This is a genomic window from Pseudomonas sp. MAG002Y (genome assembly GCF_019400845.1).
GTDB classification, from domain to species: Bacteria; Pseudomonadota; Gammaproteobacteria; order Pseudomonadales; family Pseudomonadaceae; genus Chryseomonas; species Chryseomonas luteola.
In genome coordinates, this window is record NZ_WOEJ01000006.1 from 1 (window position 1) to 56,788 (window position 56,788).

The 56,788-nt window shown below is 54.4% G+C and carries 54 protein-coding genes and 1 pseudogene (1 of these 55 cut by a window edge); 11 read left to right on the forward strand and 44 right to left on the reverse strand.

The genetic code is table 11. The annotated features are described in order from the left end of the window. Positions 1 to 96: 96 nt before the first annotated feature. The 11 genes and pseudogenes from GM154_RS09985 to GM154_RS10035 all read right to left on the reverse strand — a co-directional run bounded on the left by GM154_RS09985 (position 97) and on the right by GM154_RS10035 (position 11,670). A complete protein-coding gene (locus GM154_RS09985) occupies positions 97 to 354 on the reverse strand; it encodes an RHS domain-containing protein (protein ID WP_219652126.1) in 258 nt (85 codons plus the stop codon). Between the two features lie 275 nt (positions 355 to 629). Further along, positions 630 to 1,235, reverse strand: coding sequence for a hypothetical protein (locus GM154_RS09990; RefSeq protein ID WP_219652127.1), 606 nt, complete (start codon positions 1,233 to 1,235; stop codon positions 630 to 632). Further along, positions 1,232 to 1,471: an AHH domain-containing protein gene (locus GM154_RS25940; protein ID WP_219652128.1), complete on the reverse strand. Its 240-nt coding sequence runs from the start codon at positions 1,469 to 1,471 to the stop codon at positions 1,232 to 1,234. The genes GM154_RS09990 and GM154_RS25940 overlap by 4 nt, the downstream gene beginning before the upstream one ends. Beyond that, entirely contained in the window at positions 1,459 to 2,094 is a 636-nt protein-coding gene (locus GM154_RS25845; protein WP_374940314.1) for an RHS repeat domain-containing protein, read from the reverse strand. The genes GM154_RS25940 and GM154_RS25845 overlap by 13 nt, the downstream gene beginning before the upstream one ends. Before the next feature lie 281 nt (positions 2,095 to 2,375). After that, on the reverse strand, positions 2,376 to 2,789 hold the full coding sequence (locus GM154_RS10005) for an NTF2 fold immunity protein (protein ID WP_219652129.1): 414 nt from the start codon (positions 2,787 to 2,789) through the stop codon (positions 2,376 to 2,378). A gap of 222 nt (positions 2,790 to 3,011) precedes the next feature. Beyond that, positions 3,012 to 3,410, reverse strand: coding sequence for an immunity 22 family protein (locus tag GM154_RS10010; RefSeq protein ID WP_219652130.1), 399 nt, complete (start codon positions 3,408 to 3,410; stop codon positions 3,012 to 3,014). Between the two features lie 394 nt (positions 3,411 to 3,804). Continuing rightward, positions 3,805 to 4,125, reverse strand: a pseudogene (locus GM154_RS25945) (RHS repeat-associated core domain-containing protein); the annotation flags it as partial. Between the two features lie 324 nt (positions 4,126 to 4,449). Then, positions 4,450 to 5,013: a hypothetical protein gene (locus tag GM154_RS10020; RefSeq protein ID WP_122043814.1), complete on the reverse strand. Its 564-nt coding sequence runs from the start codon at positions 5,011 to 5,013 to the stop codon at positions 4,450 to 4,452. Next, positions 5,013 to 9,200 carry an RHS repeat-associated core domain-containing protein gene (locus GM154_RS10025; RefSeq protein WP_219652132.1) on the reverse strand — a complete coding sequence of 1,396 codons (4,188 nt, stop codon included), beginning with the start codon at positions 9,198 to 9,200 and terminating at the stop codon, positions 5,013 to 5,015. Before GM154_RS10025 ends, GM154_RS10020 begins: the two co-directional genes overlap by 1 nt. Before the next feature lie 62 nt (positions 9,201 to 9,262). Next, positions 9,263 to 9,703: a DcrB-related protein gene (locus GM154_RS10030; protein ID WP_219652133.1), complete on the reverse strand. Its 441-nt coding sequence runs from the start codon at positions 9,701 to 9,703 to the stop codon at positions 9,263 to 9,265. Positions 9,704 to 9,723: 20 nt separating this feature from the next. Then, a complete protein-coding gene (locus GM154_RS10035) occupies positions 9,724 to 11,670 on the reverse strand; it encodes a type VI secretion system tip protein VgrG (RefSeq protein WP_219652134.1) in 1,947 nt (648 codons plus the stop codon). A gap of 398 nt (positions 11,671 to 12,068) precedes the next feature. Between GM154_RS10035 and GM154_RS10040 the strand changes: the two genes are divergently transcribed. Then, positions 12,069 to 13,157, forward strand: a complete 1,089-nt coding sequence (locus tag GM154_RS10040; protein ID WP_219652135.1) for an NAD(P)-dependent alcohol dehydrogenase — start codon at positions 12,069 to 12,071, stop codon at positions 13,155 to 13,157. A 107-nt stretch (positions 13,158 to 13,264) separates the two neighbouring features. On the opposite strand, the gene mapR is transcribed toward GM154_RS10040, so the two are convergent. Next, positions 13,265 to 14,674 carry a GntR family transcriptional regulator MpaR gene (gene mapR, locus GM154_RS10045; protein WP_219652136.1) on the reverse strand — a complete coding sequence of 470 codons (1,410 nt, stop codon included), beginning with the start codon at positions 14,672 to 14,674 and terminating at the stop codon, positions 13,265 to 13,267. 121 nt (positions 14,675 to 14,795) lie between these two features. Beyond that, positions 14,796 to 14,918: a hypothetical protein gene (locus GM154_RS25615; protein WP_010799001.1), complete on the reverse strand. Its 123-nt coding sequence runs from the start codon at positions 14,916 to 14,918 to the stop codon at positions 14,796 to 14,798. Between the two features lie 756 nt (positions 14,919 to 15,674). Here GM154_RS25615 and GM154_RS10050 point away from each other — a divergent pair. The 3 genes from GM154_RS10050 (at position 15,675) to GM154_RS10060 (ending at position 20,259) form a co-directional block, all read left to right on the forward strand. After that, entirely contained in the window at positions 15,675 to 17,975 is a 2,301-nt protein-coding gene (locus tag GM154_RS10050; protein WP_258019796.1) for a glycoside hydrolase family 5 protein, read from the forward strand. 270 nt (positions 17,976 to 18,245) lie between these two features. Then, complete coding sequence (locus GM154_RS10055) at positions 18,246 to 19,103, forward strand: RNA ligase family protein (RefSeq protein WP_219652137.1); 858 nt, start codon at positions 18,246 to 18,248, stop codon at positions 19,101 to 19,103. Positions 19,104 to 19,119: 16 nt separating this feature from the next. Next, a complete protein-coding gene (locus tag GM154_RS10060; RefSeq protein WP_219652138.1) occupies positions 19,120 to 20,259 on the forward strand; it encodes an AAA family ATPase in 1,140 nt (379 codons plus the stop codon). A 3-nt stretch (positions 20,260 to 20,262) separates the two neighbouring features. Here GM154_RS10060 and GM154_RS10065 read toward each other — a convergent pair whose 3' ends face one another. Both GM154_RS10065 and GM154_RS10070 read right to left on the reverse strand, forming a co-directional pair. After that, positions 20,263 to 21,048: a hypothetical protein gene (locus tag GM154_RS10065; RefSeq protein ID WP_219652139.1), complete on the reverse strand. Its 786-nt coding sequence runs from the start codon at positions 21,046 to 21,048 to the stop codon at positions 20,263 to 20,265. Between the two features lie 527 nt (positions 21,049 to 21,575). Continuing rightward, on the reverse strand, positions 21,576 to 22,349 hold the full coding sequence (locus tag GM154_RS10070) for a LuxR C-terminal-related transcriptional regulator (RefSeq protein ID WP_219652140.1): 774 nt from the start codon (positions 22,347 to 22,349) through the stop codon (positions 21,576 to 21,578). A gap of 107 nt (positions 22,350 to 22,456) precedes the next feature. Here GM154_RS10070 and GM154_RS10075 point away from each other — a divergent pair, with 107 nt between their 5' ends. Next, positions 22,457 to 23,269, forward strand: coding sequence for a carbon-nitrogen hydrolase family protein (locus GM154_RS10075; RefSeq protein ID WP_219652141.1), 813 nt, complete (start codon positions 22,457 to 22,459; stop codon positions 23,267 to 23,269). A gap of 103 nt (positions 23,270 to 23,372) precedes the next feature. After that, on the forward strand, positions 23,373 to 24,695 hold the full coding sequence (locus GM154_RS10080; protein ID WP_219652142.1) for an APC family permease: 1,323 nt from the start codon (positions 23,373 to 23,375) through the stop codon (positions 24,693 to 24,695). 90 nt (positions 24,696 to 24,785) lie between these two features. On the opposite strand, the gene GM154_RS10085 is transcribed toward GM154_RS10080, so the two are convergent. From GM154_RS10085 to GM154_RS10115, 7 genes are all read right to left on the reverse strand, one after another. Further along, positions 24,786 to 25,205: an SRPBCC family protein gene (locus tag GM154_RS10085; protein WP_219652143.1), complete on the reverse strand. Its 420-nt coding sequence runs from the start codon at positions 25,203 to 25,205 to the stop codon at positions 24,786 to 24,788. A gap of 103 nt (positions 25,206 to 25,308) precedes the next feature. Then, a complete protein-coding gene (gene dkgB / locus GM154_RS10090; protein ID WP_219652144.1) occupies positions 25,309 to 26,112 on the reverse strand; it encodes a 2,5-didehydrogluconate reductase DkgB in 804 nt (267 codons plus the stop codon). Between the two features lie 210 nt (positions 26,113 to 26,322). Next, a complete protein-coding gene (locus tag GM154_RS10095; protein ID WP_219652145.1) occupies positions 26,323 to 27,735 on the reverse strand; it encodes an aromatic acid/H+ symport family MFS transporter in 1,413 nt (470 codons plus the stop codon). Positions 27,736 to 28,106: 371 nt separating this feature from the next. Then, on the reverse strand, positions 28,107 to 28,379 hold the full coding sequence (locus tag GM154_RS10100; RefSeq protein WP_010799012.1) for a DUF2790 domain-containing protein: 273 nt from the start codon (positions 28,377 to 28,379) through the stop codon (positions 28,107 to 28,109). Between the two features lie 262 nt (positions 28,380 to 28,641). Continuing rightward, positions 28,642 to 29,442: a sulfite exporter TauE/SafE family protein gene (locus tag GM154_RS10105; protein WP_219652146.1), complete on the reverse strand. Its 801-nt coding sequence runs from the start codon at positions 29,440 to 29,442 to the stop codon at positions 28,642 to 28,644. A 13-nt stretch (positions 29,443 to 29,455) separates the two neighbouring features. Beyond that, entirely contained in the window at positions 29,456 to 31,021 is a 1,566-nt protein-coding gene (locus GM154_RS10110; protein WP_219652147.1) for a bifunctional protein tyrosine phosphatase family protein/NAD(P)/FAD-dependent oxidoreductase, read from the reverse strand. A gap of 78 nt (positions 31,022 to 31,099) precedes the next feature. Next, complete coding sequence (locus tag GM154_RS10115; protein ID WP_010799015.1) at positions 31,100 to 31,435, reverse strand: helix-turn-helix transcriptional regulator; 336 nt, start codon at positions 31,433 to 31,435, stop codon at positions 31,100 to 31,102. A 96-nt stretch (positions 31,436 to 31,531) separates the two neighbouring features. Between GM154_RS10115 and GM154_RS10120 the strand changes: the two genes are divergently transcribed. Continuing rightward, positions 31,532 to 32,395 carry an MBL fold metallo-hydrolase gene (locus tag GM154_RS10120; RefSeq protein ID WP_219652148.1) on the forward strand — a complete coding sequence of 288 codons (864 nt, stop codon included), beginning with the start codon at positions 31,532 to 31,534 and terminating at the stop codon, positions 32,393 to 32,395. 8 nt (positions 32,396 to 32,403) lie between these two features. Here the strand turns inward: GM154_RS10120 and GM154_RS10125 are convergent, their stop codons facing one another. Both GM154_RS10125 and GM154_RS10130 read right to left on the reverse strand, forming a co-directional pair. Further along, complete coding sequence (locus GM154_RS10125) at positions 32,404 to 32,712, reverse strand: hypothetical protein (RefSeq protein WP_010799017.1); 309 nt, start codon at positions 32,710 to 32,712, stop codon at positions 32,404 to 32,406. A gap of 142 nt (positions 32,713 to 32,854) precedes the next feature. Beyond that, the gene (locus GM154_RS10130) at positions 32,855 to 33,172 is read right to left on the reverse strand and encodes a hypothetical protein (RefSeq protein WP_219652149.1); all 318 of its coding nucleotides are present in this window, start codon (positions 33,170 to 33,172) and stop codon (positions 32,855 to 32,857) included. Between the two features lie 366 nt (positions 33,173 to 33,538). Between GM154_RS10130 and feaR the strand changes: the two genes are divergently transcribed. Then, positions 33,539 to 34,480 (forward strand): transcriptional regulator FeaR, encoded by a 942-nt coding sequence (feaR, locus tag GM154_RS10135; protein WP_019366232.1) that lies wholly within the window; start codon positions 33,539 to 33,541, stop codon positions 34,478 to 34,480. A 26-nt stretch (positions 34,481 to 34,506) separates the two neighbouring features. On the opposite strand, the gene GM154_RS10140 is transcribed toward feaR, so the two are convergent. Continuing rightward, positions 34,507 to 36,009: an aldehyde dehydrogenase family protein gene (locus tag GM154_RS10140; protein WP_258019797.1), complete on the reverse strand. Its 1,503-nt coding sequence runs from the start codon at positions 36,007 to 36,009 to the stop codon at positions 34,507 to 34,509. Positions 36,010 to 36,366: 357 nt separating this feature from the next. On the opposite strand from GM154_RS10140, the gene hpaR reads away from it, so the two are divergent. After that, complete coding sequence (gene hpaR / locus GM154_RS10145; RefSeq protein ID WP_219652150.1) at positions 36,367 to 36,843, forward strand: homoprotocatechuate degradation operon regulator HpaR; 477 nt, start codon at positions 36,367 to 36,369, stop codon at positions 36,841 to 36,843. Between the two features lie 63 nt (positions 36,844 to 36,906). Here the strand turns inward: hpaR and hpaI are convergent, their stop codons facing one another. From hpaI to GM154_RS10185, 8 genes are all read right to left on the reverse strand, one after another. Continuing rightward, positions 36,907 to 37,710, reverse strand: a complete 804-nt coding sequence (hpaI, locus tag GM154_RS10150; protein ID WP_122043780.1) for a 4-hydroxy-2-oxoheptanedioate aldolase — start codon at positions 37,708 to 37,710, stop codon at positions 36,907 to 36,909. Between the two features lie 63 nt (positions 37,711 to 37,773). Next, entirely contained in the window at positions 37,774 to 38,577 is an 804-nt protein-coding gene (hpaH, locus tag GM154_RS10155; RefSeq protein ID WP_219652151.1) for a 2-oxo-hept-4-ene-1,7-dioate hydratase, read from the reverse strand. Between the two features lie 2 nt (positions 38,578 to 38,579). After that, positions 38,580 to 39,887 (reverse strand): MFS transporter, encoded by a 1,308-nt coding sequence (locus GM154_RS10160; RefSeq protein ID WP_219652152.1) that lies wholly within the window; start codon positions 39,885 to 39,887, stop codon positions 38,580 to 38,582. A 47-nt stretch (positions 39,888 to 39,934) separates the two neighbouring features. Further along, on the reverse strand, positions 39,935 to 40,327 hold the full coding sequence (locus tag GM154_RS10165) for a 5-carboxymethyl-2-hydroxymuconate Delta-isomerase (protein ID WP_219652153.1): 393 nt from the start codon (positions 40,325 to 40,327) through the stop codon (positions 39,935 to 39,937). Positions 40,328 to 40,394: 67 nt separating this feature from the next. Continuing rightward, positions 40,395 to 41,252, reverse strand: a complete 858-nt coding sequence (gene hpaD / locus GM154_RS10170; protein ID WP_219652154.1) for a 3,4-dihydroxyphenylacetate 2,3-dioxygenase — start codon at positions 41,250 to 41,252, stop codon at positions 40,395 to 40,397. 133 nt (positions 41,253 to 41,385) lie between these two features. After that, the gene (gene hpaE / locus GM154_RS10175) at positions 41,386 to 42,846 is read right to left on the reverse strand and encodes a 5-carboxymethyl-2-hydroxymuconate semialdehyde dehydrogenase (protein WP_074826051.1); all 1,461 of its coding nucleotides are present in this window, start codon (positions 42,844 to 42,846) and stop codon (positions 41,386 to 41,388) included. 1 nt (position 42,847) lies between these two features. After that, the gene (locus GM154_RS10180) at positions 42,848 to 43,621 is read right to left on the reverse strand and encodes a fumarylacetoacetate hydrolase family protein (RefSeq protein ID WP_010799028.1); all 774 of its coding nucleotides are present in this window, start codon (positions 43,619 to 43,621) and stop codon (positions 42,848 to 42,850) included. A gap of 10 nt (positions 43,622 to 43,631) precedes the next feature. Next, positions 43,632 to 44,288, reverse strand: a complete 657-nt coding sequence (locus GM154_RS10185) for a fumarylacetoacetate hydrolase family protein (RefSeq protein WP_219652155.1) — start codon at positions 44,286 to 44,288, stop codon at positions 43,632 to 43,634. A gap of 151 nt (positions 44,289 to 44,439) precedes the next feature. Between GM154_RS10185 and hpaA the strand changes: the two genes are divergently transcribed. Further along, a complete protein-coding gene (gene hpaA / locus GM154_RS10190) occupies positions 44,440 to 45,372 on the forward strand; it encodes a 4-hydroxyphenylacetate catabolism regulatory protein HpaA (protein WP_074826045.1) in 933 nt (310 codons plus the stop codon). A 47-nt stretch (positions 45,373 to 45,419) separates the two neighbouring features. Here hpaA and hpaC read toward each other — a convergent pair whose 3' ends face one another. Together hpaC and hpaB are read right to left on the reverse strand one after the other, a co-directional pair. After that, positions 45,420 to 45,932: a 4-hydroxyphenylacetate 3-monooxygenase, reductase component gene (hpaC, locus tag GM154_RS10195; RefSeq protein ID WP_074826042.1), complete on the reverse strand. Its 513-nt coding sequence runs from the start codon at positions 45,930 to 45,932 to the stop codon at positions 45,420 to 45,422. 54 nt (positions 45,933 to 45,986) lie between these two features. Continuing rightward, the gene (hpaB, locus tag GM154_RS10200; protein WP_010799032.1) at positions 45,987 to 47,549 is read right to left on the reverse strand and encodes a 4-hydroxyphenylacetate 3-monooxygenase, oxygenase component; all 1,563 of its coding nucleotides are present in this window, start codon (positions 47,547 to 47,549) and stop codon (positions 45,987 to 45,989) included. 176 nt (positions 47,550 to 47,725) lie between these two features. Between hpaB and GM154_RS10205 the strand changes: the two genes are divergently transcribed. After that, on the forward strand, positions 47,726 to 48,409 hold the full coding sequence (locus GM154_RS10205; RefSeq protein ID WP_074826039.1) for an SDR family oxidoreductase: 684 nt from the start codon (positions 47,726 to 47,728) through the stop codon (positions 48,407 to 48,409). 61 nt (positions 48,410 to 48,470) lie between these two features. Here GM154_RS10205 and GM154_RS10210 read toward each other — a convergent pair whose 3' ends face one another. The 9 genes from GM154_RS10210 to GM154_RS10250 form a co-directional block, all read right to left on the reverse strand. Then, complete coding sequence (locus tag GM154_RS10210; protein ID WP_219652156.1) at positions 48,471 to 49,913, reverse strand: amidase; 1,443 nt, start codon at positions 49,911 to 49,913, stop codon at positions 48,471 to 48,473. 24 nt (positions 49,914 to 49,937) lie between these two features. Continuing rightward, positions 49,938 to 51,158 (reverse strand): MFS transporter, encoded by a 1,221-nt coding sequence (locus GM154_RS10215; RefSeq protein WP_219652157.1) that lies wholly within the window; start codon positions 51,156 to 51,158, stop codon positions 49,938 to 49,940. Between the two features lie 9 nt (positions 51,159 to 51,167). Then, entirely contained in the window at positions 51,168 to 52,097 is a 930-nt protein-coding gene (locus GM154_RS10220; RefSeq protein ID WP_074826032.1) for a transporter, read from the reverse strand. A 53-nt stretch (positions 52,098 to 52,150) separates the two neighbouring features. Further along, the gene (locus GM154_RS10225; protein ID WP_074826029.1) at positions 52,151 to 53,155 is read right to left on the reverse strand and encodes a helix-turn-helix domain-containing protein; all 1,005 of its coding nucleotides are present in this window, start codon (positions 53,153 to 53,155) and stop codon (positions 52,151 to 52,153) included. Between the two features lie 112 nt (positions 53,156 to 53,267). After that, complete coding sequence (locus GM154_RS10230; RefSeq protein ID WP_219652158.1) at positions 53,268 to 54,068, reverse strand: SDR family oxidoreductase; 801 nt, start codon at positions 54,066 to 54,068, stop codon at positions 53,268 to 53,270. Between the two features lie 87 nt (positions 54,069 to 54,155). Continuing rightward, entirely contained in the window at positions 54,156 to 54,941 is a 786-nt protein-coding gene (locus tag GM154_RS10235) for an SDR family NAD(P)-dependent oxidoreductase (RefSeq protein ID WP_019366252.1), read from the reverse strand. Continuing rightward, on the reverse strand, positions 54,934 to 55,773 hold the full coding sequence (locus tag GM154_RS10240) for a MoaF C-terminal domain-containing protein (RefSeq protein WP_219652159.1): 840 nt from the start codon (positions 55,771 to 55,773) through the stop codon (positions 54,934 to 54,936). The genes GM154_RS10235 and GM154_RS10240 overlap by 8 nt, the downstream gene beginning before the upstream one ends. 91 nt (positions 55,774 to 55,864) lie before the next feature. Beyond that, on the reverse strand, positions 55,865 to 56,530 hold the full coding sequence (locus GM154_RS10245) for a LuxR C-terminal-related transcriptional regulator (protein WP_083397910.1): 666 nt from the start codon (positions 56,528 to 56,530) through the stop codon (positions 55,865 to 55,867). Positions 56,531 to 56,555: 25 nt separating this feature from the next. Continuing rightward, positions 56,556 to 56,788: the 3' portion of a cupin domain-containing protein gene (locus GM154_RS10250; RefSeq protein ID WP_074826021.1), read on the reverse strand. Its footprint extends 133 nt past the window's final position; only the last 233 of its 366 coding nucleotides appear in the window; the start codon falls outside the window, past its right edge; it ends in the stop codon at positions 56,556 to 56,558.

Here is a 56,788-nt window from a genome sequence, read left to right on the forward strand (position 1 = left end):
AATCTCTTTGCGATGTCTCATGCCTCTATCGTGGACATAGCCAAACTTAGATTCAAGGGGGTTTTGTTAGCGGCTCTTAGTATCGTAGTGCTGCCCCTAGAAGCGCAGGTCCTGCTCAATTTCTCTGGTGCGAGCGTTTCTAGCGTACCAGGTCTTGTAGTAGGGATAACATACCATACGACCGGTATCGTCCGTGACCTCAAGCGGTGTACCGATCTGGTCGGTATGAAAGTAGTAACGCTTGGGCTTAGCATCTGCCTGGTTTGGCTCTGTATCTACACGAGCGAGCGGGGCGTAGCTGCCTTGTTCGTAGATATACAGGCTGTGCAGATCCGCTTTTTGCTCCTGCAGCATGCGCAGGCCTTGCCAGAGGAAGTGGGTCGTTTCGGTTTTGTCCTCTGTTAGGACATGCTTGGCGACACGGCGGCCCAGGCAGTCATATTCCTAGCTGGCTTGGGTTTACTACCGTTTATTATAAATTTTATCTTTAACCCAAATCGTGTCATACACTAAGGAAAAGGTGTGTTTCGAATTTATGTGAAAATATACAACTGCCATGAGTATCTTGCATGTATTATTTATTTTAACTCTCTCTCACGCTGTGTTATTGGTTTAATTAATATGTAAATTTAGCTGGCTTTAAATGTATATATTTTTTCGCCATTAAACACATGATACAGGTTTTCTATGCCGCCTTTTGAGTTGTAAGTAATCTTTTTTCTTGCATATGGTTTTAAATGATTTGTTCCGCAGACAAGTGCCTCAGAGATTATATCTTCGGGATAAATATATTTCTCGAACGTATATTCTCCGTCTTCATTTAATTCTATAGATGATGTATATTTTCCGTTTTTTTTATTTACTTTGAAAATACGGATGGGTTCCTCCATATCGTCATACTGGATAGTAATAATTGAGTCTCCCTTTTGATAGGATATGTACTCGGAAACTATACGGCCATGTCCGTCGAAGTCAAAGATATTAGAAGGGAATCCCCCTTTCGTAATTCTTGCCGCGTAGACGTTTTTTAGAGTTTTTGGTTTTCTTTTTAATATAGAAGTAGTTTTGATTCCCCTAGACTCATTAAAAAATGGTATTGGGAAAAATGGCAAAGATTTAGACCAAATCAGATCATCTTGCTCAGGATCAAATATAGTGGGTCTAATCTCAGTGGAAGCTAAGATTTCTTTGATTTCTAAAAGAGCGTCAGCCACTTCTGTTTCATTAATAATCATTTGTTAAATACCATTCCGTTGTTAAGGCTTGACTTTATTTCCGAAAGTTCGGTAAGAAAAGACTTTTTATCAGCTGTATTGATAAGTTTATCGTAGACATATTGTTTATAAATGTTGCTATGAACCCCTTCGCCTTTGTGGGCAGTAGTTGTAGTTCCAGGTACTCGTGCTTTGCTAGTGTTTGGCAGCCAAATACCGTTCTTTCTATAATTGATATCGATGCCTAAGTCTTCCATTTTTTGCGCAAGGCAACCATTCGCCAATCTCTTGAATTAGACATAATTATGTGATGAGCATCATACTGCCCACCGCCGATGGGCTTAGGTCCTAGGTTTGAAGCTAATTTACGAGCATCACTGGAACAAGTGAGTCCTGTAGGATCAATCCAAACGGCCGGATTGTCACCATAATTATAGAGGTTAATTCCGCCAAGCAACCCTATGGGATCTTGCGCTGTAAAGCGGCCTACGGCCGGATCGTAATAACGAAACGTGTTGTAGTGCAGGCCCGTTTCGGCGTCGTAGTACTGTCCCTGAAAGCGCAGGTTTTGCTCGATTTCCCTCGGGACCAGGGCTTCCAGCGCGCCCCATGTTTTGTAATAAGCGCGCCATACCATGCGGCCGGTATCGTCCGTGACCTCAAGCGGGGTACCGATCTGGTCGGTGTGGAAATAGTAGCGCTTGGGCTTTTGATCAGGCTGGCTCGGATCAGTATCTAACCGGGCGAGCGGGGCGTAGCTGCCTTGCTCGTAGATATACAGGCTGTGCAGATCCGCCTTTTGCTCCTGCAGCATGCGCAGGCCTTGCCAGAGGAAGCGGGTCGTTTCGGTTTTGCCCTCTGTTAAGATATGTAGTGCCAATGCAACGGCCTAGGCAGCCGAATTCATAATTGGCTTGGCTCAAAAAATCATGGTGCATCAAAGGCACACCTTTCTTGACGAAATTGTCCGATAGCAGAAAAAATCATCAACATCAGCCCTACCATTCAGCGAGGAGAAAGCATCGTATGATTGCGGTGAATTATCATCCGCTGCCGCTTACGATAGCGCTTTAGTTAGTCTAGTAGCCCAAATGAAATCAAGTCAGACGGCTCTGCATTCAGGCCTGTCTACTCTGGCATAGTAATATTATCTTTTTAAAATTAAATAGATGCCGGATACCATTTGTCATTTTCATCCAGAAGCTGGCGCTTACTTATTTTCCATGTGTTTTCCACTTTTTTTAGCGTTATTTTAAATTCATTTTTAAATCCTACGGATTGCTGGTGTAAATATGTTATTTGTTTTGGCGTGCTTTCAATTGGTTTGATAACGTCTCTTTCAAAATTGTAAGTTGTAGGCGATCCAGGATTTAAGGAAATTAATCTTCTGTAATTTTTTCCCACATTTAAGACATATCGCTCAAGTATTATTTTTAACTTTTCTCTATATTGATCATCTATAAGCTCTGTATCTTCCCCGCATTCAATATGCTTCATAAGTAAATCATAATATTCGTTCTCCCATTCATTCATTTCTGTCATAAAATCTTTAAGTACAGTTAGCGCGTCGCTCATAAATTATCCTTTTAATTTCCGAAAATTTGGCCAAGTATTTTCGCCAAATAAGACATATAAATTATTCTGGTATGTCTTATTTAGAAAAATATATTTAGGAGGGCTAGCGCCAACCGCTGATTCGAATTTTAGGGTTTTCTATTATGAGGGTATGTCGCCTATCTGTCATGATAGGCGAGATTCTAAAGTTGCTTTTAACTCGCAGGTCAACTTAAAATCTTTTTAAGATTCGAGAAACTTTCCTATGTATATAAGTTTATTGTAATTTTCCTTGTGCGGTTCTGAAATCGATAAGTCTCCATCGCTATATATGAGCATAGTGTTTGCTTCTTTAAGCCCTGCTCTTTCACAGATTAGCTTTATGCGTGCGTGCTCACTATCGTCTATGTAGGCTTCTTTAAGCCAGTCATCAATGGGCACAGGTTTCTCTTTGCGTGGAATTATAGCTATGTAATCCTCGTCATAAGTTAAATGTCCAATGTCTTTGCAGAAGCCACAAACCTTAAAGCTTGGATCATCAAAATCTCCTCCTGTTGAATAGTCCTTTTCAAAATACTTCATGTATTCCTCTTCAGACTGAAAGTTATTCCCTAGCCAAAGGTGAATATGATCGCTTATCATGCTAACAGCTTCCTATTTTCATATGTTTACGATGGTGTCTAGCAATTATTTCTTTTGCTTCTCTTTTTGTATTGGCTTCTAACAGGGCGGCTTGTAAATGTTTATGGAAAAAAGTCGAAGCTCTACTTTTGTGATGTTCCCCGTCCGGAATAAGTGATCCTCTACGATCGCTTACTCCACTAAACTCTAGGCCTTCTGTTGGAACGACATGCTTCATTATCTCTTCGGCGGTAAATCCTAGCTCTTTCGCTTTCCATGCTATAGCTACTGGAAACATTTCATGTTTTCCGCCAGTGCCACGCAAGGCATCACTCACGGAGCTTTTATTATTAATTATGTCTTGTACTGATGCGCTATTGAACCAGTTGCTAAACTCACCCCTAGCCCAAGGGGCCCACCCTAAAGGGTCAATCCATAAAGTTGAATTCTTAGCATAGCGGTATAGGTTCTTACCACCCAATAGTCCTATAGGATCCTGCGTCGTAAATCGTCCCACGACCGGATCGTAATAACGAAACGTATTGTAGTGCAGCCCTGTTTCAGCGTCGTAGTACTGTCCTTGAAACCGCGAGTTCTGCTCAATCTCTCTCGGGACCAGGGCTTCCAGCGCGCCCCATGTTTTGTAATAGGCACGCCATACCATATGGCCGGTATCGTCCGTGACCTCAAGCGGGGTACCGATCTGGTCGGTATGAAAGTAATAGCGCTTGGGCTCATCTGGCGATTTGGTTTTGTATCTACACGAGTGAGCCATCGGGACGGCATTGAGTACCGGCTAACTAGGCTCCTCCGCCCCTGGGCCAATGATTAGGTGGAACGCTTGAGCCGCACGATTAAATAGGCCACTAGCAAGGACTTTCACCATGCCTCGCTTAAACAATTGCAGAATCATATAAAAGATCATCTCTGGGTCTATAACACCGCTCGCTTCTTGCGCTCATTGAAAGGACAAAGAACGACTGGCTTTATCCTCCAGCAATGGCAGAATAGGCACAATTCTTTTTAATCGATTCAGACACTTTATCTTCGATAGATAAAATTAAAGCCTGAGCTTCTTTTCGAGAAGTTGTATTCCTTTAATATTGGATTCTTTTATCTCTCTGGCGACATCGTTAGAAATTGCTACTTCTGAGAGACATTCTTTGCATCTAAATATTGATTTTTCAGTCTGTAGATCAATTAAAGTAATTTTTGTAAACTTCTTAGGTCCATCTGGGAGAAAATCAATTATTGGTTTGTATATACAGTTGGCCATATCAAAAGCTTCTTGTATAGATAAATAGTTTACTATGTAAAACCCTTCATGGAATTTGCCTTTATGTCTTATTTTTGTTTCTAAAAGCTGTATAGAATCTTTGGAAAAATTTGTAAGTAGCTTGGCGAGCCTTTTGCTTATGACGTCAGGGCCATTACTAAACAGGTAATCATAAGAAGTTAAATTCTTGATTGATGCGTTTGATTTTGCAGATAGATATATGTCTTTAAAATCATTCGGATTTACAGGCTTTCCTATCTTCAAGCTTAGTGAGTCAGGAAAAATGTTTGTGTCATATTCGAGCCAGTAATTGTTGGGATATTTTTCGTCTATATCAATTAGGTACATCAGCATCCTCCTATCCTTATTGAATTTTTGTTTAATAATATTCTTCCAGATCTTAAGCCTTGCCTATTATCAATTATAAGCTTCTCTAAGGCTTCACGATACTGACTTGAATTCCAATTCTTAGACTTTCCATAGCTATGTAATGCGTCTAGGTCTGCTCTAATGTTTTCAGTGTACTTGGGGTGTGATCCTCGATGGACTGTCCTAGCTGCATGATTCTCAACGTATTTTGGTAAGTAAATTATGTTTTTTAAATTATGTATATTGAAATTTGCTGCCTTTAAGGCTTCATGTGCTTTAAGTTCTTGGGGGATGATGTGATGTTTTTGAAAACCACTTATACTATTCATAGTGTTATAAGTGGTAAGGCCTTCTGGATCAACCCAAGACTGGCTGTTGACTGCATATTGATATAAATGACTTCCCCCTAACAACCCGATTGGGTCCTGCGTTGTAAACCGTCCCACAACCGGATCGTAATAACGAAACGTATTGTAATGCAGGCCCGTTTCAGCGTCGTAGTACTGCCCCTGAAACCGCAAGTTCTGCTCGACCTCTCTGGGAGCCAGCGCTTCCAACGCACCCCATGTCTTGTAGTAGGCACGCCATACCATACGGCCGGTATCGTCCGTGACCTCAAGCGGGGTACCGATCTGGTCGGTATGAAAGTAGTAGCGCTTAGGCTTTTGATCAGGCTGGCTCGGATCAGTATCTAACCGAGCGAGCGGGGCGTAGCTGCCTTGCTCGTAGATATACAGGCTGTGCAGATCCGCTTTTTGCTCCTGCAGCATGCGCAGACTTTGCCAGAGGAAGTAGGTCGTTTCGGTTTTGTCCTCTGTTAGGACATGCTTGGCGATACGGCGGCCCAGGCAGTCATATTCGTAGCTTGCTTGGCTGAGTGAGTCATGGCCGCGATAGGTTTCGGCTTTAACCAGGCGGTTTTCGCAGTCGTAGGTAAAGCGCTGATAACCATTTGAACTGTGCCGCTCGCTCACGTTACCCCAGGCGTCGTAGATGAGGCGCAGGTCTTTCCAGGCCTTGAGGCGGTTGTCCGGGCTCAAGGCCTGGGAGCCGATCAGGTTACCGGCAGGGTCGTAGCCAAAATCTTCATTACCGAGCTGCGGATGGTGTGGTTCGCGGCTGCGCAGTTGGCCAATGGCATCGTATTTGTAATCCGTAGTGCCACGGTGCTTGTCAGCCTGCCGCAACAGTTCGCCGGCCTTGCTGTACTCATAGCGACGATGGATGAGCGTGGCGGGATGTTCAGGATGGCCGAGCAGGCTGTTCTTTTGCTCGTTGAGTTGCGAGAGCTGTTCATGCGGCAACTCAATGGCGGCTTGCCAGCGTTTACGGCCAAAGCTGTCGTATCCAAAGCGGCTGGTCAGGCTGCCCTGGGTACGCAAGGTCTCCCTGTGCAGGGCGTCACGCTCGAAGTCGCTGATCAGCAAGCCGTCGAGGTTTAGTTGGTGCAGATGGCCGCTGCCATAATAAAGGTGATTGAGTGTGCGGCCATCCGGCAGGCTGAGCTGAGTAAGGTTGCTTAACGCATCGTAGGTGTAACTTAGTGCGCCCAAGGCTGACTGCTCTTCTACCAGGCGGCCAGCGTTGTCGTAGCTGAAGCTAAGAAAATCCGGCCGTATGCCCAGCGCTTTACCGTGCTCGCTGGGCTGCCGTTCGATGGCTACGACCCGATCCATTTCGTCATAGGTGTAATCCAGGCGAGCATCCCGAGTTACTTTGCTGAGCAAACGACCTATAGCGTCGCGCTCAAATTCGCTTGAGCGTGTCTGACCTAGTCCCGCCTGGTCAGCGGTATGCTCATCCATGCGGACCAGTGCGCCGGATAGGTTGTAGTGGAAACGGCGACGCAGACCGTCTATACGAACTTCTTCAATTAGGCGGTCAGCTGAGTCATAGGCGAAGCGATAGGCCGCCCCGTTTTCGTTTACCAAAGCAGCCAGACGCAGCGCCTGATCATAGTGGTAACGAACCCGCTGGCCTTTGGCGTCCTTGCGCTCTACCGGCAAGCCCCGAATGTTTCGGCTTAGGTAAGTTGTATGGCCGTCAGCATCCGCATGGCTGAGTAGATGGCCTAGTGCATTATAGCTGTAGTGATCTGTCGTGGCATCTGGATGCTCCACCCGCAGGATTTCGCCATCGGGTTTACGGTGCAGGCGGGTGGTCTGCCCTAGGGCATTGGTGATGGCACGCAGGTGCTGGTGTTCGTCATAAGTATAGTGGGTGCGGTTGCCTGAACAGTCCTGGGACTGAAGCACCTGCCCCAGCTCGTTCCACCACATGTGGGTCTGGTTGCCCAAAGGGTCACGTATGGTATGGATTCGGCCGTCTTCATCGCTTATGTAGTGAGTTTGTTCGCCAAGCGTGTCGGTTTCTTTTAGAAGTATGCCGTTACGGTCGTACTGCCATTCATGAGTGCTGCCATCTGCGTGCTCAAGGCGAACGAGTTGTTCGGTATAGCGATTGTACTCATAGCGGGTTGTACGGCCGAGGGGATCGGTTTCAGCAACCAAACGGCTGAACTCGTCGTATTCAAACTGCATGCTGTTGCCGTTTGGCAGGGTGATGCTCGTTGTGTTGCCTGCATCGTCTATATCAAAGGCATACGATTCGCCACCGAAGTACTGACAGGCCACGACTCGTTTGGCTTCGTTATAGCGAACCTTGGCACTACGACCTAGACCATCAGATACATAAGTAACCTGTTGCTTCAGGTCATAGTTGAACTGGTAGTGCTCACCATCGTTTGTCCAGTGTTCGATGACGCGATAAGTGCTGTCTGGAAACTCTGCATAGCGGTAGTGGCAGTGCAGCCCTAGCGCACTTTCGTGCAGACTCATACGCCCTTGATCATAGGCGAAGCGCCGAATGATATCGCCGTTCCGGTTGGTTACAGATACCAACTGGCCCAAGGTATCGTAGCCATAACGAACCAGGGTTTCGACGGAGCGCTTATTTACGATACGCTCAATGCGGACCAGACGATCACGTGCCTCGTTATAGCCCAAGTGCAGGTGCAATTCACCTGAGGCATAGAGATCGGTCAGCAGGTTATCTCGGTAGAGCAGGGCGATGTAATGACCTAATGCATCTTCAATACGCTGTAAGCGGGCCGGCTTAGCATTCCTATGAAGTTCACCGAAATATAGGTAAACATCGTCCAGCGTTTTTAATAAGTAGTGGCCGCCTTCTGTACAGACCAAGGTGATTTTTTCATCAGGGTAGTAGGTGCTCTCTCCGGGCTTCAAAGCATCGAGCCTGACGTCTCGCCCCTGACTGTCTTTCAGTAGGACAGCATCACCTTCGAGTTGCAGTGTTTGTTCCCAAGGCAACACCCAACCGCGACCCAGTAGACCTATTTGCTCAATGTCGCTCGCATAGAAGCGCGACCATGTAATAGGTAAAAGGCCGGGTAAGGTGAAATCTGTCTCCGAATCCTCGGAAAGCACCTTACGTCCGTTGACGGCATCTACAGGGTTACCAAAAAGTCCGCTTGCCGCATGAAAGATGGAATTGGCTCCGGCACTCAAGGCCATACCGAGAGCCTGACCAGCGACAAAGACACCAGCAAACTTCATCAGGCAAGGGGTCAATGCTCGGAGGTTTTTCAGTGACGCAAGATTGGGCCGTCCAGTGGCAAGCCCGGCCAAAAACATTCCAATCCCAACACCTATCCTGAGCTTTGTAGAAACTTCTTCATCAACTTCAAGATAGGCATGGCTTTCTGCCCCGATAAACACGTTGTGTGAGCCACTTTCAATAGTGGCTCCACACGTCGTACGGTCCCCCTTGCGTGCAGCACCCAAGCCATTAAGCAAGACTTTTTCAGAGCCCTCCGCTACAAGCGGCTCATCGCTATGCTTGTCGCAAATGACTTCACTTTGTTCGGCATACGCGGCATTACGCCCATTGATGAATACATTGGGAGAGCCACTAAGGATGCTGCCTGTTACTGTCTGGTCTTTCTGCTTGATCTCTTCTCCCCATTCAGGAAGAAGACCGCCCACCGTACTTAGCGCCAGCCCAAGTAGAACACCGCCCAGTCCGCCTGTGCATACGGCAAAGGCAGCACCAATGATAAGGGCCGTTCCGATGGCTGCGCCTATCAGAAAGCCTGTCAACGCCTCGGTATGGACAATGCTGTCGTGCAGCCTGGCTGCTTCGTACATCAACTATTCCTTGTCTGTTTAGCAACGGAACGCTTGCCTGCGTTAATGCATCAATGATGCGGTTAGGAAAGATCCTCTGACGCCAGCTCAAACGTCGAAAGGATCGAGCTCCAGGTATTATTGTGGTAGGTATCAAACGGGGACTGGGTGGTGGCAGAAATCACAAGAATTCGCTCGTCTTTCATCAAAAAAGCTGCCTGCCGCTGATAGATAAGGCGACCATCGCTCTGATGATGTGAGTCGATTTGTATACCGTTCACGGGTTGGGTCTCTGACAGTACGGCTTCTTGCCTATGCACAAGCTTGAACTTGCGTAGCCGTGCCGACAGCATTCCTATTTGCCGGTCAATGTATTCAGGTAGTGTCTCGCCTGGGTGTAAGGCATCTCGGGAGATGCTGAACGTGAAGGAGCTTGGTACCCCTCCCAAAGCAAATATATTGACTGTCCGGTCTGCGAAGCCATCGGGTAAAAGGAAGCGGCCTTCCTGAATCTGATATTTCATGTATTGAATCCTTTCTACTTTTAAGAGGGCTGGCCAGAGGTGTTGAACACGGCGTCAACATTGGCATCTATGGTTTTCTTGACGCCTTCGCCAAAAGGCTCGGTTGCTGATTTGCCGTCTGGCATGTTGATGTCGAGCTTTCCGCCTGTAGTGTTGATTTGCCCGTTGCCACTGGCAGTAATATTGAACTCAACGCAGGACAGGTTGACCTGACCGTCTGCACGAAGCTCAATGACGCTTTCGCCACAAACAAGGCGAATACCTTCACCTGCCTCAATGAGATACGTTGAACTGACGCTATCCACCTTCGAGCCGCCTACCAGCAGCTGGTCATCCACCTTGACGATGCGCAGGCGGTTCTGACCAATAACTACCGTTTCGTCCTGACCAATGGTTTTGGTTCGGTCAACCCCTACGGAGTGGGTTTCACAATTGCCCACTTCAATGTCCATGTCGCGCTGACCATGTACGTAGATCTGCTCTGCACCGGCTTTATCTTCGATTCGCAGCTCATTGAAACCGTTGCCGCCAGGCGTGCTTCTGGTCTTGAAGACTGTCCGGCTCTTGTTGGCGGGCAGGTTGTACGGCACCAGGTTTGCGGCGTGATGCAGGCAGCCTGTAATGAGCGGCTGGTCTGGGTCACCTTCTAGAAAGGTCACCAGTACTTCCATTCCGATTCGGGGAATCGTGACGGCCCCATAGCCTTCATGGGCCCAGTTGCTGGTAACACGCAGCCAGCAACTGCTGTGCTCGTTCATCTGATCCAATCGATCCCAATGGAATTCCACGCGGACGCGGCCGTATTGATCGCAGTAGATTTCTTCTCCAGCCGGGCCTGTGACAATTGCGGTCTGGCTACCCAGGATTTTTGACTTAGGGTGCTTCAGGGCTGGTCTGAAGATCGTGTCCCAAGGCACTGCCGTAAAGAAGTTGCGATAGCCCTGCTGGAAGCCATCTTTGTCATCTACATGCGAGGATATGGATTCTTCTAATACTTGAGGTTGTTTGCCTTCGTGTGTCAGCTCGGTGAGTAGCCACAAGTCATTCCACTCACTGCGTGGGTGCTCGGTCAAGGGCATGAAGTGGCCGGAAACAAGTGTTGGCAGGTCACTTTTACCGCGAGCGATCTGGTAATCCGAGCGATGACGTTCCAGGGTGCGCTGACTTAGCTGCTTGCCACGGGCGCGGTCCATGAAGGCGCCAGGGTAGTCATAATCTTCCAGCTCTGGCACAGCCTCGCCGGTGTGAGACGCTTCCATGGTGAGCTTGGGCTTTTCAAAGTTGTAGTCCCGGCGGCTAACCTTGGTTGTTCGTGTTTCAACCTGGACTGCAAACTTTCGTATGACCTGATGATCTGCAACCAGTCCGGTATCTTGCTGGAAAAGAGCAGGGCTCAGTTTTGGGAAGCAGGTCTGATCATCACCAAAGACCATGATGTGTTCGGCCTGGGTATGCTCAAAGTGATAATGAATACCTTCCTCTTCACAAAGCCGATTGATGAAGTGAAGATCGGTCTCATCGTACTGAACACAGTATTCACGTTCTGGGTAAGCCGAGCCCAATTGGAAACGAAAGACATTGGATAGGATGCCATGCTCTTTCAGAACGGTAGCGATGATGTCCGGCACGTTAAGGTGCTGGAAGATACGCTGGTTATGCCGATGGCAGAGATAATGAACGCGTGGCACGAGCGTGACACGATAGCGCGTCATGCGTTGACCTGACTCGCCTTGTTCGGCGCTGTGAATCAGGCCATTGAAGCCTGTACCCGTCTGGTCCAGTGTCAGGAAGGCAGGCTGGTTGAGTAAGGATTCAAGATCGAAGTCGGGTCTTTCGCTGATCAATTCAATATCGAAACGGAAGGCGGTATTCAATGCTTCCCGCCCTGCAAATTCCAGCACCTGAAAATCATGAGAGACGCCGGGAATCTCAAGTATGAACTGGGTTTCGTTGGCTGGGGAGAACATCCTGGTTCCTCTGCTTCCTGCTCGGTATACAAGTCATGTCCAGGCGGGCGGCGTGTCGCTTTTCTGGAGATGCGTAAATTAATCCCATGCGCGGGATTGGCGGTTAGAGATATGGCCGCAGGCTAAACGAAAGCCAGTGGCAGAATCTTGCGCAGTAGCTAGAGGTGAGGTGGGTGTTATTCAAAAACACGAACCAGTTCTTACAGGTTTTTAGGCAGCCATAAGTCGCTTTGGCATTTGGTGGGTTAAGCGGCCTAAGTCAGTGAGGCTCTCTGTGAGAGGTCTGATGGTTATGCTTGTTAAGTTTATGCATAAATGCCATGTTGAATGAAGGTTCAGCGCCGCTTTTATGCTTTGAGTGAGCCGTCTCTGCTCATACATTTACCAGGAGCCCCACAATGAAAATAATGGCCGCGGTTACGCGCTCCAAAGGACAGCCTTTTAGTCTTGAGGAGGTTACGCTATCAGGTCCTGCCACCAACGAAGTGCTGATTCGGATCGTTGCGACAGGGGTTTGCCACACCGACGCCGTCGCGCGTGATCTGGGGCTGTCGCCTTATCCTGTAGTTCTTGGTCATGAGGGCGCGGGCATTGTCGAGCAGGTAGGCCGTAATGTTAGTGATCTGGAGATAGGCGATCATGTGGTCCTGTCGTTTGCGCACTGCGGTAAATGCGAAAATTGCCTGACCGGGCATCCTACAGTGTGCAGGGTCTTTAACGATCTCAATTTTGGCGGCCGCATGGAGGACCATACCTGTCGGCTTCGCCAGGGAGATACCGAGCTCTCTTCCTTTTTTGGTCAATCATCCTTTGGCACCTACGTGATTGCCAGCGCACATAATGTCGTCAAGGTCGATAAGGAAGTGGACCTAGCGTTATTAGGGCCGCTGGGCTGTGGTATCCAGACGGGTAGTGGAACAGTCCTCAACCGCCTTCGCCCAGGGTTTGGCGATAGCCTTGCTGTATATGGCTGCGGTGCTGTGGGTTTGAGCGCGATCATGGCGGCAAAGATTGCAGGGTGTGCTCAGATTTTTGCAGTTGATGTGCATGAGAGCCGACTTCAGCTGGCCAAGGAGCTGGGCGCTACGCATGTGTTCAACGGTAGTCAGGTTGATGTGGTCAGGGAAATCAAGGCTGTCTCTTTGGGCGGTACGCACCATGCGGTTGAAACTACAGGGGTTCCGCCGGTTGTTCGCCAATGCCTGCAGGCGCTGCGGCCATTAGGGCAGGCGGCGATTGTAGGCGTAACCCCCGAGATGACCATTGATGTTCATAACGAGATCATGGCGGAAGGAAAGACCATGATGGGTGTGATTGAAGGTGATGCCGTGCCACGCCTCTTTATTCCCAAGCTGATCGAGTACTACAAGGCGGGGCGCTTTCCGTTCGACAAGCTTGTCAGGTTTTATGATTTCAAGGACATCAATCAGGCATTTGAAGATTCCAAGCAGGGAATCACCGTTAAAGCCGTCCTGAAATGGAATTAATGCCCGGCCAGTTACATTGCTAACGCCTGGCCTGATTGGCCTGTTGCAGTTGAACTTTCAGTTGCAGCAGGCAGAGGCTAAGAGTGGGATAAAGGACGCTGGGTTGTTCAGAACGTATCGATCATGCGGCCTAGCGTTTCCATTGCCTTCTCACTCTCAGCCGTCCAGGGATGGCCATAATTCAGCCTTGCACAGTTTCCAAACCGTTGGCTGGCCGAGAAGATAGGGCCGGGAGCAAGGCTGATACCCTGAGCGATGGCCATACGGAGCAACTGAAGCGTATCGACCCGTTCTGGAAATTCAAACCATAGGAAATAACCGCCGGTTGGGCGGGTTACGCGGGTTTCGCTCGGAAAGTGCCGTGCGGCTGAGTCCAGCATGGCGCTCTGCTGGGTTTCCAATGCATGGCGCAATTTTCGTAGGTGTCGGTCATAGCCACCATGTTGCAGATAGTCTGCAATGGCCGCTACAGCAGGAACCGAAGGAGAAATGGTCGTCATGAGCTTGAGGTGATCAATGGCCTCGGTGAAGCGTCCGCCAGCAACCCAGCCCACTCGATAACCCGGCGCCAGACATTTCGAAAACGAACCGCAATGCATGACCAGCCCATCATCATCAAAGCTTTTCACGGCTCGTAACGGTTGGTTGGAGAAATTCAATTCGGCATAGACATCGTCTTCAATCAATGGAACCTGATGCTGCTTCAAGAGTGTGTACAGCGCCTGTTTCTTCTCGAAACTCATGCTGGCGCCCAAAGGATTTTGCAGGCTGCTCATGAGCCAGCAAACTTTGATAGGAAGATGAGAGAGGCTGTGCTCCAGCACATCAAGATCAACACCTTCCCGTGGATGAACGGGGATCTCGACGGCCTTCAATTTTAAACGCTCCAATACCTGAAGCGTCGCATAGAAAGCAGGTGCCTCTATTGCAACCAGGTCGCCTGGGCTCGTTGTACTTTGCAGGCATAGGTTCAAGGCTTCCATCGCCCCGTTGGTAATAACCAACTCCTCAAGCGGGAGACGAGTACCGTTGACCCTATAACGAAGGGCTATTTGACGGCGCAACTCATTGCTGCCTGCCGTCATGTCTGCAATAGCGGCCTGGGTTGAAAGGTGTCTTAATGCGTGGGTCATGCTGCGGGCAAGGCGAGGAAGCGGAAACAATTGTGGACTGGGAAAGGCAGACCCAAATGGAGTGGTCGCAGGGTCCTTGATAGAGTTCAGGATGGAGAAGACCAGTTCGCTGACATCCACCTCAGTGGTTTCAGCCTTGTGACCAGTAATTTCAGGCTCATGCAGCGGGCGCTTGGCATGCTCACGTACGTAATAGCCTGAGCGGGCGCGGGCAATGATCAGCCCTTTATCTTCCAGCAGATAATAAGCCTGAAATACAGTCGAAGGGCTGACCGTGTAGGTACGACTGGCATGACGTACCGATGGGACTTTTTCACCCGCCTTAAGTACACCGGTTCGAATCAGGTTCGCAATTTCGTCAGCAAGTCGCTCGTAACGTTTCATGCTTTTCGCTGCAGCGCTGGTGGTTGATGCCTATACCGTATTGGTGTCTATACGAGCGCTTACGACTTAAAACAGAAGATTGAAATCGGTTGCGTCGAGACACTGATGGCCTTTCTATGCATTAGCGGTCGTTCTTCTGCACGTCCTTTCTATCTTTGTTTAGCTGTACGCCAGCGTAAAACCCCCATCCCAGTAGAACGAAGGCCAGAAAGCCAAACAGTGACATAAAGAAGACGTCGCTCATGATTGAAACCTCTTGCGATAGCAGGGAAGGGTAAGCATTGAGACAGGCATCGTAGCGAATGGATGTGTTTGCTAGAGCAGCTCTCTACCGGCATTACCCATGTGGCTACAGTAGGGCTCTAGGCGTGCGCAAAACAGATTCAGATTCTTAATAAAAAACCGTATCAGATGTTGAGTCACCTTTTTTGGCATTGTTGCACGCCGCTAGCTGAGTAGTCTCAATACGCGTTGACTCTGGTAGACCGCCTTCAGCTTGGGCTGATTTGTCTTCAAGGCACGACCCTTGTGACAAAAAATGTCACTGCTGGTCCCAAACCGTTACGCTTGGCCAACAGCATTTTGTCAACTCTTTCATGCTTGGTAAGCGTGTAAATTTTATGAATTTTTTAAAACTGCTTTCTCTACCCCTAAATTTTGTGAACGTTGTCGAAAGTAATTCGTGTTTCTTTGGAAAAACCTAAAACAACTGTTTCACAAACAGCTGTTTAATACAGAGAAAAATTTTTATAAGTTATTGATTTTAAATATATTTTATATGTATTGACGAAAAACAATAGTGTCATATTGATATTGTTTTCACTGCTTTTTGAGTGGCACGCTTTTCTCAATCCCCGGTAGTACAGCCACGCTCGGCCACCAAGCAAGGTAGTTAGTTCTGCCTGAAGACCAAAACGATAACAGTCTTGATACGAGCCTTTTAGGTTCGGCCGTTAAGTGCGCACTTCAGAAATGACACTTTAGGTTTATTGGGGAATTCATGAAAAGCTCAAGCAGGCGTTCCCGTAGTCTGGCTTTCAAAGTAATGAGGCAATGCGCGCTACCATTGGCGGCGTTACTGGTTTCGTCTTCGGCTGTGGCATCGGTCGACCTGGTGGGGCTGAACTTGTCTGGGGCTGGCTTCGCATCACACGTGCTGCCCGGCATCAACGGAACCAATTATATATTTCCGACAGAATCGTACTTCAAGCAGTGGAGTGAGAAGGGCATAAAACTGGTGCGCTTCCCAATTATCTGGGAGCGGCTGCAGCCTACGCTTGGCGGTGCGCTGGACGCTAAGTATGTGCAATTGATCGATAGCACGTTCAGCTATGCAGAAAAGCATAACGTAAAGATCATTCTGGACCTTCATAACTATGCTCGATATCGCGGCCAGATCATTGGAACAAGCGGTGTGCCTTATGCGCGATATCAGGAGATCATGACAAAGATCGCGCAGCGTTGGAGCAGCCAGAAGTCGCTTTATGCCTACGACATCATGAATGAGCCTAATGGTGCGCTGAACTATTGGAACACGGCAGCTCAATACGGCATCAATGGCGTACGTGCGGTTGATACCGTTCGCCCCATTATTGTCGAAGGCAACGGGTGGGCCGAGGCTACGCGCTGGGAGCAGTGGAATAATACGTTACTCGATCTCAAGGATCCTTCAAATAACCTTATCTTTTCTGCGCACACCTACTTTGATAACAATGCGGGCGGCAATTACGAGTCCGTTGACGTCAGCAAGCTTGACCCCATGTATGGCGTTGAGCGAGTCAAGCCCTTTATCGAATGGCTAAAGAAGCACGGCAAGAAAGGCTACATCGGTGAGTTTGGCATCCCGGACAATGACTCTCGCTGGAATACCATCATGGATAACATGCTGGCATATCTGGCGCAGAATTGTATTCCGGCCACCTATTGGGCGGCAGGTCCGGGCTGGGGTAACTATTTTATGTCTGTGGAGCCTATAAATGGTGTTGAGCGTCCTCAATGGCCAACTCTCAAAAAGTACGTCAATAACACCAGATGTACTGCGTTTGGACCTATAAACGGTACCGACGCAACAGCACCAAGCCAACCCGCTAAACCGGCTCAGCCGGCAGTTCCTGCGCAGCCTGCTACTCCATCAAAGCCTGCCACTCCTGCGCCGAGTAAGCCTGTTACGACAACACCTGCTACACCGAGTCAACCCGTGACTGCGCCTGCTACACCAGCAGTGCCTGCCATGCCAGCAAAACCAGCAACTCCTGCACCTGCCCCTGCACCTGCACAGCCCGCTACGCCTAGCCAACCGGCGAAACCTGTCGTGCAACCGGTAACGCCTGTCACCCGCAGCGGGCTAGATCTGGTTGGCTTGAATTTGTCAGGCGCAGCGTTTGCTCCACACGTCGTACCCGGCAAAAACGGTGTTGACTACCTGTATCCCACAGAGGCGGATTTCAAGCAGTGGAATCAGAAAGGGATCCGTCTGATCCGCTTTCCTATTCTATGGGAGCGCATACAGCCTAAGCTCAGCACAATGCTTGATCCCAACCAGGTTGGCTTGATCCAGACCACTATGAACCTGGCCCAGAAATACAACATCAAGGTTATCATGGATGTGCATAACAATGGGCGCTACAACGGCAATATCATTGGGGCGGGGCAGGTTACCTACACCCATTTCTGGGACCTGATGTACCGAATTGCTTACCGCTGGGCCAGCCATCCTGCCCTGTATGGGTATGACATCATGGCCAAGCCGCATGACATGGATAGTTACTGGCTCAAGGCTGCCCAGTCTGGAATCGATGGCGTACGAACAGTGGATCATACTCACCCGGTGATTGTGGAAGGTAATGCCTGGTCCAATGCATCGCTATGGCCCTATTACAATGACAGTCTGCTCAGCCTCAAGGACTCGGCCAATAACATCATCTTTGCAGCGCACGTCTATCTGGACAAGGACGGCAGCGGTACTTATAGCCCGGAAGATACCAGCCAGCTCAACGCGATGCTGGGCGTCAATCGTGCAAAGCCTTTCGTGGATTGGCTGAAAAAGAACGGGAAGAAGGGCTATATCGCTGAATTTGGCGTGCCAGGTGACGATGCTCGCTGGCTGCCACTGATGGATAATCTGCTCTCATACCTCCAGCAGAACTGTATTCCTGCCACGTACTGGGCGGCTGGTCCGGGCTGGGGTAGCTACAAGCTTTCAGTAGAACCCTTGAATGGCCAGGATCGTCCTCAGTGGGCCACGCTGCAAAAGTATGTACAGAGTGCTAACAGCTGTACTGCCGTCGGGCCGCTGAAATAACGTGAGCTATACAAGAGCCGCCCTCGGGCGGCTTTTTGCACTATTTGACGGACATAACGAATAGCTGGTTTTATGTTTGACAGACGAAGCTTTAATCGGGCCTAATTCGTGCCCTTCGTTTGACCCCCTTTCCAACGTGGTGAAGCCAGTGCCCTGCATCAACCTTTACATCTGATCCGACAACGGTCCTGGTAAGCGGTTGGTCTGCGCGTAGCTGTCATCTATCGTTCCTGAGCGTTGTCGGTTTTCCCTGTTTGTTTGGAGAAGACCATGACTCTCGACCCGCGCGTCTATGCGCAATTACATGAATTATTTAAATACCCGCGAACGCCTCACCTGGAGTCGTCGCGCCTGCAACCTGGTGACTGCGATCATGACCAGGTAAAGCTAAGCACGCTGAAAGAGCAATTCATCGTGGTGGAGGAAAAGCTTGATGGCGCTAATGCGGCAATCAGCTTTTCCTCCAGAGCAGAGCTTTTGCTTCAGTCGCGTGGGCATTACCTCATCGGCGGCTCACGTGAAAAACAGTTCAATCTGTTCAAGCAATGGGCACGCGTCCATGAATTGTTCCTGCTCGAACGCCTCGAGGATCGCTACGTGATGTTTGGCGAGGTCATGAGCAAGAAGCATTCGGTTTTCTACGATCAGTTGCCGGGTGTCTTTTTCGAGTTCGACATCTGGGATCGTCGTAGGCAGATCTTTCTGTCAACCGCTGAGCGCCGCGTGTTGTTAGCCGGCGGGCCTGTCCTGTCTGTACCTGTGTTGTATGAGGGTCCTGCGCCTGTAAGGCTCAAAGACCTGCTGGCACTGGTTGGCAAGTCCTGGGCCCGAACCGATTGGTGGAGAGAGCGGTTCGAAGATACAGTGCGGCGTGAAGGGCTAGACCTGAGTAAGGCATGGTCTCAATGCGATACCTCTGATCTGATGGAAGGGCTTTACCTGAAAGTCGAGACAGCCTGCGAAACAGTCGCACGGATGAAGTGGGTCAGGCCAGACTTCGTGCAGACCATTCTGGACGCCAATGAGCATCACTTGCGTCAGCCCTACATTCCCAATGAGCTTGCGCCCGATGTTGATCTCTATGCACCAGTACCTATCGTGACGTGGGAATGTTTGAACAAACAATAACAAGGAGAAATGGAATATGGATTTTCAAACACTTGAGCGCTTGGTTGCTGCACCAGGCCAGCAGCCCGACTTCAAGGGGTGCGTAGAAGCAATACCGGCACTGACTCGGTTGGCAAGTACGCCGCAGGAGCCTGCCTATCATGGCGAAGGCGATGTCTGGACCCATACCTGTATGGTGGTTGAAACCATGGTAGGTGGAAGTGCCTATGAACGCGCAAGTACTGAAGAGCGTTTCGTACTGTTCTACTCGGCACTTTTGCACGACATTGCCAAGCCGGACACTACTGTTATAGATGAGGTCACTGGGCGTATCGGCCAACCGGGACACTCTCGTCGTGGTTCAATTGATGCCCGCATATTGCTCTGGAAGGCAGGCGTGCCATTCTCGTTGCGAGAAACCATTTGCCGAATCATCAGTGTGCATCAGGTGCCGTTCTGGGCGTTGAGCGGTGATCGCTCAGGACATTCTCCAGAGTTTCTGGCACATCGCCTGTCCTGGGAGCTACCGCTCTGGATGTTGATCGCTATGGCCATCGCGGATATAGAAGGGCGTATCTACCCGAACAAGCAGCACGTATTGGATGATATCGTGTTGTTTCAACAGCTGGCGGAGGAAGAAAGCTGCCTGTATTCAGCCAAGGCTTTTCCTGATGATTACACACGGATGAGCTATTTTCGCGGTGCCCGTATTCATCCGGCGTTCAGTCATTATCGGGAGCAGGAGGGCTCCGATGTGGTGGTCATGGCGGGTCTGCCTGCCAGTGGCAAGAACACATGGGTCGCAGAAAACCTGCCAGGGCTGCCGGTCGTTTCTTACGATGATGCACGGGACGCACTGGGGCTTGCTCATGGCAAGAACGAAGGGGCCGTCGCTCATTATGCGGTGGATACCGCTAAGTCGTTGTTACGGAGCAGGGAGGCCTTTGTCTGGAACGCAACGCATCTGTCCGGCCAAATGCGCAAGAAGACCCTGGATTTGCTCTACCAATACAACGCCTCAATACGAATCATTTATCTTGAGCAGCCGGAGCGGGTCATTCTTCAGCGTAACGCCAGGCGAAACACGTCATTGCGAAATCAGGATATCCAGCGGATGCTCTATCGGTGGGAAGTACCGCTGCCGAGCGAGGCGGACTGTGTTGAGTATCTGGCCTAACGCTCACACCTCGCTCTTGTCGTAGAGTGGCTTCTTTTTCCATTCGCTGCCCTCTTCAGGCTCAGGTGCCTTTTCTTCAACAGGAGGCGCCTTGAGTTGCTGTTCGGCCTGGGTCTGTTTCTCGATGGCATTCTCAGCGGTCTCTATACCGCTCTCAAAAGCTTCGCGCTGGGCTTGAAACGCCATTTGATCAGATTGGTTGCGAATATATTGAAGGCCACGTTCATAAGCGCGCTTTGCCAGGCGGGGCTGGTCTGACTCAAGCGCTTGGGTGGCCATGTTATCGAACATTTCGATATTGCTGAGCGCAAGCCAATATCTGACTGACTTGAACCAGCCGGAAGCATCCGCCTTGGTAAGCAGACCATCCTGTACGGCGCGGTGAACCTGACTATTAAGGGTTTCCAGCTGAAAGCTCACCTCTTTGAAGGCCGCCTCGCTTGACAGAGGGCATGGTTGATTCTCGATCGAAATGTCCAGACCGAGTTTTTCCTGCTCCTGCAGGAGGGACTCGCGCTCCGTCAGGGCTTCGGTAGGTTTTTCCAGGCGGCCGATGCGCTGAATAAGGTTGAGTTCAAGCCTGACTAGAAGCTGTTTGAGTTCAGGTGTCATGAACTGGGCTGGAAAGGTTTCCGACAAGGTGCCGATACGGTAAATCCGGTCATTCAGGTCTGCCCGCAGACGAGCCTTATCCAGTTGATAACGGTCTGCAACCTGGTCCACATAGGCCATGAATAAAAATAAAAGGATGCAGCTGACAAACATCAGCGCCAGTGCTGAGGTGGACATGTGTCGTTATACCTTCTGTTCGAGCAGGCCTTTCCAAGACCTGAATGCCTCTAATGAGAATGTGCGCCCGGAAACTTCAACCCGAGTGCAGTGCCTTCCTGGCGTCTCATGGTTTGCCAGTTGGAGGCTTTCATTAGAAGGCTATCGGTATAGCGTTGGTTTTCTTGAGGAAAATAACTAGAAAAAAGAGTGAGCTGTCTGAGGCATGCCAGAGCCCTTTGGCACACCGTTGATTGAAGCAGACCGGAGCAGGGCGAAACGAGCCGGTCAGGTGCTCGGCTGAGTACAATCAATCCTCCTGCTTACGTTTATTTACCCCTAATACCCTCTGCAAAAACTCTATTCAGGCTGATACGACTTCGGCGGTTAAAAGCGCCGAGGGCACATATCAATAGCAATTCTGCCTGGGAGTAACCTTGGGTGGAGAATACGTACAGGTCTCCAAAATTACGACGTCTGTCGTAATTCCTGTCGGTTATTGATGAGGCTCAGCATTACCAGCACGGTAGCTACCCAGCCGGTATACATCAGTTGATTTGAAAGAACACCGCGAACAGCTCGGATTGGGATTTGATGTTGAGCTTGGTATAGATGTGTTTTCGATGGACCTTGACGGTCTCGACAGAAATATCCAGCTTCCGCGCAATTTCCTTGCCGGAGCAGCCACTCAGTACTAGACGTGCAACGTCCATCTCACGGGTGGTCAACGGCATTTCGCTGCGTTGGCTGGTTGTCTCCAGCCGGTGTTGCCACGCTGGAACAGAGGGCGTATTGGCGCCTTGTTCGAAGCGTAGGCGCTGACGCATGAGACCCATTATCCAAGGTTGAATCAGACCGAGCAGGGCTATCTGGTCAGGTTTGAAACGCTGGCGCGAGCCAAGGGACAGGCAAAGCGTCTGATCAGCATCGATCTGGCAGTTGATCTGGATTTCGTCAGCGACCACGTTCAGTCGGAAGTAGAGGCGATAATAATCGGTTTGCTCAAAACATTCTGGTGCGACGTCGTCAAGCCGAACCAGGCCATTGTGGGCTCGCTCACGAGAGGCGATGTAGAACGGGTCAAGAAGATACAGGCCGTTGATGTAGTCCTGAAACAGCGGATCAGGTCCGCCATCACTGGTCAGACTTTCTGCCAGTACAACGGGCCTGCCAGCACTGAAAAGCAGTGTTACCCAGCTGTCGAAGGGCAGATAGCGCGCCAGTAATCGTACCAGCCTGATCCAGAAGTTGGGCGCATCGAGCGCATCAATCAGTTGACCAACCGACTGATGCCAGGCGATATCCTTTAGTTCCATACCCATGCCTACCTCAAAAGGGTTAACCCACCGGCGTGATTATCATGCCAAACCGCGGGCACCATACTGCCAAACCAATGTGTTCGATACGGCTGATGTATCAAGGAGCATTCATGAAGATTGAACTGGCCCAGGTGGCTGGCCGTGATGGCGACAAGGCTTACAACCTGCAAACGGCATTGACGGCTATCGAAGCCTGTGCACCGGATACACAGCTTATTGTGTTTCCAGAAACGCACCTCAGCGGTTTTCCAACCCATGAAAACGTGGCAGATGTCGCCGAGCCCATTGATGGCCCGACGATCAGTCGGGTTCGTCAGGCTGCGCATGCCAGACAGGTCTCGGTCGCCATCGGCTTTGCTGAAGCGGATGGCGAGCGTTATTACAACACCACGCTTCTGATTACCCCGGATGAAATTGCGCTGCGTTACCGGAAGACGCACTTGTGGTCGTCGGATCAGGGAGTGCTATCGCCTGGTGACCGCTTTGCGACCTGTCTGTGGAACGGTGTTCGGGTCGGTCTGCTGATCTGCTATGACATCGAGTTTCCCGAAACCGCCCGCGCGCTGGCGCAACTGGGTGCACAGCTCATTATCGTAACCAACGGCAACATGGACCCTTATGGACCTCTACACCGAGCCGCGATCATGGCCCGCGCAATCGAAAATCAGGCGTTTGCCGTGATGGTGAACCGCGTGGGTGAAGGCGATGGCGACCTCACCTTTGCAGGAGGCAGTGCGGTAGTCGATCCCTTTGGAAACATGCTGGTTGAGGCCGGTCGGGAAGAGGCGCACTTGAGCGCATCGCTGGACCTGAGCCAGCTTCAGGCGGTGCGCAAGGATTATCGGTATCTCGATGACCGTCGCCTGAGTTTGCCGGGGGAGCTGATCGAGCAACCGGGAGGGATTCGCGAACTTATTATCTAGGCCAATAAACGTATAACAACAATTATCTTTTTTGCTGATTCAGCACTGCCACAACACCCGACCGCGTAAGCGCGGTACCAACAATCACTATACGGAGTTGTTCATGGCCCATCTGCAACGCACCCTTTCGTTAGGGGCGGTGATGCTGTTCGGCATCGCTTATATGACGCCCATTATTGTGCTCGGCACGTTTGGAATTCTTGCCCAGAACACAGGTGGGCATGTGCCTTCCGCCTACCTGGTAGCGCTGGTTGCCATGTTGTTTACCGCCATCAGTTATGGTCGCATGGCGGCGGCGTTTCCGGTTTCAGGTTCCGCGTATACCTATGTACGCAAGGCTATAAGCCCCAAGCTGGGCTTTATCGCCGGCTGGGCGGTTCTTCTGGACTACCTGTTTCTGCCTATGGCGATCTGGCTGATTGGAGCTGCCTACCTGAGTTCCGCATTTCCCGCTATCCCTCAAGCGGTTTGGGTATTGGGCTTCATCGCACTTACTACGGTGATCAACGTAGTGGGGCTCAAGCTCGCCAGTACGATTAATACAGCCTTGATGCTGGTTCAATTCCTGGTATTGGCTGCCTTTGTGGTGCTGTGCGTCCATTATGTACAGGGCTCTGGCGAGCCGTTGTTCACGCTGGCACCGTTTATGGACGGTCATTTGCAGTGGCCGCTGGTCATGAGCGGCGCGGCAATAGCCTGCTATTCGTTTCTTGGATTCGACGCCGTAAGTACCCTGACGGAGGAAACCCGGAATGCGGAGCGTACGATACCCAAGGCAATCCTGCTGGTTACTCTAGTCGGCGGACTGGTGTTTATCCTGGCATCTTACTGGGTCCAGCGGGTACACCCAGGCATGGCGTTCGCCAATGTCGACTCTGCAGCTTATGAGATTGCCCGTAACATTGGCGGCGATATCTTTGTTTCGCTGTTTCTGATGGGGCTGATTGTGGGGCAGTTCACGTCTGGTATGGCTGCGCAGGCCAGCGTCTCACGGCTACTGTTTGCCATGGGCCGTGACGGTGTGCTTCCCCAGTCGTTTTTCGGTCAGCTTTCAAGGCGCTTCGGTACGCCAGTCAACAATCTGTTCCTGTGTGGCATTGTTGCGTTACTGGCATTGAAGCTGGATGTAGCGACATCGACCTCGTTCATCAACTTCGGCGCATTTCTAGCGTTCAGCCTGGTGAACCTTGCGGTAATCTTTCACTTTTATCTCGGTGCGACTCAGCGCGGTATACGTGAAATCCTGTTGTCTGTCGTCTGCCCGTTGCTGGGGCTCAGCGCAGATCTCTACCTCATGATCAGCCTGGACTCGATGGCCATTCTATTAGGGCTGAGCTGGCTCACACTCGGAGTTATCTACTTGGGCAAACTCACGCACGGGTTTCGTACTCAGCCGCCGGAAATGCAGTTCAGCGAAGCGGAGTAGCGGGCCGTTCAGGTTTATCACGGCAGGCCTCGAAGGGCCGCCGTGAGGTTGCAAAAGCAGGCGTATCGTTGCTTTTATGTTTTCAAGCGGCTACCGAGCCTCGACTGCCTGCTTGAGCGCCGTCAGCCCATCTTGGTAGAACTGCGTGAATAGACTTTCAGCCTCCGCCTGGCTGATATGGGTCGCTGTAAAGGTACAGAACCATTCAACCTTGGCGCTCTTTCCTGATACATCCGTGAGTACACGCAGCGTAGAGTCGTAGTCCTTGATCGGGGCAGGTCCTTCGATGATGGTGTAGCGGTAGCTTTTTTCAGCCTCGTTAAAGCTTAACAGCCGCTCAATGATGACGTTACCTTCGATATCCTTCAGATGCCGGACCCGACCCCCTTCACTCAGCTGACTTTCGACTACAAACGGCAGCCAGCCAGGCAGGGAGCCGAAGCCTCCCATAAGTTGCCATATCTGCTCAGCATCCACATTGATCTCGATAGAAGCATAGGCGTTGGTCACAGCGATTCTCCTAGCATGGAAAGAAACAGGGCAGGTCAGCATACGGCCTGAAGACAATAAAGCGGCATTCGAAGAGTACCGTACGTTACGGTCATGCAGGTGATTAATCCCAAGCGGGTGCAAGCCCTTCAGGACTGACCTCACGAGCGTTTCGCTCAAGTAAGGCGATTTTTGCCATGTCCTCCTGATCCAGACGCAGCTCTTGGGCTAACAGATTGCTGGCCAGATTCTCTAACTTGGTCGAGGAAGGGATGACTGCATATCCCAGCTGTAACGCCCAAGAGAGCGTAACCTGCGCTGGCGTTGCCTGATGCTTATGGGCAATGGCATTAATGACAGGGTCCTTGAGTACCTTCCCGTAGGCCAGAGTCATATAGGAGGTCACTGGAATATTCTGCTCCTGCAAATATTGAACAAGCTTACGGTTCTGCAGGTAAGGGCTAAGCTCAATCTGGTTGGTGGCAATGGCATCTGTACCAACAATGTCGATGGCTTGTCGGGTCAGTTCGATGTTGAAGTTGGAGATACCGATCTGGCGTGTCAGGCCCTGGTGCTGCGCCTGGGCCAATGCTTCCATAAATTCGGGTAGCCCTACACCATTACCCGGTGCGGGCCAGTGAATCAACGTCAGATCCACGAAGTCGGTCCGGAGTTTTTTCAGGCTTTCCTGCAGGCTGGGAATCAGTTTGTCTTTTGCGTAGTGGTCTACCCAGATTTTCGTCGTGATAAAGAGTTGTTCGCGTGCGATACCGCTTTCGGCAATCGCTTGCCCAATGTCTGCTTCGTTGTTGTATATCTGTGCGGTATCGATTGCACGATAGCCCAAGTCAAGAGCGTGGCGTACCGAGTTGATGACGGTCTGTCCTGTGAGACGGAAGGTGCCAAGGCCAAAGGAAGGAATACTCATAACGGGCTCTCCGAAAGGATTGGAGGGACACGGCTGCGTCCCAAGCAAAGGGTTCGGAGCTCAGTGTGATCGGTTGATATCATCTGAATAAGCCCTTAATCCTCAGAATACTTTTGATTTTTACTCAAGGATTAAGGGGAGAAGGCCTTTCTCAAGTCAGGCGGGGCAGGACGTTGGTCGTCTGCCCCAGCGGAACCTTGAGATGATCGATTACAGAGGCGCCTCACCTTTGAGCTCCGGCGGTTGATCACTGGAGCGCTGGATGGGCCCGTGGGAGTAACCATGGTCATGTTGCCTAATCGGCGTCGCGTTGTGTGAGGGGGTTTTAACGTTGAGAATCAGCAAGGCGGCCAGGATAGCCGGAATAGCAGCCAGCACAATGATGGTTTGGGCTGGCAAATGCAGGCCGAGCAGCAGACTACCCAGGAGAGGCCCGAGAATCGAGCCAAAGCGGCCAATGCCCAACGCCCAACCTGCGCCAGTTGCGCGTACCTGCGCGGGGTAGAAATTGCTTGCGAAGGCATTCAAGGTCAGTTGACCGCCTATGGTGCAAAAGCCCGCGGCAAATACGAACACCAACAGCAGGGCCTGATACTGATGTGTCAGCCCAAGCAGCACGGTAAATGCGGCTGCGCCCGCCAGGATACAGCTCAGCAAGCGAACCTTGCTGGCCACCCGGTCCATGAAGTATGCCAGGAGCATGGCACCCAATGTACCGGCAAACAAAAACATCGACGTGGCAAGGTTTGCCGAGTTTCGCTGCATACCGCTTTCCTGAAGGAGAGAGGGCAACCAGCTGATCATGAAATACAGCAGGATCAGGCTGACAAAAAACGTCGCCCAGAGAAACAGGGTAGGTCTCGCGTATCCGTTGCGAAAGAGATCTACCACGGCTATGGCAGAGGCAGGCTCCTGTTGACTGTCAACGGTTGGTGCTGGCGGCTGCCAACCGGCAACCATGCGGGACGTGACAGCGGTCAGCCGGGCGTAGGGCGGGGCATCCCTTAGCAGACGTGGCAGAGACTCAGGTAGCAGCATGAGCAGGAAAGGTAAGAGCAGCAGCGGGGCTACACTTCCTATGACGAATACGGCATGCCAGCCGAAACGATCCATGAACGCCACTGCTACGAAGCCGCCCGCTGCGCCGCCAAACGAGAACCCACAGGCGGCCAATGTGACCATTAGGGTACGCAACCTGGGTGGTGAGTAGTCCGACATCAGTGCCATTGCGCTGGGCATAGCGCCGCCCATCCCCAGGCCACAAAAAAAGCGCAGTATCGCCAGTCCCTGCAACGAGTCGATATAGACGGTGACGAAGGTAAGGCAGGCATACAGCAGAACGCAGCTCATGAGCACTCGCCGGATACCTACGCGGTCCGCAAGTGGTGTAACGAGCAGAGAGCCAACGGTTAGGCCGATCAGGTTTGCACTGAAGACCGGTCCAAAGGCCGATTTCTCCAGTCCCCATTCCTGGGCGATAGATGGCACCACGTAGCCCAGTAGCTGAGCGTCATAACCGTCACTGATGAGCAAGAGCGCCAGCAACGCCAGTATCTGCCATTGATAGCGTGATACGGGATGTGAATCGAGAGCATCGCGAAAGCTGGTTATTTGGTTCTGCATTGCCAATACCTTTTGTTTTTATTTGTGCAGGCAAAATGGGCGCGCGGATCAACTAGCGGTCAGAGAAAGGCAGTTCTGGAGATCAATCAAAATATCAGTCGAAATCGTAAATCGATTACGTTCTGTGTAATCTTTGGTGTGGTGGGGAGGTCTGTCAAGTTGATCGTGCTGCGGTGTGTTCAGAAGGGGCGCAGCGCTAGGTCATGCGGATGAGCATCGGATGTCCGATGGCCTGATCGAGAGGTCAGAGCCGCCTGGAAATCTGCTCTGGAGGTGTGATAGGGACGTTGCGCTTAGTCGGGAGCAAGGAGTGCTGCTGGTGCAGGCCAAGTCTCAAAGCCCCGCGTGGCCGGGGCTTTGTACTGGTCGTATCAACCATTCGTATTTTGCCGTTCAACGCTTTCCAGGTACTGCAATTTATGCACGTTGCCTTGATGATCCTGATACACCATGGTTGCAGGTTCGGCATTGTTGAGGTCGTTCGTGTCGGCCTTTTCGATCGAAATGACTTTGGCGACATCAATCTTCATGCCGTAGTGATACTGTTCCACCGGAATATTGTCCTGTGCTGAACGAGAGTCTGCAGCAAACGCGCCGGTAGCGAAGGCTGAGGCAAGCAGGGCAGTAGCAATGGCGTATTTCATGATAATGACCTCTTCGATGGGGTGGTTGGTTTCGATGAGGTCATTGAATCGCACACGCCTACTATGCGTGAAATCGATCCTACTGGTGCCAACTATTGCTCTCAATGATGGGTGAAGCGTGGAAGTGTGCTGGCTAAGATAGTCGTCTGCTGTACTAAGCGTTCCCGTGGTCTTACGGTAGTAAGGGTCTGTCTGAAACCCAGATCAGTTTGATCGACTGAATCCTCTCTTGCGGTTAAAGGACCAGATTAATCGGAGCTGATTAGAAAACAGTCATGAACAGGTAAACGCAGACACCCAGGCAAAGCACCGCAAACGACCGCTGCAAGAGGTGGGCCGGTAAATGCTTGCACAGCAGGCGCCCGGCAAGCATGCCTACAAGCGTAGCACCTATGAAAAGCTCTGCCTGCAAGCCAAGCGTGACGCCGCGATAAAGCGCACCGGCTGCGGTACCCAGGGAAATCAGCGCCACCATCATCAGCGAAGTGGCCACGATGCCCTGCATGCGGATATCGCTGCATTGGCGCAAGGCCGGGACGATCAGAAAGCCGCCCCCCACACCGAGCATGCCGGTCAACAGGCCCGACAGGCTTCCGATGATCGAAAGCGTAGCCAGGCATCGACCATTCCAATGCAGGCGACCAGTCGTTGGATCCAGCATGCAATTTTTTTGAAGCGGGCCGTGAGTCGTACAGGCTTGATCTACCGTAGCCCGACTCTGAAGCAGCATGCGGATGGCAACAAACAACATGATCAGACAGAAGCAAAGCATGAGGGTACGATTGGGCAAGTGATGCGCCAGCTGACTTCCAAGTGGCGAAAAGCAAAGTCCCAACGCGGCCATGAGTAGCGCTGCCCGATATCGCACCAGACCTTTGCGCAGCCCGTCCACTGCACCCAGGGTCGCCGCGATGCCGATTGCAAGCAGCGCAACGGGAGCAGCCTGAGAGAGGGCCCAGCCCAGACCAAGCGTCAATGCCGGGATCGCCAGGATACCTCCACCTGCGCCTGTCAGGCCTAACACAAGGCCAATACCGATTCCGAGAAGAGAGGCCAGCAGCACGAAGCGGGTTCCCTTAATTCTGGGCGCAGCGGGTAAGCCACTCACGGCCCTTGAGCATGCCGTTCCAGTAGAAGCGGGGCAGTACGCTGGCCTTCAGCAACCAGGCGGATTTACGCGGCACCTTGGGATCAAAGGGAAAGGTCGGCAAAAGCTTTCCACCATAACCAAACTCGGCCAGGATCACCTTGCCTTTTTCGACGGTAAGTGGGCAGGAGCCGTAACCATCATATCGGCTTGGCAGGGGATGCCCCTTGCGCAAGGCCAGCAGATTTTCTGCTACGACCACGATCTGCTTGCGTGCCGCTGCCGCCGTCTTGGCGTTGCTGGTGCCGCACACATCACCCAAGGCAAATATGTCTGGATGACGAGGATGCTGAAGGGTAGCCGGATCGACCTCAAGCCAGCCCGCCGCATCGGCCAGCGTACTACGCCGAACTACATCAGGGGCCTGTTGCGGTGGCACCACATGCAGGAGGTCGAACGCTTTGGCTTGACGGCTCACGCTACCGTCAGCGGCGGTAACTTCGAACCAGGCGGTTTTGCCAGGGCCGTCGACAGCGACCAGATTGGACTGAAAAGCCAGTGATGCCTGATATTTCTCTACATACGCCATCAGAGGTGGGACAAAGGCCGGTACGCCAAACAGCGCTGCGCCTGCCAGGTTGAATTCGACCTGGATGTTCTTCAGCACCCCTTGTCGCAGCCAGTGATCGCAGGACAGGTACATGGCTTTTTGGGGCGCACCGGCACATTTGATCGGCATCCCCGGTTGAGTGAATAGCGCCTTCCCATGCCTCAGGTTTCGGACCAGCTCCCAGGTGTAAGGGGCCAGGTCATACCGGTAATTGGACGTCACACCCTGTTGGCCCAGCGTGTCTTCCAGCCCAGTGATGCGCTCCCACGCCAGTTGCAGACCGGGACAGATGATCAGTTGCTGATAACCCAGTTGCTTACCGTTGCTGAGCAGCACGCTCTGGCGCTCCGGGGCGAACGCGCTGACCGATGCCTGAATCCAAGTGACACCGTGCGGCATGACGCTGGCCATCGGGCGAACCGTGTCCGCTGCGTCGTAGGCTCCACCCCCTACAAGCGTCCAGGCGGGCTGATAGTAATGATGATCGCTGGGCTCGACCACGGCGAGTTTCAGCTCAGGGGCACGGCGCAGCAGGCTGGCAGCGACGCCGATACCAGCTGACCCACCGCCCATGATGACGACGTCGTATTGGCTACTTGCCGCTTCGTTCTCGCACGTCATTCGGTACAGTTGGGTAGAGCGGTTACCTGTGCGACAGAACGCCAGAATCGGATGGGGGAGCGTGCTGAGTAACGCCTGTAACTGCTGGGCCTGCCCCTCATGAAGGGTGCTGGGTATGACAGGGAGATAGACAAAGCTCAAGCCCAATGCTTCGGCATGGCGCCGAAGTTGTTCGCTAAGAGGCTGTTCTGGTCCACCTTCATGATCCGGTCGATTGCAGATGATGCTGCGGTAGCCTTGCTGAGCGATGCCAGGCAGGTCATCGAGCTGTAGCTGTCCGCACGTAGCGAACGTTTCATCGAGTCGGTTGATGGGGTAGTCCATGGGCAACTCCAGACAGCGTAGGAAACAACAAAAAGTCTATGGCGCTAGCGCAGACAGGTTGAACGTAGAGATGACTCTTTACTGCACGCTTTTCAGGGCCTGACCGCAGTACAGGCTGGACAGTGTCTGCATGACGGAGACGACCTCGAAACTGGCAAGGGCGTAATAGATGTACTTGCCTTCGCGACGCGTATTGACCAGTCCTTCTTCCCGAAGGACGCTCAGCTGTTGAGAAAGCGTCGGTTGGCGGATACCCGTCAGGTCTTCCAGCTCGCCCACATTGCGCTCACCCTGGGTCAGCTGACAGAGCAGCAGGAGGCGGTCTTCGTTGGCCAGCGCTTTCAGCAGTGTGCAGGCTTTTGAAGCAGAGGCCCTGAGCAGAGCGACTTCGGTGGTAGAAAGCTGAGTTGCCATTGGTCCCTTCCTCGTCATGCGCCCAATCAGTCTATTTTCATACAATATATAATTCAATATATTGTAAAAAGGTAGATCGATGGAGAGGTAATAGACATGACTCCTTTAGTACAGGCATTTTTCGATGCCGACACGGCTACCATCAGCTATGTGGTATTCGAGGCGGATGGTTCGGAATGCGCCATCATCGATTCGGTATTGAATTACGATGCCAAGGCCGGGCGAACCAGCACACATGGGGCTGACCGGATCATTGCATTTATTCAGGAGCATAGTCTCAAGGTGCAATGGTTGCTTGAGACCCATGCCCACGCCGATCATCTTTCTGCATCGGCTTACCTGAAACGTATGCTGGGAGGCAAGATTGCCATTGGCGCTCCCATCCGCCAGGTTCAGGGCGTTTTCCGTGATGTTTTCAACCTGGAGCCTGAGTTCCGGTTGGACGGCTCACAATTCGATTATCTGTTCGAGCCGGACGAGCTGTTTCACATTGGCCGTTTAGCGGCGCGTGCGCTGCATGTTCCAGGGCATACACCCGCGGATATGGCCTATCAGGTAGCGGAGCATTCGGTATTCGTAGGCGACACATTGTTCATGCCTGACGTAGGAACCGCACGGTGCGATTTTCCCGGTGGCAGTGCCCGTCAACTGTACCGTTCCATCAAGCGGATACTGGCGCTACCGGCCGAGACGACATTGTACCTGTGCCACGACTATCCACCCGCTGGGCGAGAGGTATGTTGGAAGACGACGGTGGCTGAGCAAAGGTTCAGCAATATCCATGTGCACGACGGTATTGCCGAAGATGCCTTTGTTGAGATGCGCAGCCGTCGGGACGCAACGCTATCGATGCCGACGCTTATTCTGCCGTCGATCCAGATCAATATCCGGGCGGGTGAAATGCCACCTGCAGATGAGTCCGGGGCGACCTTCCTGAAAATTCCGATCAATCGCCTTTAGGCAGGGCGTCAGTCTTCTTCCCAGAACGTCGGGCAGTTTAGTTTCAATGCGCGGGCTTTGGCAGCGTGCATGGCCGCTTCGAGTTCCTCCGGGGTGGCCTTCTGCTCGGTCTTGGCGTATGTCCAGGTTGCCAGGGCGACGTAGCAACTGGAGTAGAGCTCGGCAAGGGAGCGGCATTCCGACTGGCGGCTGACCTGGTCAAGCGGGAGGGGACGCGCCTGCAAGGTGGTTTCAACGGGTGTCAGCGAGCGGCTCTGGCATCCACTTAGTAGCAGGACTGCCATGAGCATAAAACCAGTGAAGAGGCGATGGGTCATGTGTTCTGTTCGTAGCGGATAGGATGGCAAGTGTAACGACCCAGGCAGGCTTGACCTATCGGCGGCAGTAGTTATCCGGGATCGGCCACCTGATACAGGCGCCAGGGCAAGGTCATGCCTTACGCTGGCACCCTGCAACGTATTAGAACGCGGCTTTCTTTTGTGGCCCCTTGAAATGCCGACCGCGAGGCAGGCGGCTGCCATCGGCCAGCTTGTTTTGCCACTCGGCAAACGCAACGCTACGGGTACGGTAGGTTACGGACTGCTCAACAGGCTGTGCCTTGGCAGCCGGTACGGGAGCAGCAATCTCCTGAGCCTGAGTGTCGGTTACTGTTGCCGCTGCATAAGCCGCCGAGCGCAGGCATGTCTTGCAGGTAACCTGATCAGGCTGGGTAGAGACATTAGGACTGCTGCGGCCGCAAGCGACTTGATCAGTGCCGGTGGAGTAGTGCATTACCATGGTATTACTTCCTTTCAGTACAAGCTAAAACAGTCGCCGCTTCGCAATGCGACGAGGTATTGCAGTGGATGTTGGCCTCAGGGCAGCGTGTGCTCATTGGCATGAGTAGTATTTCGCCTTCGAAATCGCCCCTCGACTTTCAAAATCCAAACAAAAAAAGGCGTAGTTTAACGGGTTATCGCCATTTAGTCTTTTTTGGCGGGCGCAAACTGCCGCAGTGGCAGGGAACATGGCATAGTGAAATGAGAGGTCGGTCATCAGCTCATATGGAATCAGGGCTTGCACCTCTGTAGTTTCGTAGTAAATTGATAACATGTTAACTATCTACAAGAACAACAGGCTGAATGACAGCCGAGGTGAAATGCCATGCAAGTCCAACGTCTCGATGCGTTTTCAATCTGGCTAGAAACGATTCGCGCTTTTTGTGGCCGCCGGTTTACCGCGCAGCCCTCGTTGACCGGTTCGCTGTTTATCGGCGAGCTTACCCAGCGGCGTATAGCCGGACTTGAACTGGCCATGGTCAAGACCAACGCGGCCTGCCTGGCTCGCAAACGAGGGCATGATCAAGATGGTGATCGATACTGCTTTCTGGTCATGCAGCGATCCGGGCGAGCACAGATCACGCAGCATGGGCATACCATCGATCTGGTGCCCGGTGAGATGGCGCTGGTTGATTCTGCAGGCACCTGCGAAATCAATCCGCTTGGTTTGATGGAGCATTGCTCGATTCATCTTCCCCGCGAGGCGGTGTCCAGGCATCTGGCCGATCAACAGCATATTTTTGGCAAGCTTAATTCAGGCAGTGCCAGCGGCCGGTTGCTTCGGCTGATCTGTACCCAGCTGGCCGAGGGTATGCCGGCACAGGAGTGGCAGGATGATGAAGGTGAGGCGCTCCAGGATTCGCTGATCAGCCTGTTGAAACCCGCCCTGACAGCCAGTGCGCCCACAATGGCCGTTGAGCTCCAGGCCAAGGGCGGCGTACTGCGAAGCGGAGTGGAACAACTGATCCACGACCAGCTGGCCGATGCGTCCTTGAGCCCTGCCAAACTGGCGGCGCAGCTGGGCATTTCCATCCGCCAGCTGTATCGGCTATTCGAAGAAGAGGGCGATAGCGTCTGCCGTTATATCCAGCGTGCCCGACTTGCACGCAGCGCTGCCGATCTGCTCGATCAGCGTCTGGTCAACGAGTCGATCACAGACATTGCTTTCAAATGGGGCTTTACCGACTCGGCTCACTTCAGCCGGACGTTCAAGAAGCACTTCGAAAGGTCCCCGCGGGACTATCGTAGCCAGTCGATGACGGCCTGAGCATGCTCAGGCCGCGTTCATCAGGCTCAGTAGGCAATACACACGGATTTGAGTTCGGTAAAGGCTTCGACAGCGCCGCGGCCGAACTCCCGCCCAATACCGGATTGCTTGTAGCCCCCAAAAGGCAGGTTCGGGTCGACCGGTACGTGGCTGTTGACCCAGACCGTACCCGCCTCGATGCGGGGAATGAGGTCCATGGCACGGGTCAGATCATTGGTCCAGAGACTGGCCGTGAGACCGTATTGGCTGTCGTTGACCATATGGATGGCTTCATCCAGTGAGTCGTAAGCGATAACGGACAATACCGGTCCGAAAATCTCTTCGCGCGCCGCCGCCATGTGGTGCTCAACGTTGGCCAGCACAGTAGGCTGGATGTAATAGCCGGGCAGGTCGGGTGCATTGCCTCCCGTCGTGACAGTAGCTCCTTGCTGGCGTGCCAGCTCTAGATGCTGAAGAACACTGCCCTGGTGCCGGCGTGAAACGACCGGGTTGATTTGTGTGGTTGGGTCCAGCCCCGGCCCGATCTTCATGCCGTTTACCGCGGCGCTAAGCGCTTCGACATAGTCCGCTTTTAGCGCATGCGGCACGTAGATGCGCGAAGCGGCGGCGCACACCTGACCCTGATTGAGTAGGCCGCCCATGAGCGCGCCTGCAACTGCTTTTTCAAGGTCGGCGTCTTGTAGCAGCACCATAGGGTTCTTGCCACCGAGCTCCAGGGAGAATCGTGTCATGTTTTGCAGGGCGGCAGTCCCGATCTGCTTGCCGATGGCCGTAGAGCCGGTAAAGGACACCTTGCTGACGTTGGGGTGCGCCACCAGTGCGGCACCCGCTACCGAGCCGCGGCCGATCAGTACGTTGAACACACCGGGCGGAACGCCGGCCTCTATGGCCAGCTCGGCTACCCGCAGCACGGTAAGAGGTGTTTCTTCCGAGGGCTTGATGATGATAGAGCAGCCACAGGCCAGGGCCGGCATGATTTTCCACAGGGCGATCATGAGCGGGAAATTCCAGGGGACGATGCCTGCCACTACGCCAACTGCCTCACGGCGCGTATAAGCGTTGTAACGGGCGCCGGTTGGAACAGGTATCGAGACGTCGAGCGTCTGCCCTTCGAGCTTAGTGGCCCACCCGGCCATGTAACGCATGTATTCAACTGCTCCGCCGACTTCAATCGCGCGGGCAATATGGATCGATTTACCTTGTTCCAGCGTTTCCAGTTGCGCCAGTTCCTCGCCGTGGGCTTCGACGAGATCAGCAAAGCGCAGGAGGATGCGCTCACGATCAGCCGGTCGAGCCCTGCTCCAGGTGCCCGCGACAAACGCAGCGCGGGCGGACTCGACGATACGGTCTACTTCCTCCCGCTCGGCCAGCCTTACCTGTGAAATGGCCTGGGCCGAAGCGGGATCGTTTACCGCAATGACATCGCCGCGAGAAGCGGTGCTGGGCTGGCCATCCACGAAGCTGGAATGCGTAAGCGACAGAAAACGGGTAACAGTCTCGAGAGGCGTAATGAGTTCGGCAGTAGACATAAGGGATTCCTGGCTATTCTCAAGGCTCTAAGGCAAGCGGTGAGGCTTCATGTCCAGAGCTTAGGAGTCGTCAATCAAGAGAGCTTGCATGTCGCTGCCGCAGGGTTTGATCTTCTCTGCCACCCGCAAGGCATCACCCGGTGTGATGAGGCAAGGCGGCTTGCGCTACCGTGAATGCACCAATCGATTTGAATAGGGTGAGGGACGAAGAGGAATTCAGAATGGTTGATTAATATGTTAATTATATGCGATGGTCCCGCTCCGTTGGTAAATGGCGGTATATCTGCCAATCTATTCATTGGGCTGGCGTCCGGCCCGTGCAACGATATCTTTCATGGCTCTTGGTGACTAATTGTCATGCTGAAACCGCGTCCTTCTCTTACGCTTACCTTATTGCAGGCCCGCGAAGCGGCCATGGGGTTTTTCCGTCCGTTGTTGAATGAGCACGGCCTTACCGAACAGCAATGGCGCATCATTCGGATACTCTGGCAGCGGGGTGAAATGGAGAGCCATCAGCTGGCAAAGCAGGCCTGCATTCTCAAGCCCAGCATGACCGGTGTATTGTCTCGCATGGAGCGTGACGGGTACGTGCAGCGCTGGAAAACACCCAAGGATCAGCGGCGTGTTTACGTGAGCCTGACGGATCGTGGCCGGGCGTGCTTCGAATCCATGGCCACGGGTATGGAGGCCAACTACCAGCGCATCCAGGAGCAATTTGGTGAGGAAAAGCTCAAGACGCTAATCGCCTTGCTGGAAGAACTCAAACAGGTGCGGCCTGGCTCGGAGGATGACGACGAAGAGCGCCTTATCTATCCCGATCGGGATGACAGTTGATCAGCTGTGCAGGTAAAGCGGCCCAAGGGCCGCCGGTTCAGTTCAGGCTCGGTGCTTCATACCTTAATAGACACCGCCACCATGTGTGGGCTTTGGAGTGTTGTGCTTGAAATGGCCTAGCAGCGTTTGAAGGCCTTTCATCAGCACCGTCGTGTCGACCCCCACCGCTACAAAGACTGCGCCCAGCTCGATATAACGCTGGGCGAGCTTCTGATCGGCTGAAAGAATACCTGCCGCCTTGCCGGCTTTAGCAATACGAACAATCGCCTCTTCAATTACGGCTTGAACGTCTGGGTGGCCTGGATTGCCACGATGCCCCAGTGCGGCAGACAGGTCAGCAGGACCGATGAACACTCCGTCCACTCCATTGACCTCCAGAATGGCATCCAGATTATCCAGGCCGGTTCGGTTCTCGATCTGGACTAGGAGACACATCTGTTCATCAGCGTGATCCAGGTAGCCGGGGATCGTGTTCCAGCGTGAGGCGCGTGCCAGGGCGCTGCCTACACCGCGAATACCCTCCGGCGGATAGCGCATGGCCTTTACCAATTCCCTGGCCTGATCAGCGGATTCGACCATCGGCACAAGCAGTGTCTGGGCGCCAATATCCAGAAGCTGTTTGATAAGCACAGGATCGCCAATGGGCGGCCGTATAATCGGGTGGGTGGCATACGGCGCAACGGCCTGTAGTTGAGCGAGTAGGCTGCGGACATCATTGGGCGCATGCTCGCCATCAAGCAGCAGCCAGTCGAAACCGGCGTTGGCGGCCAATTCAGCGCTGTAGGCATTGGCGAGGCCAATCCAAAGGCCAATCAGCGGGTCACCGCCTTTGAGGCGCTGTTTGAAGGTGTTGATAGGAAGCTGCATGGTAAATCCTCACGGCGGGAGGTTGGCCTGGGCATGAGCGCGCTGCCGCAGGCCAAACCGGTCTTAGACGAAGCGGCAGGCGATGCTGCCGAGCTGGTCGTAATCCACATGAAAAGTATCGCCCGGGCTTGCGTGCACGGGGCGTGTAAATGAGCCGCCCAGGATGATCTGGCCCGCCTCCAGCGTGACGTCATAGGCGGCCAGTTTATTGGCCAGCCAGGCAATGCCCTTGGCCGGGTGATTAAGCACCGCTGCGGAGACACCCGATTCCTCGATCACCCCGTTGCGGTAAAGAATGGCCGGTACGCGCCGCAGATCGATAGCGTGAGGGCGAATCGGCTTGCCGCCCATGACGACGCCGGCATTGGCGGCATTGTCGGAGATGGTGTCGAAGACCTTGCGTGTAGCCTTGGTATGGGGGTCGATCTGTTGGATACGCGCATCGATGATCTCAAGCGCCGGAATGACATACTCGGTGGCATCGAGCACATCGAAAATCGAGCAGTTCGGACCCTTCAGTGGCTTGCCCAGGACGAAGGCCAGCTCGACTTCCACGCGTGGCACGATAAATCGATTGAAGGGAATGTCGGTTCCTTCTTCGAAAAACATGTCGTCGAGCAGAGCGCCATAGTCCGGCTCTGTGATATTGGATGACACCTGCATGGCGCGGGAGGTGAGGCCTATCTTGTGGCCAACCAGTTTGCGACCATCCGCGATCTTTTTTTCGACCCAGGCGCGCTGGATGGCATAGGCATCTTCAATAGTGATCCCTGGCTGCTCCAGGGACAGTTGACCGATCTGTTCCCGGGAGCGCTCGGCCTGGTCAAGACGTTCAGCGGCCGCACGGATAAAGGCGTTGTCGAGCATGGCTAGTTTCCTTGTGGATTGACGATGGCGGCAGGGGTGCGCAATACCAAAAAGGCACCGACAGCGATGAGCGCCGCCAGAACATAGAGCGCCAGGCTGGCGCTTTGTGTGGTATCGCGCATCCAGCCAATGAAGTAGGGAGCGAGGAATGACGCCACGCTGCCAAAGGAGCTGATCATGGCAATGCCGGCCGCCTGTGTGCCTGACGATAGAAACGCCGGGGGCAGCTGCCAGAACATGGGCAGCGCGGAGCTTGCGCCCATGCCTGCGATGAACAGGCCCAGCATGACGAGGGTTGTGTTTTGAGGTGCCAGCCCGGCGATGGCGATACCGGCCGCACCCATGAGGAGGGGGACGCAAAGGTGCCAGCGGCGTTCGCGGTGGCGATCGGAGGAGCGGCCTGCAGCGATCATGAAGAAGCAGCCTGCCAGATAAGGGATGGCACTGAGCATGCCGACGTTGCTGTCTTGACCGATGCCAGCGCCGTGAATGAGAGCTGGCATCCAGAAGGCAAGGGTATTGACGGCCAACATGACGGCAAAATAAATCGCCACGAGCAACCACACCTGTCCGTTGCGAACAATGCCTGAAAAGGAGGTAATCGTTTTGCGCTGCTCCTCTCCCGCCAGCGCATCACGGAGTTGACGCTTTTGGGTAGGCTCAAGCCAGCTGACGCTCTCGAAGCTGTCCGGCAGGGCCTTGAGGACGACCAACCCAAGCAACACCACTGGCAGACCTTCCAACATGAACATCCACTGCCACCCCCGCAGACCACCGCTGTCCTTGAACAGCTCCAGAATCCAGCCGGACAGGGGGCCGCCGATGACTCCTGCCATAGGGACGGCAATGGCAAACAGTGCAGTGACCGACGCCCGCCGATGGGCTGGAAACCAGCGGTTGAGATAAACCAGGATGCCAGGGAAAAAACCCGCTTCCGCCACGCCTAACAGAAAGCGCAGGGTATAAAAGCCGGTGGCGGACTCGATGAACATCATGCCGGTGGACAGGATGCCCCAGACCACCATCAGCGTGGCAATCCAGCGGCGCGGCCCCACACGGTCCAGCATCAGGTTGCTGGGTACGCCAAACAGGGCATAGGCAATAAAGAACAGGCCTGCGCCAAATCCATACACGGTATCGCTGAAGTGCAGGTCGCTGCTCATTTGCAGCTTGGCGAAGCCGATATTGATGCGATCGAGATGAGCGAAGACATAGCAGACCAGCAGCAATGGCATCAGTCGCCAAGTGATGTGCCGGTAAGTTGCATCATTTTTTTCCGAAACCGAAAGCGTATCGATTGCCTGTGCCATGGTGGGTGCCTTTTATTGTTGTTGTAAGGACGCAAACGGAGCGCTGCCTAACCGGCCTGCTCGCTCAGAAAGGCATGGATGTTGTTGTGCTTGTAATTGAGTTCGGCCGAGAGTTCGGTCATCTCGAACGACAGTGCCAGCAGGCGTCTGCTCTGAAGCTCGGCGAAGTGATGCTTGATCACCTCGAACAATGCATCAGCTACTTGACGCCTTGTCTCCAGGTCGCGGCCAGCACCTACCTTCAGCGTCATATGAACGAACGCATAGTCATGTTTTTCATCAGCCATGCGGAACGTATCCATGCGGATCGCGCGGCTACGAATACCGCCTAGGGGGAAAACACCACTGTTGCCGAGACAGGCGTGGACTTTTTCAAACAAACCCGGCAGGTCTGCGTCATGTTCAAGATTGGCTGAATATTCGGCAATAAAGTGGGGCATGGTTTTTACTCCAGCGGACGTGCATCCTCCAGGAGCCTGTGCGGACCCTGGAGGCTGCTAACACCAGTCAAACAGGAAAGATGGCGTTGATCTGGCCGGTGCCCGAGCTTCCGAACGGCTCGGTCACGATTTCGACGGGTTTGTCGTACTCAGCGCCACCCAGCAGGCCCAGCAACATGGCGGTATCGTGCATCTTGCCTTCGCCATAGCAGTGCTCGGCGTAGTCTGGAAGCATGGCGCAGAACTCTTTGAAGCGACCTTGCCGCCACAACTCCACCACATGCAGGTCGACCTGCTTGTCGAATTCGCGGGTCCACTTGTGGATATTCGCCTCGGCGACCCGATCGTCCGAGAACCGGTGGGAGAGTGATCCGGATGCCAGTACCAGTACCTTGCGGTCGCTTTTTTCAATGGCGCGACGAACCGCAGCACCAAAGGCAAAGCTGTCTTCCAGCCGATGCCAGGCGCACCAGGCGGCAATGGAAATGACCTTGAGCTTTTGGCTGTCCGGTACGCCCATGTGCATGTAGCGCATGGGAACGAGTGTTCCGTATTCAAGCTCCAGGCTAGGGATGTTATGGGCCATGGTGCGGATCCCCGCGGCATTGGCTTCCCCACCGATCAGGGCTCCCAGCTCGGGATCGCCCGGATATTGATACGCCATGTCCTTGATGAAGTGCGGCAGCTCGTTACTGGTGTAGATCCCTTCGAACTGCCGCCCGCAATTGATGTGGTAACCACTGTTGACCATCCAGTGAACATCGAACACGACGGCCGTGTCGGCGCCCAGGTCGCGGGCGCGCTGACCGATGAGCTTGTGACCGGCGATGGCTGCCTCGCGGCAACCCTGGTGCTTTCCGGGCAGTTCAGACAGATACATGGATGGAACATGTGTAATCTTGGCTGCAAGGACGACTTCGCCCATGACAGTTCTCCTTGTTAGCCCCGAACAGAAGATCAGGGCGCTGTGTTGTAACTGCTTGGTCGTGATAAGCCCGAAAACCCGGGTGCTTGCCTGCCGATACCGCTAGCAGGCGCTGGCCCTGGGGCGGGAGTGGTTACACACCCCAGCGCGGGATGTGGTGACTGCCCATGGAGATGCACACGTTCTTCACCTCCGTGAACACCTCGAAGCTGTACTCGCCTCCTTCACGGCCGGTACCAGAGCCTTTCACGCCACCGAATGGCTGGCGCAGGTCCCGTACGTTCTGGCTGTTAATGAACACCATGCCGGCCTCGATGCCACGGGCCAGACGGTGCGCCTTGCCGATGTCCTGGGTCCAGATATAGGACGCAAGGCCGTATTCGGTATCATTGGCCAGGCGCAGGGCTTCGGCCTCATCCTTGAATTTGATGAGGCAGACGACAGGACCGAAAATCTCTTCCTGAGCGATACGCATCCTGTTGTCGACGTTGGCAAATACGGTGGGCTGGATGAACTGCCCCTTTGTCAGATGGGCGGGCAGGTTCGCTGGACGCTCCAGACCACCTGCCATGAGCGTGGCGCCTTCTTCCAGGCCGATCTTGATGTAGCCTGTGACCTTGTTGTAATGAGCCTGGGTAATCATCGAGCCGACCTGGGTCTTTGGATCTTGCGGATCACCCACGATCAGGCGCTTGGCGCGTGCAGCGAACTCCTCGACAAACTGGTCGTAAACCGTTTCCTGGATGAAGATACGGCTGCCCGCCGTGCAACGTTCACCGTTGAGCGAGAAGATGGTGAAGAGAGCGGCGTCCAGCGCACGGCCTAGATCGGCATCATCAAAGATGAGCACAGGCGATTTGCCGCCCAACTCCATGGAATACTTCTTGAGTCCCGCCGTTTCCATGATTTTTCGGCCGGTAGCGGTGCCGCCAGTGAATGAGATGGCCCGCACGTCCGGGTGACGAACCAGGGCGTCTCCAGCTGTGGCGCCATAGCCCTGCACGACGTTCAATACGCCTGGCGGAATGCCTGCTTCCAAGGCCAGACGGCCTAGTTCGTTGGCCGTAAGGGGCGACAGCTCGGACATTTTCAACACGGCGGTATTGCCCAGTGCCAGACACGGCGCCGTTTTCCATGTCGCTGTCATGAACGGTACGTTCCAGGGTGAAACCAGGCCGCAGACCCCTACCGGCTGGTGCAGGGTATAGTTCAGCATCTGGTCATCGACCGGATAGGTATGCCCATCCATCCGTGTGCAGACTTCAGCAAAGAAGTCGAAGTTATGGGAGGCTCGGGGTATGAGTACGTTCTTGGTCTGATGAATTGGAAGCCCTGTATCCAGAGTTTCCAGCTCGGCCAGATTGGGCACGTTCTTGTCGATCAGCTCGCCTAACCTGCGCATCAGCTTGGCCCGTTCCTTGGCCGGGGTGTTGGCCCACTTGGGGAAAGCTTCCTTGGCAGCCGCCACGGCTTGGGCGACCTCCTCGGCGCCGCCGCTGGCCACTTCGCCCAGTGCCTCGCCGGTCGCCGGGTTGTAATTGGTGAACGTTTCCTTGCTCTCGACCTCACGGCCGTTGATCCAGTGCTTGATCATTTCAGACCTCTTTGGCAGCTGCGGCGAAGAAAGCTTCTTCGCTGACGATGGTATTGACGAGGCGACCGACGCCTTCCACTTCCACGACGACTTCATCTCCAGGCACCACATCGGCAAGGCCCTCCGGCGTGCCGGTGGCGATCATGTCGCCGGGCTGCAGGGTCATGAAACTCGAAAAGTATTCGATCAGGTAGGGGATATCGAAGATCATGTCCGCCGTGGTGCCTTCCTGCTTCAGCTCACCGTTGATCCAGGTGCGCAGGCGCAGGTTGGACGGGTCTGGCACATCGGCGGTGTCGACGATCCAGGGACCGATCGGTGTGGTGCAGTCGCGGTTTTTCACCCGCAGGTTGGGGCGGTAGTAGTTCTCGAGGTAGTCGCGGATCGCGTAGTCATTGCACACGGTATAGCCAGCCAGATAGTCCAGAGCGTCCGCGCGCTTTACATGACGTGCCGGTTTGCCAATGACAGCCACCAGCTCACACTCGTAGTGCATGTACTTGACGTTGTCAGGCCGCCAGGTGATCTGCCTGTGTCCGGTATAGGTGTTGGGCGATTTGATAAAGGCCAGTGGCTCGGTGGGTGCTTTGAAAGCCAGCTCTGCCGCGTGGTCCGCATAATTGAGGCCCAGGGCAAACATGCTGCCTGTGGCGGGCGGCAGCCATTCCACCTGGTCTTCCAATAGCCGTTCGCCACTGGGCAGACGTACTGCATGGTCATCGTCGACGGTAACGGTATGGATCTCACCCTGATAGCGAATACGTGCATGTTTCATGGGGTGCTCCTTATTCCGCAACTACGGTATTGATGAGGCGGCCGATGCGGTCGATCTCGACCTCTACGCGATCACCCGGCGTGACATCGACGCGGCCCTCAGGCGTACCGGTGATCAGCACGTCGCCTTCGTTCAACGTCATGAACTCGCTCAGCTCGGCGATCAGCTGAGGGAGGGTGCGTACCCAGTTAGCCGTCGTGTTTTCCTGGCGCAGCGTGCCGTTTACATAGAGCTTGAGGGTGAGCAGATTCGGGTCGCTCACGGCCTCTGCCGGCACCAGCTCAGGACCTATGGAACAGAATCCGTCCCGGCATTTGGCCTTCACCGCAGGCCGGTAGTAGCTCTCTTCCGGCAGGCTGAATTCGTTGACGACGGTATACCCCGCCACGTAGGCCATGGCCTGGTCTTCAGTTACCCGGCTGGCCCGTTTGCCAATCACTACTCCCAGGGCTGGGCCTGCCTGCAGACGCTCCCCCTGGGGCATGATGACGGGCTGCTGGTGCCCGTTACGGGTGTTGGGCGTCTTGATGAACAGGACCGGTTTCAGTGGGGGCTGTTGGTAAGGCGGTTCGTGAAACTCTTCAAGTCGGCTGCGCAAAAGGCCTTGGAAATTCAGGGCGACGCCGAACAGTGTTCCATTGGCAGATTCGCTAAGTGATCGCGACATGGCGCTCTCCCTTGTTATTGGTGTGGAAACAGGGCATGCCTGTTTGGGAGTAAATAGTTAATGTGTTAACTTTATATTTAATATGTTAACTAAGGTCAAGTGTTACCTGAGTTCGCGTATGCTTGGTTCAACAACAAAAAGAATGATGTTCATGAAAAGTCTTGCGTCCGTGTCTATCCAGCCGATCCCCAACATCAACATCGGTCAGGTCTACGACCAGCGTTATGCCGATGCCGAGGTGCATTACGATGCGCTAGGCAGACTGGCGGAGTTCTTCGGGCGCAACATGCGTGCCCACCGGCATGACCGGTTCTTTCAGGTGCATTACGTGAAGACCGGCAAGGTTCGGGTGTACCTGGATGACCGGCAGTACCAGGAGCAGGGCCCTATGTTCTTCATCACACCGCCTCCGGTCCCCCATGCCTTTGTGACGGAGGAGGGCAGCGACGGACATGTCCTGACGGTTCGCCAACAGCTGGTATGGTCGCTATTGCAGGAGGTGCCTGATCTCTGGACCGCGTCGGGATTCCTGCCGATCTGTGTAGGCCTGGCCAGCCTGGAGGCTGAGTTTCGCGAAGAGGCCGAGCGGCTGGCCTCGTTGTTTGAGTTGCTAAGGCTGGAGGCGGGTACATCTCGTCCTGGCCAGGCCTGTGGCCTGATAGCCCTGACTCGCCTGATCTTTATCAGCATGCTTCGTCTCTCTCCAAAATCAATCGCGGCACAGCCTGTGCGGCAGGATGACCTGCAGTTGTTTCGGCGCTTCAATGAACTCATCGAAGCGCACTACACCGAGCATTGGCCGTTGTCCCGATACGCTGATCAGTTGGGCCTGACGGAATCGCGGCTGAACGACATCTGCCGACGTACCGCAGACATTCCCTCGAAACGGCTCGTCCATGACCGCCTTATGCAAGAGGCCAAGCGGCTGTTGGTGTTCACAGGTAGTTCCGCCAACGAAATATGCTTTCGCCTGGGCTTCAAGGATCCGGCCTACTTCAGTCGCTTCTTTACGCGCCAGGCAGGCATTACACCCAGCGACTATCGGCTCAGCCGTCGCGCCAGCACTCTGGCAATCGAGTCGTAATCCCTAAAAAAGCCGCGCCACATATGACGCGGCAAGGGGGCGACCGGTCAGGCAGCGCTGTGCTCGCGTTGCAGTCGATGAAAATTACGGCTGAAATACACCAGGCTGTCGCATCGCTCGCGGGTACAGATTTCATCGAGCTCTACGAGAAGCACCGAGTGGGTGCCGACTTCCTGGGTATCGGTAATCCTTCCCTGCAGGCTGGCCAGGGCATCGTCAAGAATCGGAACGCCCTCGCGGCCCTCCTTCCAGGCGTGACGCTTGAAGCGCTCATCCATGTCGATACCAGTCATCCCGGCAAAATGACGGGCCACTTCTTCATGTTCGCCCGCCAGGACATTCACGCACAGCCGCCCGTTCTGCTTGAAGACACTATTCATGGCACTGTTGCGGTTGATGCACACCATAACGGTGGGCGGCGTGTCCGTGACCGAGCAGACGGCAGTGGCCGTAATGCCACAGCGTCCACCAGGGCCATTGGTGGTCAGGACATTCACGGCGGCGGACAGCGACGCCATGGCATTGCGAAAGGCTTGTTGGGTTGGACTGAGTTGGGTCATGACCTCTACCTCCACGGGGCGCCGGATCAGCGATTCGGCGACAGCATTGCAGGATTACTGGCGAATACGGTCCAGCATGTTGATATCGTCCGGATTGGTCAGGTGCGGAACGGTCCAACCGTTTAGGTCGTAGTCCGACAGGCACTTCTCTACCATATCAGTCATGCTCTTCATCGCACCGGTTCCTTGTGCATGGCGCAGCGCCTGCATGCGGATCTCGTCCTGGCTCCCGGCATAGTTGATTTCGTACAGCTCATGGCGTCCGCCAAATTCCGTGCCGATGGCATCCCAAAGCAGCTTCAGGATCTTGATACGTTCCTCATGGCCCATACCGCCGGACCCGCGACAATAGGTACTCAGGTATTTGTTCAGCGTCGGGTCCTTGAGATCGCGCGATCCGGTCGGCAGGTAGATCAAGCCGCTGGCCACGACCTGCTCAATGATCTTCTTGATCTCCGGATAGGCTTGTGGCGCCAGCACACGGTAGGCTTGCAAGGCTTGAGCGCTGGGTAGCCAGGCGCCGTTTTTCCACTCGGAAGCATTACCGTACATGGCGTCAGTAAGTGACCAGAAAAGGTTACGCCATGCGACCACTTCGCCCATTTGTGCCTGCACGCCGCGGAACTCCAGCGAGCCGGTGCATTGCAGTGCCTTGAACAGTGCACCGGTGATGAAGTCCAGTTTGACGGCCAGACGGGTACAGCCTTGCATGGGGAACAGTCGACCAAAGCCGCCTTGTGGAAACCATTGCTTGCAGCGATCGAAATCTCGATAGATCAGAATGTTCTCCCATGGGATGAACACCCGATCCATGATAAGGATGGCGTCGTTCTCGTCGAAGCGGCTCGACAACGGATAGTCAAATGGAGAACCCGTCATCCCGGCCACCAGCTCATAGGAGGGACGGCAGATCAGCTTCATGCCCTTGGTATTCATCGGGGCGATAAACATCAAGGCGAAATCTGTGTTGTCTCCGAGCAGCTGCGCAGAGCCTTGCCCCACGAAGTTATAGTGTGTCAGGGCCGAGTTGGTCGCCACGACTTTCGCGCCGCTGACGATGATGCCACCGTCAACTTCTTCATCCACGGAGATGAATACGTCCTTTACCTGATCGACCGGCTTGTCGCGATCAATGGGCGGATTGACGATAGCATGGTTGAGGTAGAGGCACGCTTCCTGGATACGCTTGTACCAGGTGCGGGCATTCTGCTCGAATTTGCCATAGAACTCGGCGTTGGCGCCCAGTGCGCTGCCAAAGGCGGCCTTATAGTCCGGTGTGCGGCCCATCCAGCCATAGGTCAGACGCGACCACTCGGCGATGGCATCACGCTGTTCGCGCAGTTCATCAGCGTTACGGGCGAAGCGAAAGAACTTGTGTGTATAGCCGCCGTTGCCCGTGTCGGTTTCCCAGCAGAGCGTTTCTCTGGTTTCGGGATCATGGAGGGCGTCGTACAGCTTGGCCATAGAGGCCGCGGCGTTACGGAAGGCCGGATGGGTAGTGACATCCTTGACGCGATCGCCATAGATGTAGATTTCACGATCATCACGCAGGCTGGCCAAGTATTCTTCGCCCGTCAGTGGACGGTTTTTCTCGGCACGATAATCTTCGGGCATCATGAGGGCATGTCTCCGTATCATTGTTCTTATGCAGGTAATGCGTAACGCTTGGAAGAGATCATGAGCCTGCCGCCGCGGCGGAAGAATGGCTTTTCCAGACAACCGCTTGTACTTTTCATGGAGCGATTTCATCTGCCATTTCAGGCTGATGAATCTCGCCAGGGGAGCTGAACGAAATGAATGTATTGATCGTGGGTGCGTCACGGGGTATCGGATTGGCGCTGGTTACGCAGTACCTGGAACGCGGTGCGCAAGTCTTTGCGCTGGTTCGTCGGTCTGATAACGAAGCCTTGCAACAATTGAGCGCGACTTACGGCGATCGGCTGGTGCTGCTGTCCGGCGATATGACGGACCCGACACTAATTCCTTCTCTCAAGAAGCAATTGCAGAACACAACGCTGGATCGTCTGATCGTCAACGCAGGGATTTATGGACCTGATCACCAGGATGTCATGGCAATCAATACCGAAGAGATTGCAGAGTTGTTCTCGACAAATACAGTTGCGCCGCTGCGTATTGTCGAAGGGTTAAGCCATTGCATCGCAGACGGCGGTGTGGTGGCGTGTATGAGTTCCCAGATGGGAAGTGTCACGCTTGATCGTGCCGCAGATATGCCGTTGTATGGAGCCAGCAAGGCGGCCCTGAACAGCCTGCTCAGGAGCTGGGCATCCTCGCATACCCCGTTGTCGTTCAGTGTGCTGGCGTTACACCCGGGGTGGGTTCAGACCGACATGGGCGGCCACTCGGCACCACTGACCACAACCGAAAGCGCTAAGGGTCTGATTGCCGTCATCGAGCAGCAGGCGGGTCGCTGCCAGTGTGATTTTGTCAGCTACCAGGGCGAGTCGCTGCCCTGGTAGGTTGAGGCACGTTAGTACGGAAATAAGGCACAGGACCTGCTCCGTCCTGTGCCTCGTACTTTTATGCACAGACCAGTGGCTTGCGGTTCGCCCAGGGTTGGGCGCGTTCGAGTTGTGCCCCCAGCGCAAGCAGGGTGTGCTCCTCACCAAAGCGTGCCGCAAAATGCGAGCCGAGTGGCAGTCCATTCTCTGTCCAGTAGAGCGGAACGGACATGGCCGGTTGGCCGGACGCATTGAACAGCGCCGTGAAGGGTGAATAGCTATGGAAGGCTTCGATTACTTCGGCCAGGCTGAGGCTGGGGTCAAAGGCGTCCAGGTCACCGATCAGGGGTGGTTCTCGAGTCAGGGTTGGCGTCAGGATCAGATCATGGTCAATCAGGAAGTAGGCCAGCTGCCTTCCCAGCGCATGGATGCTTTCTACCGCGGCGGCATAACGTGCGGCCGGAATATTACCCCGCTCGCGTAGAATGATGCGCGTACGGGGGTCCAACTCTTCGTCTCCTACGGACTGCCCTCTCAGCTGGCCGACCATATCCAGAAAGTTTCGAGTGCTTGGGCCAATGATATTGAAGAGATGGTCCAGAAGTCCCGGCAGATTGACGGGTAGCGTGGCAAGCTCCACATGATGGCCGAGCTGCTCGCACAGCCGTGCAGTATGACGTACCGCCGTCAACGCTTCCGGACTTGTTGGCCACGGCCCCAGTTGCTCGATCACCGCGATACGAAGCGGTGCGAGATCAGCCGAGACGGCCTGGACGAACGGCATCGCTTGAGCCGGCGCTGCGTAGGGCGCACCCAGGTCCGCCCCAGCGGTGGCGTCCAGCAGAAGGGCGCTGTCGCGTACGGATAACGTAATGGCATGGGGCGTCCCCATTCCGGCCCACCCTTCGCCTACCAGCGGACCGGAAGGCAACCGACCTCGGGTGGGTTTCAGACCGAAGACCCCGCAACAGGATGCCGGGACACGCAGTGAGCCGCCCCCATCGTTACCATGAGCAAACGGGATGGCACGGGCAGCGACCAGGGCGGCAGCACCACCGCTGGACCCGCCGGCACTGCGTTCCGTATTCCAGGGATTTCGGGTGGCGCCGAAACGGGTCGACTCGGTGGTGTAGGAGGTTCCGAATTCCGGTGACGTGGTGGTGCCTGCAAACACACAGCCCGCGCGACGCAGACGGGCAACCACTTCACAATCAAGATCAGCGCGTGCCTCACCCATGACGCGCGAGCCCTGTGTCATGCGGGCGCCCTGGACAGGGGAGAAGAGGTCCTTGATGAGGGTCGGAACACCGGCCAGTACGCCTTGTCGGGCTTCCGGTCGTTGTGCCATCTGCCGGGCCACGTCATAGCACCGCTCGCTGATGGCGTTGAGTTGCGGGTTCACCCGGTCGAGCCGCTGGATCGCCGCGTCGAGCAATTCGATTGGCGTCACTTCACCTTGCCGTACGAGCAGGCTCAGGGCTGTGGCATCCAGGGTGTCCAGCAGGTGGTCGATGTCATTCATAAACGGAGCTCCTTGTAACTGAATTCAGGGATGGGTGGAGCGGGCCGGGCTGGTGATTCCACGGCGCAGGAAGCTGAGCAGCGCCCACACAAGCGCGGTGATGGCGCTGGCGATGGCAAGCAGGCCAATGGCATGGTGCAGATCACCGGTTTGGCCAAGCAGAGCAATGACGATCAGTGGGCTTGAGAACTGGCCCAGGTACAGGCAGGCGGTGAAGATACCGAGTCCCCGGCCACGGGCGGTCGCGCTCAGGGCATTCATCACCGGTGCCATGGAATTGGGAACCAGCATGCCGGCGCCCAGACCGTGAATCGTCACGGCGAGCAGAACCTGGTAATAGGTGTGGGCGGTAATGAGTAGCCACAGTCCGCTGGCCATGAGCAGTAGCAGCAGCACATTGCACCCCGCGAGCCCTACACGTCGACGAACGAAGGGCCAGAGCAGCGAGCCTCCCAGTGAAGTGAGAAGCCCCAGCCCTGCGCACAGCCCGATCAGCGTACTGGACGTAACCCCCAGCCCGACCAGCAGGGTGGGGCTTTGGACTGGGACGATGAAACTCAGCACCATGCCAAAGAACACCAATAGATAGTTGATGATTAGCGGCGGAAGGGAGGACTGCCCAGGCTCGGTTGAATGCATTGCCCAGGCATGATGAACCTCGGGCTCCCAGAGCAGCTTGAGCATGGCCGGGACAAGCAGGAGGGGAAGCAGGTACAGCAGAAACGGTGTTCGCCAGGAGTGTTCCCCTAGTGCGCCGCCGATGGCAAAGAAGATCGAGCCTACCAGACCAATCGTGATGACTTGCCCGTTTACGTAGCGCATGCGTTGTTCGCCATGCCAGTAATCGGCGATGAGCGTGACGCAGCAAGTCATGACTGCCGCCTCGGCACAGCCAAAGAGCAGTCGCAGACCAACAATTCCTTTCAGGCTGTCCAAAAATGCAGGTGTGGCGCCGCAAAGTGCATAGACCAGTGTCGCCAGAATCAGCAGACGTTTGCGTCCGAGCCGGTCGGCCAGCCAACCGGCCAGCGGTGCGCAAAGCGCAATGGCCAGTGCCGGCCCCGTAATGGCCAGTGGTATGAGAACGCCCGTCTGGGGCTCTACCGGCCCGAATTCTGCGGCAATCTTGGGTAGAACCGGCGCGACCATCACGGAGCCCATGATTGTCAGGCTGCTACCAAGCATGAGGACAGCGCCCTGCGCGCGACCAGCAGCGTACCGGCCTTCTAGATAGGACTGGGACATGGTAATTCCTCAGAAGCTGTGGGAAAAACGCACGGCGACGGCATAACCCTCGGTACGGTTACGGGCGTCGAACTCCTTGTAAGCATGCACCCAGACAGGTGGCAGCCCCGGCTGGAAAAAGCTCACTGCAGGTCCGATGGCCAGTACCCGGGCGCGGTTGCCGTAGGTAAGGTTGGGTGCGTCATCGTCGCTGAGCTGGCGGTAGTAGTAACCGCCAATACCGGCTGTCCAAGGCCCGAAATGCTGGCCCACTGCGAACTCGTGGCGGTACTCAGTTCCGCTCTTGTAATCCGTAGAATGGTTACGGGTGTTCACGTCCAGCTCGAAGCTGGATGACACCTCGAATCCTGAATCACTGATATAGGTGGCGTTGACGATAGGTGAAAACGTCCAGTGGTTGAGGCCGGGGCTGACCAGACGGTTCTTGTCGTAATCGCCGGTGGGTGCTTGAATCTGGAACTGCGCGTTGATACCAAGGTTACGTGAGGGCGTCCATTGTAGAATCAGTGGCAACACCTGCAGGTCCGCCTGCCGGAATACGTGAGTGCTGTCCGAAAAGACGGTGGTGCCGCCCACCTTGACCTTGAGATCAGCGTCCATGTCAAAAAAAGGCGCGATCACACCAAACCCGTACTTTGCACCCAGCAGTTCGGTATCGGTCATGCGGATATAAGCCAGGCCGAGTGAGAGGACGCCAAGGGAAAAATCAGTCCCGTTGTCTCGGCCGTGGCGGTCTTTGACAGTATTGGCCCAGTAGTAGTTGGTACGCAGGCCAACGGTGCCTGTTGGCGACGGTGGCGGTGTGAACCCGGCGCCAAAATCATAGACACCAAAGGCTGTTGTAGGGGCTCCGCCTTCAGTCGCCTGGACGGGATGAGTCAGAAATAAAGTGGCTAACAATACGGAGCTAATTGTTGTGATCTTGTATGCTTCGTACATCGAAACCTCTCCCTTTGTTTTTTCTTAGGGTGGGGGAGGTCAAGCGAGGGTTGTTATCCGGATTTGGCAAAACTGGTCATATAGTCTTCACGAACACGGCGTAAAGTGGCGGATGGTTTTTCGCCAAACAATTTGGCGTAGTCGTTGGCAAAGCGGCTCAGGTGCCAAAAGCCCCATTGGGCTGCTACGTCCTGCACCGAAACCGTGCCGTCACTGTGACAAAGCGCACGGTGCGCCGCATTCAGGCGCAGCGTACGCAGATAAGTGGTCGGGTTGACGCCCAACGCCTCCTGAAAACAGTACTGCAGTTTGCGTCGGCTGGCGCCGATGCGGTTACAGAGTTCCAAAATCGAAGGCGGCGTTTCCTGACACGAAAGCGCATACTCGCGGGCTCGGTCTACCATCCGCTTGCGGGCTGTGGGAGTCAGTGCCGGAACCTCTTCGCCAGCATCGAGCAGATCCAGAAGGTGCAACAGAACGGTTTCCCGGATACCGTTTCGGATAGCCTCGTGCCTCAAGAGGCCTTGACTCTGGCTTTGCGTATTTGCGATGTCGTCAAGCAACCTGACGAACTCGCTGTAACGCTGATGGGGGCGGAGACGGTAACACTTCGGCAAGTCGTCAAGTGTGAACGGGCTCTGTTGCTGCTCTAGTATGGGAAGCAGCTCGGCCTCTGCAACGGTGATGCATAGCAGGTCGAGATTGGCAGGCGTCTGCAACTCTGGCAGGTGAGCGCCGCGGGCGACCAACAGGCTGGCTTCTCTCAACGAGTGTCCGGCGCAATGAAGCTCGCACGCTTCGTTGAGGGGCAGGCTGAATGCAATCGCACCTGACCATGCCGAGCCGTTCTTGCGCAATGCCTGATTGCACCGATCGCGGGTCAGATGCATCCAGTCCAGCTGGATATCGATCAGTTCGCCCTCGAAGCGTCCAGACGAGACCTGGTCATAATGCAATGCCCAGCCTGTCATGGCGTGGGAGTGCTCCGATACGTCCTGAGTATGGGTGTGATGCATTCGAGCCTTTACCGGTAACGCAGCCTTGATGTCTTGGTGCATTTTGGAAACCTTTCTGCTCGTTAAAGGCCTTTCCTGCGTACTGAGGCAAGTTCTGTTCCTCAACGTACCATTCAGATGTAGATGTGCCAAAAATGGCTATTTGGTAGCGCGTTCACACCAGGGCCATCTTGGATTCAGGCAGCGTCATGCCACCGTCAACGACCAGCGTCTGCCCTGTAATGAACGAGGCGGCCTCTGAGGCCAGAAACAGCATCGCACTGGCAATGTCGGACGGCTGACCAAGACGCCCGAGCGGGATACTGGCCCTGATCTGTCGGGTGACGTCGCTGTCGCCCAAGTTGTCCATGGCAGGTGTCTGGATCATCCCCGGCTCGATGCCATTCACCCGAACGTTATGAGGTGCCAGTTCCAGGGCGGCATTACGAACGAATCCGTTCACGCCGGCCTTGGCCGCCGCGTAATGGCAGAGCCCGGGATAGGCTACCCGAGGGCCTGTCACCGAGGACGTAACCAGCACGCAGCCTTTGCCCTGTAGCCGGAACAGTGGCAATGCCTGCTGCGTTAGCCAGAACAGGGATGACAGATTGACGGCCAGGGTACGTTCCAGCACTTCAGGTGTAATATCGGCGAACGGAGTTAGTGGAAAGTAGCCGGCGTTGTGTACCAGGACATCCAGCCGGCCGCAGGTCTGTTTGACGGTTTCCATGAGTGTCCTGATCTGATCGCGCTCGGCCAGGTCTACCGGATGGGTGGTCACGTGTCTTCCTTCCTTTTGCAATCCCTGCGCGACCGCTGCTGCGTTTTCCGCATTGAGGTCGGCAATGACGACCTGTGCGCCAGCCCCGGCAAAGTGCTCGACAATTCCTCGCCCGATGCCTTGGCCGCCCCCGGTGACGAGAACGACCTTGCCGGTAAAGTCGTGTATCGATCCTGCTGATGTCTGATCCTGCATCATCCTGCTCCTGCGGTTATGTCGAATGAAAGTAGGCCCGCCACTGGGCCTGTGTTTACGTTGGCTGTTGCGCTGGCGTGGCTGGCCTTACAGGTGCTCGTAGGCAAGCGTGGGCACATCGACGATGCTGGATCCACCGTCCGCCACGATTGAAGCGCCTGTGATGATCGAGGCTTCAGGAGAAAGCAGAAACCGGCAGACTTCAGCGATCTCCGCTGATGTGGCGGGGCGGCGAAGAGGGACATCGCGGGTTACCCGGCTATACGCCGCCTCAAGACTTTCGCCGTAATGCTGCATCAGCGGCTGCATCTCTTCGTCGGCCATCGGCGTTTTCACCCAACCTGGGCAGACCGCATTGACGCGGACGCCGGCAGGGCCATAATCCTTGGCGAGCGAACGGGTCAGGCCGATCAAAGCATGTTTGGCTGTGGTATAGCTGCAGACTCCCGCCCCAGCAGCCAGCGAGGCGATTGAGCCTAGCAGCACGACTGCACCCCGCTGCTCGATCAATGAGGGCAGGCACGCCCTGACGCTGTAGAAAGCGGTGTCCAGATTGCTTTGCATTGCTTGCTGCCATCGGGTATCGCTGGTCTCGAGTGCAGTGCCCTGGCCCAGACCGCCCGCTGACGCCACAAGGCCATCGATTCTGCCGAAGCGCTCGATGATCCGAGGGATGAACGTCTCCCAATCCGCACTGCTGGCCGCATTACCCGTCAGTACCAGCCCATCTGTACGAGCGGCTACCTCCTCCAGCGGTTCCCGACGGCGACCAATGAGTACAAGCTGGGCGCCTTCATCGGCAAGGCGATAGGCGCACGCCTCACCGATACCGCTACCGGCCCCGGTGATTACGTAGGTTTTCACCTCATTCATGGCCTGGGTACTCGGTTGTGTTGAGGATTCTGCTGAATGAGCCAACCGGGAAGTTCGACCACTGCCCTAGATCATCACCCGTATGGCCGCAGATCTTTCCGTCGCTGCGGTGTTGCTTCAGGTCGATCAGCACCAGCCCGAGCGTAGGAATGATCTTTTCCCGCCATACGAACAGATAGAGCTCGTTCTCCAGCTTGAAATAATGGCAGCGGTCCGTATCGGCCAGCCCACGTTCAACGCCACTCAGGCAATGCCAGCTGTAGAGGTTTTCGTTGAGATAGATGTGTTCATAAACCTCATGAGGACTGTAGGCGTAGCAGTTGCGGATGCCGACCAGTTCGTGGGTCGGCTGATGTGGGTGATTCGCTTCCGACGGTGATGTACCTGAATAAAGGCCCTGTATCGTCCCATGAGTGAACTGCGCCGAGACTGGCGTCAGATCCTGGCCCGACAAGGCACACTTGAACAGATCGCTGCGCTGATCATCTTGCGTTGGGAGCTGCCCGTAGACCCGCGTGAAAACGCCTTGCTTCACGTCCAGCACGAGGCTGATCGAGGCAGTGGAGGTGTCGGTCTGCTGAAGGAAGTCGATCAGGTAGATCCCTTCCCGGATGGAAGTGACACGAGAGGCCGCCTCGTGAGATATCGAGTGGTCTGCTGAGGACCAGCCAACCGCATTTTGGCTGAAGCGGTAGGTAACGGATTCGCCGGACGGGCCGTCGAGCACTAGCGTCCTGCCGTTGAGGTCGTTCGAGACAGGCAACGTGTAGTTGTCGAGGTTGAAGCCATCGGCCAGTGCGCCTACGGTGATCCAGTCCTGTTGTTGGGTCATGTCATACACTCCGTTTGATAGGTGAGGTCATCATCCACTAGCGGCTTGGCGCCCGGTATCAACCAGATGGTTGAGGTCGCCAGGAGAACGCTCACAGAAACAGGTGCCGGATCAATTCAGTGCGGTTCGTGACGTTGAACTTGCGATACAGGTTATTCAGGTGCGTTTTAACGGTCGGCAGCCCCATATCCAGATGCCGCGCAAGCGCCTTGTTGCTCAGGCCGTCCTTGAGTGCCAACGCAATGTCCTGCTCTCGAGGCGTCAGGCCGGTCAGGCGGGCTGTCTCGCCAGGTTCATGGATGAAGGCCAACGGCAGCGTAAGCTCCAGCAGACTTTGCAGGCCTGTCAGCCGCTCTATCTCTTCGGCTGTAAATGCGCCTAGTGCCCGTGTGCGCAGAAGCGAGATACCAAATGCCGGCCGTCCGGCCTGATAGGTCAGGATTTCGATGACATCGCAAATGGAGTAGGTATCGAGAAAGGTGGCGTATCGGCGCGAGCGATGTGCTTCTTGCCGAGTCGCTGCCACGCTGAGGGGAACGACTGCCAATCCCAGTTCGTGACAGCAGATGGGCCGCAGCGGATCAAATTCGCGGTAGACGTCCAGGTAGCACTGATGTACCTGAGGCGTCATAGTCAGCAGCTCGTAGTGGTGAGCCTCAAGCTGCTGATTTACCTGATAGAGCACGGCAGAGGAAGCCGGTACGATTCGCGTTACCGCCTGTAGGCATCGCTGTTTGCCTTCAGTGGCCGGCATCATGACGAAGGTCTGCCTGGGCTCTGATTTATGCAGCCGCGAGGTAGTGTTTGACAAACCCATCACTGACGACTTCCCACAGGACAGGTGTGCCCTTGGTGACAGACCAGCTGTCTCCGGTCTTGTAATGGGTACTTTTGCCCGTGGATTCGTCAGTCAGGATGACCTCACCATAAACAACCGTTGCCTGCTCATTGAACGGGTACACCATTCGGAACTTGCTTTTAGTGGTACCAAAATAAGCAGAGCTGACCGGATCGG

Coding starts and splice junctions, on each gene's coding strand:
- GM154_RS10205 (WP_074826039.1), top strand. CDS start 47,726: ATGAATGTATTGATCGTGGGTGCGTCACGGGGTATCGGATTGGCGCTG.
- mapR (WP_219652136.1), bottom strand. CDS start 14,674: ATGAAACGTTACGAGCGACTTGCTGACGAAATTGCGAACCTGATTCGA.
- GM154_RS10060 (WP_219652138.1), top strand. CDS start 19,120: ATGGATTTTCAAACACTTGAGCGCTTGGTTGCTGCACCAGGCCAGCAG.
- GM154_RS10030 (WP_219652133.1), bottom strand. CDS start 9,703: ATGAAATATCAGATTCAGGAAGGCCGCTTCCTTTTACCCGATGGCTTC.
- GM154_RS10095 (WP_219652145.1), bottom strand. CDS start 27,735: ATGCAGAACCAAATAACCAGCTTTCGCGATGCTCTCGATTCACATCCC.
- hpaC (WP_074826042.1), bottom strand. CDS start 45,932: ATGACCCAACTCAGTCCAACCCAACAAGCCTTTCGCAATGCCATGGCG.
- GM154_RS10125 (WP_010799017.1), bottom strand. CDS start 32,712: ATGACCCATCGCCTCTTCACTGGTTTTATGCTCATGGCAGTCCTGCTA.
- GM154_RS10180 (WP_010799028.1), bottom strand. CDS start 43,621: ATGAAACATGCACGTATTCGCTATCAGGGTGAGATCCATACCGTTACC.
- GM154_RS10230 (WP_219652158.1), bottom strand. CDS start 54,068: ATGCAGGATCAGACATCAGCAGGATCGATACACGACTTTACCGGCAAG.
- GM154_RS10065 (WP_219652139.1), bottom strand. CDS start 21,048: ATGTCCACCTCAGCACTGGCGCTGATGTTTGTCAGCTGCATCCTTTTA.
- GM154_RS09985 (WP_219652126.1), bottom strand. CDS start 354: ATGCTGCAGGAGCAAAAAGCGGATCTGCACAGCCTGTATATCTACGAA.
- GM154_RS10010 (WP_219652130.1), bottom strand. CDS start 3,410: ATGATAAGCGATCATATTCACCTTTGGCTAGGGAATAACTTTCAGTCT.
- hpaD (WP_219652154.1), bottom strand. CDS start 41,252: ATGGGCGAAGTCGTCCTTGCAGCCAAGATTACACATGTTCCATCCATG.
- GM154_RS10185 (WP_219652155.1), bottom strand. CDS start 44,288: ATGTCGCGATCACTTAGCGAATCTGCCAATGGAACACTGTTCGGCGTC.
- GM154_RS10115 (WP_010799015.1), bottom strand. CDS start 31,435: ATGGCAACTCAGCTTTCTACCACCGAAGTCGCTCTGCTCAGGGCCTCT.
- GM154_RS10020 (WP_122043814.1), bottom strand. CDS start 5,013: ATGTACCTAATTGATATAGACGAAAAATATCCCAACAATTACTGGCTC.
- GM154_RS25615 (WP_010799001.1), bottom strand. CDS start 14,918: ATGAGCGACGTCTTCTTTATGTCACTGTTTGGCTTTCTGGCCTTCGTT.
- GM154_RS10050 (WP_258019796.1), top strand. CDS start 15,675: ATGAAAAGCTCAAGCAGGCGTTCCCGTAGTCTGGCTTTCAAAGTAATG.
- GM154_RS10140 (WP_258019797.1), bottom strand. CDS start 36,009: ATGTCTACTGCCGAACTCATTACGCCTCTCGAGACTGTTACCCGTTTT.
- GM154_RS10220 (WP_074826032.1), bottom strand. CDS start 52,097: ATGTACGAAGCATACAAGATCACAACAATTAGCTCCGTATTGTTAGCC.
- GM154_RS10070 (WP_219652140.1), bottom strand. CDS start 22,349: ATGGGTATGGAACTAAAGGATATCGCCTGGCATCAGTCGGTTGGTCAA.
- GM154_RS10025 (WP_219652132.1), bottom strand. CDS start 9,200: ATGTACGAAGCAGCCAGGCTGCACGACAGCATTGTCCATACCGAGGCG.
- hpaH (WP_219652151.1), bottom strand. CDS start 38,577: ATGCTCGACAACGCCTTTATCCGTGCGGCCGCTGAACGTCTTGACCAG.
- GM154_RS10240 (WP_219652159.1), bottom strand. CDS start 55,773: ATGACCCAACAACAGGACTGGATCACCGTAGGCGCACTGGCCGATGGC.
- GM154_RS10130 (WP_219652149.1), bottom strand. CDS start 33,172: ATGGTAATGCACTACTCCACCGGCACTGATCAAGTCGCTTGCGGCCGC.
- GM154_RS10120 (WP_219652148.1), top strand. CDS start 31,532: ATGACTCCTTTAGTACAGGCATTTTTCGATGCCGACACGGCTACCATC.
- GM154_RS10080 (WP_219652142.1), top strand. CDS start 23,373: ATGGCCCATCTGCAACGCACCCTTTCGTTAGGGGCGGTGATGCTGTTC.
- GM154_RS25940 (WP_219652128.1), bottom strand. CDS start 1,471: ATGGAAGACTTAGGCATCGATATCAATTATAGAAAGAACGGTATTTGG.
- GM154_RS10005 (WP_219652129.1), bottom strand. CDS start 2,789: ATGAGCGACGCGCTAACTGTACTTAAAGATTTTATGACAGAAATGAAT.
- GM154_RS10040 (WP_219652135.1), top strand. CDS start 12,069: ATGAAAATAATGGCCGCGGTTACGCGCTCCAAAGGACAGCCTTTTAGT.
- hpaR (WP_219652150.1), top strand. CDS start 36,367: ATGCTGAAACCGCGTCCTTCTCTTACGCTTACCTTATTGCAGGCCCGC.
- dkgB (WP_219652144.1), bottom strand. CDS start 26,112: ATGAGTATTCCTTCCTTTGGCCTTGGCACCTTCCGTCTCACAGGACAG.
- GM154_RS10225 (WP_074826029.1), bottom strand. CDS start 53,155: ATGCACCAAGACATCAAGGCTGCGTTACCGGTAAAGGCTCGAATGCAT.
- GM154_RS09990 (WP_219652127.1), bottom strand. CDS start 1,235: ATGATTATTAATGAAACAGAAGTGGCTGACGCTCTTTTAGAAATCAAA.
- hpaB (WP_010799032.1), bottom strand. CDS start 47,549: ATGATGCCCGAAGATTATCGTGCCGAGAAAAACCGTCCACTGACGGGC.
- GM154_RS10035 (WP_219652134.1), bottom strand. CDS start 11,670: ATGTTCTCCCCAGCCAACGAAACCCAGTTCATACTTGAGATTCCCGGC.
- GM154_RS10215 (WP_219652157.1), bottom strand. CDS start 51,158: ATGTCCCAGTCCTATCTAGAAGGCCGGTACGCTGCTGGTCGCGCGCAG.
- GM154_RS10245 (WP_083397910.1), bottom strand. CDS start 56,530: ATGATGCCGGCCACTGAAGGCAAACAGCGATGCCTACAGGCGGTAACG.
- hpaI (WP_122043780.1), bottom strand. CDS start 37,710: ATGCAGCTTCCTATCAACACCTTCAAACAGCGCCTCAAAGGCGGTGAC.
- hpaA (WP_074826045.1), top strand. CDS start 44,440: ATGAAAAGTCTTGCGTCCGTGTCTATCCAGCCGATCCCCAACATCAAC.
- GM154_RS10055 (WP_219652137.1), top strand. CDS start 18,246: ATGACTCTCGACCCGCGCGTCTATGCGCAATTACATGAATTATTTAAA.
- GM154_RS10235 (WP_019366252.1), bottom strand. CDS start 54,941: ATGAATGAGGTGAAAACCTACGTAATCACCGGGGCCGGTAGCGGTATC.
- GM154_RS10160 (WP_219652152.1), bottom strand. CDS start 39,887: ATGGCACAGGCAATCGATACGCTTTCGGTTTCGGAAAAAAATGATGCA.
- feaR (WP_019366232.1), top strand. CDS start 33,539: ATGCAAGTCCAACGTCTCGATGCGTTTTCAATCTGGCTAGAAACGATT.
- GM154_RS10165 (WP_219652153.1), bottom strand. CDS start 40,327: ATGCCCCACTTTATTGCCGAATATTCAGCCAATCTTGAACATGACGCA.
- hpaE (WP_074826051.1), bottom strand. CDS start 42,846: ATGATCAAGCACTGGATCAACGGCCGTGAGGTCGAGAGCAAGGAAACG.
- GM154_RS10100 (WP_010799012.1), bottom strand. CDS start 28,379: ATGAAATACGCCATTGCTACTGCCCTGCTTGCCTCAGCCTTCGCTACC.
- GM154_RS10075 (WP_219652141.1), top strand. CDS start 22,457: ATGAAGATTGAACTGGCCCAGGTGGCTGGCCGTGATGGCGACAAGGCT.
- GM154_RS10210 (WP_219652156.1), bottom strand. CDS start 49,913: ATGAATGACATCGACCACCTGCTGGACACCCTGGATGCCACAGCCCTG.
- GM154_RS10110 (WP_219652147.1), bottom strand. CDS start 31,021: ATGGACTACCCCATCAACCGACTCGATGAAACGTTCGCTACGTGCGGA.